Source organism: Aedoeadaptatus ivorii, from assembly GCF_900638585.1.
GTDB lineage: Bacteria > Bacillota > Clostridia > Tissierellales > Peptoniphilaceae > Aedoeadaptatus > Aedoeadaptatus ivorii.
Genome location: NZ_LR134523.1, coordinates 1 through 55,659 on the forward strand (window position 1 = coordinate 1; position 55,659 = coordinate 55,659).

At 54.8% G+C, this 55,659-nt stretch carries 62 protein-coding genes and 2 tRNA genes (1 of these 64 only partly in view); 55 read left to right on the top strand and 9 right to left on the bottom strand.

The genetic code is table 11. The features are described 5' to 3' along the window. The 15 genes from dnaA to arsS all read left to right on the top strand — a co-directional run bounded on the left by dnaA (position 1) and on the right by arsS (position 13,050). The gene (gene dnaA / locus EL294_RS00005; protein ID WP_126464491.1) at positions 1–1,332 is read left to right on the top strand and encodes a chromosomal replication initiator protein DnaA; all 1,332 of its coding nucleotides are present in this window, start codon (positions 1–3) and stop codon (positions 1,330–1,332) included. A gap of 149 nt (positions 1,333–1,481) precedes the next feature. Beyond that, entirely contained in the window at positions 1,482–2,579 is a 1,098-nt protein-coding gene (dnaN, locus tag EL294_RS00010; protein WP_126464492.1) for a DNA polymerase III subunit beta, read from the top strand. After that, positions 2,576–2,773: a S4 domain-containing protein YaaA gene (yaaA, locus tag EL294_RS00015; protein WP_126464493.1), complete on the top strand. Its 198-nt coding sequence runs from the start codon at positions 2,576–2,578 to the stop codon at positions 2,771–2,773. The genes dnaN and yaaA overlap by 4 nt, the downstream gene beginning before the upstream one ends. 76 nt (positions 2,774–2,849) lie before the next feature. Further along, a complete protein-coding gene (recF, locus tag EL294_RS00020) occupies positions 2,850–3,932 on the top strand; it encodes a DNA replication/repair protein RecF (RefSeq protein WP_126464494.1) in 1,083 nt (360 codons plus the stop codon). Between the two features lie 36 nt (positions 3,933–3,968). Next, positions 3,969–5,888 (top strand): DNA topoisomerase (ATP-hydrolyzing) subunit B, encoded by a 1,920-nt coding sequence (gene gyrB / locus EL294_RS00025; RefSeq protein WP_126464495.1) that lies wholly within the window; start codon positions 3,969–3,971, stop codon positions 5,886–5,888. 9 nt (positions 5,889–5,897) lie between these two features. Then, entirely contained in the window at positions 5,898–8,324 is a 2,427-nt protein-coding gene (gyrA, locus tag EL294_RS00030) for a DNA gyrase subunit A (protein WP_126464496.1), read from the top strand. Between the two features lie 62 nt (positions 8,325–8,386). Then, positions 8,387–8,701 carry an STAS domain-containing protein gene (locus tag EL294_RS00035; RefSeq protein WP_126464497.1) on the top strand — a complete coding sequence of 105 codons (315 nt, stop codon included), beginning with the start codon at positions 8,387–8,389 and terminating at the stop codon, positions 8,699–8,701. Then, a complete protein-coding gene (locus EL294_RS00040; RefSeq protein WP_126464498.1) occupies positions 8,701–9,057 on the top strand; it encodes an ATP-binding protein in 357 nt (118 codons plus the stop codon). Before EL294_RS00035 ends, EL294_RS00040 begins: the two co-directional genes overlap by 1 nt. A gap of 1 nt (position 9,058) precedes the next feature. Further along, positions 9,059–9,847, top strand: a complete 789-nt coding sequence (locus tag EL294_RS00045; RefSeq protein WP_126464499.1) for a SigB/SigF/SigG family RNA polymerase sigma factor — start codon at positions 9,059–9,061, stop codon at positions 9,845–9,847. Next, positions 9,847–10,467 (top strand): phosphate-starvation-inducible PsiE family protein, encoded by a 621-nt coding sequence (locus EL294_RS00050; RefSeq protein ID WP_126464500.1) that lies wholly within the window; start codon positions 9,847–9,849, stop codon positions 10,465–10,467. Before EL294_RS00045 ends, EL294_RS00050 begins: the two co-directional genes overlap by 1 nt. 84 nt (positions 10,468–10,551) lie before the next feature. Beyond that, a tRNA-Arg gene (locus EL294_RS00055) sits at positions 10,552–10,628 on the top strand. Between the two features lie 254 nt (positions 10,629–10,882). Continuing rightward, the gene (locus tag EL294_RS00060; RefSeq protein WP_164715145.1) at positions 10,883–11,377 is read left to right on the top strand and encodes a MarR family winged helix-turn-helix transcriptional regulator; all 495 of its coding nucleotides are present in this window, start codon (positions 10,883–10,885) and stop codon (positions 11,375–11,377) included. Between the two features lie 4 nt (positions 11,378–11,381). Next, on the top strand, positions 11,382–11,636 hold the full coding sequence (locus EL294_RS00065; RefSeq protein WP_126464502.1) for a hypothetical protein: 255 nt from the start codon (positions 11,382–11,384) through the stop codon (positions 11,634–11,636). Positions 11,637–11,736: 100 nt separating this feature from the next. Further along, positions 11,737–12,012, top strand: a complete 276-nt coding sequence (locus EL294_RS00070) for a GNAT family N-acetyltransferase (RefSeq protein ID WP_126464503.1) — start codon at positions 11,737–11,739, stop codon at positions 12,010–12,012. 120 nt (positions 12,013–12,132) lie between these two features. Beyond that, positions 12,133–13,050: an arsenosugar biosynthesis radical SAM (seleno)protein ArsS gene (gene arsS / locus EL294_RS00075; RefSeq protein ID WP_126464504.1), complete on the top strand. Its 918-nt coding sequence runs from the start codon at positions 12,133–12,135 to the stop codon at positions 13,048–13,050. A 41-nt stretch (positions 13,051–13,091) separates the two neighbouring features. Here the strand turns inward: arsS and EL294_RS00080 are convergent, their stop codons facing one another. After that, positions 13,092–13,622, bottom strand: a complete 531-nt coding sequence (locus tag EL294_RS00080) for a DUF3783 domain-containing protein (RefSeq protein WP_126464505.1) — start codon at positions 13,620–13,622, stop codon at positions 13,092–13,094. 9 nt (positions 13,623–13,631) lie between these two features. Further along, entirely contained in the window at positions 13,632–15,065 is a 1,434-nt protein-coding gene (locus EL294_RS00085) for an aldehyde dehydrogenase family protein (RefSeq protein ID WP_126464506.1), read from the bottom strand. A gap of 154 nt (positions 15,066–15,219) precedes the next feature. Between EL294_RS00085 and EL294_RS00090 the strand changes: the two genes are divergently transcribed. Beyond that, the gene (locus EL294_RS00090; protein WP_126464507.1) at positions 15,220–15,546 is read left to right on the top strand and encodes a hypothetical protein; all 327 of its coding nucleotides are present in this window, start codon (positions 15,220–15,222) and stop codon (positions 15,544–15,546) included. Here the strand turns inward: EL294_RS00090 and EL294_RS00095 are convergent. Then, positions 15,534–16,175 carry an HAD family hydrolase gene (locus EL294_RS00095; RefSeq protein WP_126464508.1) on the bottom strand — a complete coding sequence of 214 codons (642 nt, stop codon included), beginning with the start codon at positions 16,173–16,175 and terminating at the stop codon, positions 15,534–15,536. The two genes, EL294_RS00090 and EL294_RS00095, sit on opposite strands and share 13 nt — an antisense overlap. A gap of 105 nt (positions 16,176–16,280) precedes the next feature. Here EL294_RS00095 and EL294_RS00100 point away from each other — a divergent pair, with 105 nt between their 5' ends. The 17 genes from EL294_RS00100 (at position 16,281) to EL294_RS00180 (ending at position 33,605) form a co-directional block, all read left to right on the top strand. Continuing rightward, a complete protein-coding gene (locus tag EL294_RS00100; protein ID WP_126464509.1) occupies positions 16,281–17,318 on the top strand; it encodes a DNA polymerase IV in 1,038 nt (345 codons plus the stop codon). An 8-nt stretch (positions 17,319–17,326) separates the two neighbouring features. Then, entirely contained in the window at positions 17,327–17,710 is a 384-nt protein-coding gene (locus EL294_RS00105; protein ID WP_164715146.1) for a PaaI family thioesterase, read from the top strand. A 9-nt stretch (positions 17,711–17,719) separates the two neighbouring features. Next, entirely contained in the window at positions 17,720–18,145 is a 426-nt protein-coding gene (locus EL294_RS00110) for a PaaI family thioesterase (protein WP_126464511.1), read from the top strand. Further along, positions 18,135–19,037 (top strand): DMT family transporter, encoded by a 903-nt coding sequence (locus tag EL294_RS00115; RefSeq protein ID WP_126464512.1) that lies wholly within the window; start codon positions 18,135–18,137, stop codon positions 19,035–19,037. The genes EL294_RS00110 and EL294_RS00115 overlap by 11 nt, the downstream gene beginning before the upstream one ends. Before the next feature lie 256 nt (positions 19,038–19,293). Next, positions 19,294–20,034 (top strand): hypothetical protein, encoded by a 741-nt coding sequence (locus EL294_RS00120; RefSeq protein WP_126464513.1) that lies wholly within the window; start codon positions 19,294–19,296, stop codon positions 20,032–20,034. Continuing rightward, entirely contained in the window at positions 20,034–20,681 is a 648-nt protein-coding gene (locus EL294_RS00125; protein ID WP_126464514.1) for a DNA alkylation repair protein, read from the top strand. Before EL294_RS00120 ends, EL294_RS00125 begins: the two co-directional genes overlap by 1 nt. 55 nt (positions 20,682–20,736) lie before the next feature. Continuing rightward, complete coding sequence (locus EL294_RS00130) at positions 20,737–21,846, top strand: cysteine desulfurase family protein (protein WP_164715147.1); 1,110 nt, start codon at positions 20,737–20,739, stop codon at positions 21,844–21,846. Next, a complete protein-coding gene (gene mnmA, locus EL294_RS00135) occupies positions 21,843–22,916 on the top strand; it encodes a tRNA 2-thiouridine(34) synthase MnmA (protein ID WP_126464516.1) in 1,074 nt (357 codons plus the stop codon). The genes EL294_RS00130 and mnmA overlap by 4 nt, the downstream gene beginning before the upstream one ends. A 13-nt stretch (positions 22,917–22,929) precedes the next feature. After that, on the top strand, positions 22,930–23,394 hold the full coding sequence (locus EL294_RS00140; protein ID WP_164715148.1) for a MaoC/PaaZ C-terminal domain-containing protein: 465 nt from the start codon (positions 22,930–22,932) through the stop codon (positions 23,392–23,394). Between the two features lie 198 nt (positions 23,395–23,592). Continuing rightward, positions 23,593–24,924 (top strand): branched-chain amino acid transport system II carrier protein, encoded by a 1,332-nt coding sequence (gene brnQ, locus EL294_RS00145; RefSeq protein WP_126464518.1) that lies wholly within the window; start codon positions 23,593–23,595, stop codon positions 24,922–24,924. Positions 24,925–25,223: 299 nt separating this feature from the next. Then, positions 25,224–26,549 (top strand): branched-chain amino acid transport system II carrier protein, encoded by a 1,326-nt coding sequence (gene brnQ, locus EL294_RS00150; RefSeq protein ID WP_126464519.1) that lies wholly within the window; start codon positions 25,224–25,226, stop codon positions 26,547–26,549. A gap of 133 nt (positions 26,550–26,682) precedes the next feature. Further along, on the top strand, positions 26,683–27,561 hold the full coding sequence (gene rfbA / locus EL294_RS00155) for a glucose-1-phosphate thymidylyltransferase RfbA (RefSeq protein ID WP_126464520.1): 879 nt from the start codon (positions 26,683–26,685) through the stop codon (positions 27,559–27,561). A gap of 134 nt (positions 27,562–27,695) precedes the next feature. Continuing rightward, the gene (gene nhaC / locus EL294_RS00160) at positions 27,696–29,114 is read left to right on the top strand and encodes a Na+/H+ antiporter NhaC (RefSeq protein ID WP_126464521.1); all 1,419 of its coding nucleotides are present in this window, start codon (positions 27,696–27,698) and stop codon (positions 29,112–29,114) included. A 6-nt stretch (positions 29,115–29,120) separates the two neighbouring features. Further along, entirely contained in the window at positions 29,121–29,669 is a 549-nt protein-coding gene (locus tag EL294_RS00165) for a glycoside hydrolase family 73 protein (protein ID WP_126464522.1), read from the top strand. Between the two features lie 157 nt (positions 29,670–29,826). Further along, positions 29,827–31,953, top strand: a complete 2,127-nt coding sequence (locus EL294_RS00170; RefSeq protein ID WP_126464523.1) for an adenosylcobalamin-dependent ribonucleoside-diphosphate reductase — start codon at positions 29,827–29,829, stop codon at positions 31,951–31,953. A gap of 339 nt (positions 31,954–32,292) precedes the next feature. Further along, positions 32,293–33,435, top strand: coding sequence for a peptidoglycan DD-metalloendopeptidase family protein (locus tag EL294_RS08075; protein ID WP_197721092.1), 1,143 nt, complete (start codon positions 32,293–32,295; stop codon positions 33,433–33,435). Between the two features lie 81 nt (positions 33,436–33,516). Further along, positions 33,517–33,605: transfer RNA gene (locus EL294_RS00180), tRNA-Ser, on the top strand. A gap of 574 nt (positions 33,606–34,179) precedes the next feature. Here EL294_RS00180 and EL294_RS00185 read toward each other — a convergent pair. Next, on the bottom strand, positions 34,180–35,376 hold the full coding sequence (locus EL294_RS00185) for a carboxylate--amine ligase (RefSeq protein WP_126464525.1): 1,197 nt from the start codon (positions 35,374–35,376) through the stop codon (positions 34,180–34,182). A 184-nt stretch (positions 35,377–35,560) separates the two neighbouring features. Here EL294_RS00185 and tpx point away from each other — a divergent pair, with 184 nt between their 5' ends. The 7 genes from tpx to EL294_RS00220 all read left to right on the top strand — a co-directional run bounded on the left by tpx (position 35,561) and on the right by EL294_RS00220 (position 39,976). Beyond that, positions 35,561–36,070 (top strand): thiol peroxidase, encoded by a 510-nt coding sequence (gene tpx, locus EL294_RS00190; RefSeq protein WP_126464526.1) that lies wholly within the window; start codon positions 35,561–35,563, stop codon positions 36,068–36,070. Positions 36,071–36,072: 2 nt separating this feature from the next. Continuing rightward, complete coding sequence (gene rlmH / locus EL294_RS00195) at positions 36,073–36,552, top strand: 23S rRNA (pseudouridine(1915)-N(3))-methyltransferase RlmH (protein WP_126464527.1); 480 nt, start codon at positions 36,073–36,075, stop codon at positions 36,550–36,552. A gap of 16 nt (positions 36,553–36,568) precedes the next feature. Continuing rightward, positions 36,569–36,751, top strand: a complete 183-nt coding sequence (locus tag EL294_RS00200; protein ID WP_126464528.1) for a CDIF630_02480 family spore surface protein — start codon at positions 36,569–36,571, stop codon at positions 36,749–36,751. Between the two features lie 75 nt (positions 36,752–36,826). Then, entirely contained in the window at positions 36,827–37,393 is a 567-nt protein-coding gene (locus EL294_RS00205; RefSeq protein WP_126464529.1) for a hypothetical protein, read from the top strand. A 4-nt stretch (positions 37,394–37,397) separates the two neighbouring features. Then, positions 37,398–38,189, top strand: a complete 792-nt coding sequence (locus tag EL294_RS00210; RefSeq protein ID WP_126464530.1) for a nitroreductase family protein — start codon at positions 37,398–37,400, stop codon at positions 38,187–38,189. Further along, positions 38,164–38,577, top strand: a complete 414-nt coding sequence (locus EL294_RS00215) for a hypothetical protein (protein WP_126464531.1) — start codon at positions 38,164–38,166, stop codon at positions 38,575–38,577. Before EL294_RS00210 ends, EL294_RS00215 begins: the two co-directional genes overlap by 26 nt. A 232-nt stretch (positions 38,578–38,809) precedes the next feature. Next, positions 38,810–39,976 (top strand): MFS transporter, encoded by a 1,167-nt coding sequence (locus EL294_RS00220; RefSeq protein WP_126464532.1) that lies wholly within the window; start codon positions 38,810–38,812, stop codon positions 39,974–39,976. 32 nt (positions 39,977–40,008) lie between these two features. On the opposite strand, the gene EL294_RS00225 is transcribed toward EL294_RS00220, so the two are convergent. Both EL294_RS00225 and EL294_RS00230 read right to left on the bottom strand, forming a co-directional pair. Then, a complete protein-coding gene (locus EL294_RS00225) occupies positions 40,009–40,434 on the bottom strand; it encodes a VOC family protein (protein ID WP_126464533.1) in 426 nt (141 codons plus the stop codon). Between the two features lie 152 nt (positions 40,435–40,586). Beyond that, positions 40,587–40,997 (bottom strand): Fur family transcriptional regulator, encoded by a 411-nt coding sequence (locus EL294_RS00230; protein ID WP_232006478.1) that lies wholly within the window; start codon positions 40,995–40,997, stop codon positions 40,587–40,589. A 172-nt stretch (positions 40,998–41,169) separates the two neighbouring features. On the opposite strand from EL294_RS00230, the gene EL294_RS00235 reads away from it, so the two are divergent. From EL294_RS00235 to EL294_RS00285, 11 genes are all read left to right on the top strand, one after another. Next, entirely contained in the window at positions 41,170–42,177 is a 1,008-nt protein-coding gene (locus EL294_RS00235; protein ID WP_164715149.1) for a metal ABC transporter substrate-binding protein, read from the top strand. Beyond that, positions 42,174–42,833: a metal ABC transporter ATP-binding protein gene (locus EL294_RS00240; RefSeq protein ID WP_126464535.1), complete on the top strand. Its 660-nt coding sequence runs from the start codon at positions 42,174–42,176 to the stop codon at positions 42,831–42,833. The genes EL294_RS00235 and EL294_RS00240 overlap by 4 nt, the downstream gene beginning before the upstream one ends. After that, positions 42,833–43,639 carry a metal ABC transporter permease gene (locus EL294_RS00245; protein ID WP_126464536.1) on the top strand — a complete coding sequence of 269 codons (807 nt, stop codon included), beginning with the start codon at positions 42,833–42,835 and terminating at the stop codon, positions 43,637–43,639. Before EL294_RS00240 ends, EL294_RS00245 begins: the two co-directional genes overlap by 1 nt. Before the next feature lie 59 nt (positions 43,640–43,698). Next, the gene (locus EL294_RS00250) at positions 43,699–44,487 is read left to right on the top strand and encodes an MBL fold metallo-hydrolase (RefSeq protein WP_126464537.1); all 789 of its coding nucleotides are present in this window, start codon (positions 43,699–43,701) and stop codon (positions 44,485–44,487) included. A gap of 10 nt (positions 44,488–44,497) precedes the next feature. Further along, positions 44,498–45,259: a 5'/3'-nucleotidase SurE gene (gene surE / locus EL294_RS00255; RefSeq protein ID WP_126464538.1), complete on the top strand. Its 762-nt coding sequence runs from the start codon at positions 44,498–44,500 to the stop codon at positions 45,257–45,259. After that, on the top strand, positions 45,249–46,148 hold the full coding sequence (locus EL294_RS00260; protein ID WP_164715150.1) for a DMT family transporter: 900 nt from the start codon (positions 45,249–45,251) through the stop codon (positions 46,146–46,148). Before surE ends, EL294_RS00260 begins: the two co-directional genes overlap by 11 nt. 102 nt (positions 46,149–46,250) lie before the next feature. Next, positions 46,251–47,030: a hypothetical protein gene (locus EL294_RS00265; RefSeq protein WP_126464540.1), complete on the top strand. Its 780-nt coding sequence runs from the start codon at positions 46,251–46,253 to the stop codon at positions 47,028–47,030. After that, positions 47,027–47,338 (top strand): divalent cation tolerance protein CutA, encoded by a 312-nt coding sequence (gene cutA, locus EL294_RS00270; protein ID WP_126464541.1) that lies wholly within the window; start codon positions 47,027–47,029, stop codon positions 47,336–47,338. Before EL294_RS00265 ends, cutA begins: the two co-directional genes overlap by 4 nt. Before the next feature lie 162 nt (positions 47,339–47,500). Further along, the gene (locus EL294_RS00275) at positions 47,501–48,328 is read left to right on the top strand and encodes a deoxyribonuclease IV (RefSeq protein ID WP_164715151.1); all 828 of its coding nucleotides are present in this window, start codon (positions 47,501–47,503) and stop codon (positions 48,326–48,328) included. A gap of 121 nt (positions 48,329–48,449) precedes the next feature. Next, positions 48,450–49,301: a KPN_02809 family neutral zinc metallopeptidase gene (gene ypfJ / locus EL294_RS00280; RefSeq protein WP_126464543.1), complete on the top strand. Its 852-nt coding sequence runs from the start codon at positions 48,450–48,452 to the stop codon at positions 49,299–49,301. Positions 49,302–49,346: 45 nt separating this feature from the next. Continuing rightward, a complete protein-coding gene (locus EL294_RS00285; protein ID WP_126464544.1) occupies positions 49,347–49,898 on the top strand; it encodes a PepSY domain-containing protein in 552 nt (183 codons plus the stop codon). An 83-nt stretch (positions 49,899–49,981) separates the two neighbouring features. Here the strand turns inward: EL294_RS00285 and EL294_RS00290 are convergent, their stop codons facing one another. Genes EL294_RS00290 through EL294_RS00300 form a run of 3 tightly spaced genes read right to left on the bottom strand, consistent with a single transcriptional unit; the run spans position 49,982 to position 52,133 of the window. Continuing rightward, the gene (locus EL294_RS00290; protein WP_126464545.1) at positions 49,982–50,539 is read right to left on the bottom strand and encodes a chromate transporter; all 558 of its coding nucleotides are present in this window, start codon (positions 50,537–50,539) and stop codon (positions 49,982–49,984) included. Between the two features lie 9 nt (positions 50,540–50,548). After that, on the bottom strand, positions 50,549–51,568 hold the full coding sequence (locus EL294_RS00295; protein ID WP_126464546.1) for a PTS sugar transporter subunit IIC: 1,020 nt from the start codon (positions 51,566–51,568) through the stop codon (positions 50,549–50,551). Then, the gene (locus tag EL294_RS00300; RefSeq protein WP_126464547.1) at positions 51,561–52,133 is read right to left on the bottom strand and encodes a chromate transporter; all 573 of its coding nucleotides are present in this window, start codon (positions 52,131–52,133) and stop codon (positions 51,561–51,563) included. The genes EL294_RS00295 and EL294_RS00300 overlap by 8 nt, the downstream gene beginning before the upstream one ends. Positions 52,134–52,204: 71 nt before the next feature. Here EL294_RS00300 and proC point away from each other — a divergent pair, with 71 nt between their 5' ends. The 4 genes from proC to EL294_RS00320 all read left to right on the top strand — a co-directional run. After that, the gene (gene proC, locus EL294_RS00305; protein ID WP_126464548.1) at positions 52,205–52,963 is read left to right on the top strand and encodes a pyrroline-5-carboxylate reductase; all 759 of its coding nucleotides are present in this window, start codon (positions 52,205–52,207) and stop codon (positions 52,961–52,963) included. Between the two features lie 75 nt (positions 52,964–53,038). Then, positions 53,039–53,611: a DJ-1/PfpI family protein gene (locus EL294_RS00310; protein WP_126464549.1), complete on the top strand. Its 573-nt coding sequence runs from the start codon at positions 53,039–53,041 to the stop codon at positions 53,609–53,611. A gap of 22 nt (positions 53,612–53,633) precedes the next feature. Beyond that, positions 53,634–54,998: an MATE family efflux transporter gene (locus tag EL294_RS00315; RefSeq protein ID WP_126464550.1), complete on the top strand. Its 1,365-nt coding sequence runs from the start codon at positions 53,634–53,636 to the stop codon at positions 54,996–54,998. Positions 54,999–55,133: 135 nt separating this feature from the next. Next, positions 55,134–55,659, top strand: partial view of a YwaF family protein gene (locus EL294_RS00320; protein ID WP_126464551.1) — the 5' portion only. The gene runs 227 nt beyond the window's last position; only the first 526 of its 753 coding nucleotides appear in the window; its start codon is at positions 55,134–55,136; the stop codon falls past the right edge of the window.

Here is a 55,659-nt window from a genome sequence, read left to right on the forward strand (position 1 = left end):
ATGATACCTGACGTACACGCTTTATGGGAAAAAGCCTTCCAGTACATACTCGAAGAAAATCTCTATGAATCTCAGATCAACACTTGGTTTCGACCGATTCGCCCGGTTCGGATCCAGGACGATACGCTGATTTTGGGCGTATCCCGAGAATTCGTACTCAACCACCTGCAAAAAAATAACAACAATTATAAAAACCTTATCCGCCGCGCCGTCAAAGAAGCCGCCGGCAGCGATTTGGACATCCGCTTTGTATTGACCGAGGGCGGCGCACCGGCCGAGCCGCAAAACGACAGCATTCGCCCGGAATACCATCTCAATCCGAAATATACCTTCGATTCCTTTGTGGTGGGACCCTCCAATCAATTTGCCCACGCCGCGTCTTTGGCGGTGGCGGAAAATCCTCGCGAAAATCGCGCCAACCCGCTATTTATCTACGGCGGCGTCGGTTTGGGCAAGACCCATCTCATGCACGCCATCGGCCATTTTCTGCACCGAAACGATCCGTCGAAGCGGATCCTCTATGTCACCAGCGAGCAATTTACCAACGAATTTATCGCCTCGATCCAGACCAATCGCAACGAAGAGTTTCGCAGAAAATACCGCTCCCAGGACCTCCTGTTGATCGACGACATCCAGTTTATCGCCGACAAGGAATCCACCATGGACGAATTTTTTCATACCTTTAACGAACTTCACGGCCGCGACAAACAGATCGTAATGACCAGCGACAAACCGCCCAAGGACATTCAAAAACTCGAACAGCGGCTGATTTCGCGCTTTGCATGGGGCCTGGTGGTAGACATTCAGGCGCCGGATCTCGAGACGCGCATCGCGATTTTAAGAAACAAGGCGGAGAGCGACGGCTTCGACGTTCCCGAGGGCGTCATCAACTATATCGCCACCCATGTGAAGAGCAATATTCGGGAGCTGGAAGGCGCGCTTTCTCGCGTGACCGCCTACGCCAAGCTCACCACCGGCGAGATCACCGAAGAGACCGCCGCCATGGTGCTGAAGGACATCTACGAAAACAACAAACCCGTCGCGGTGACTGTGGGACGCGTAAAAGAAATTATCGCGGCGGAATACCATATTTCTCTGGAGGACTTAAACAGCAAAAAGAGATCCCGTCCCATCGCCTATCCCCGCCAAATCGCCATGTATCTGACCCGCAGCATGACCGACCTTTCGCTGCCGAAAATCGGACAGGAATTCGGCGGCCGGGATCATTCCACGGTGATCCACGCCTATGATAAAATTGAGGGGGAAATCGAGTCGGATCCGGAAGTCAGTATGCAGATCGAACGGTTAAAGGAGAAGATTAAGGGTAACTGATTGTGGATAACTCTTCCCGTCCTCCATAGCTTTATGCACACTCTATCCACAGCCTCCTTTCCTACCTCCGCGCTTTTCCGCTTTCTATCCACAAATCCACAGCCCCTACTACGATTACGAAGTATTACTCTTATATAGGAGGAGACAACATGCAGTTTCATATCGACAAATCCGCCCTGTCCTCCGTCGTCTCAACGGTCTCCAGGGCCATATCCGCAAAGACCAATATGCAGATTCTGGAAGGCCTGTATATGGAAGCAAAGGGAGGCGAATTGATTCTACGGGGTACGGATACCGAAATCTCCATCGAATCGAAAAGCGCCTGTATGGTCGATACCGAAGGGAGCATTGTCTTAAATGCCTCCCTCTTTGGCGACATCGTGCGCAAATTGCCGGCCGCCATGGTCCACATCGAAAGCGACGGCCAAAAGGTAAAGATCGTCTGCGAGCATTCCCGCTTCGAACTGATGGGGCAAAATGCCGAGGAATATCCGCAGCTGCCCGAACTCGAAGAAAAGGAATCGGTCGTCGTCACCGCCGACGACCTCTTAAAGGCCTTCAAGGAAACCCAATTCGCCACCTCAAACGACGATATGCGCATCGCGCTTACCGGCGTCTTGCTCGACGTAACGCATGAAGGCATCACATTCGTCGCCCTCGACGGGTATCGCATGGCGATGAGCCGCATCGCGGGCGAGCAACAGCTGGAGCGGGATCTCATCCTGCCGGCAAGAAGCGTCACCGAAATCGCAAAGATGGTGGAGGGAAAAGGCGCGCTTTCTATGGAAATCGGCAGCAACCACCTGTTGATCCGCTTAGACGAAACCAAGTTTTATACGAAGCTCTTAAACGGCGAGTTCTTCCAGTACAATAGCCTGATCCGCCGCGAACACGATGTCACGGTGCGTTTGGAGAAGAAGCCGTTTATCGACGCCCTGGAACGGGCGAGTTTGATGACCGGCAAGGAGCGCAACGGCCTGGTAAAACTCGAAATCTTTGACGATCGCATCGAAATCCTCTCGAATTCCGAGATCGGAAATGTCCACGAAGTGGTGGAAGCGCAAAAGACGGGAGAGGACCTCACCATCGCCTTTAACGCCCGGTATCTGTTGGAGGGGATTCGCGTCGTCGCAGAAGAAGAAATCGAGATGGGATTTACCGACGCGGTCAACCCCTGTATTATTACGCCGAATGCAGCCGATTCGTATCTGTACTTGGTGCTTCCGGTCCGGTTGGCGAGCCTATGAAGATCCAAACCGAATACATCAAACTCGACAGTCTTATGAAATTGATCAGCTGGGTCGATTCCGGCGGCATGGCAAAGACCGTGATCGCAAACGGCGAGGTGCGCGTAAACGGCGAAGTGGAAACGCGCCGAGGCCGCAAGCTCTACCCCGGCGATTCGGTACAATGGGAGGATCTTTGCGAGACGATCGAGTAGAAAGAAATCCGAACGTTTGTACTCTGAGAACATTTGTACTATACTATAAGAGAATGCGGCCCCGGGGGAGGTATGAATGTATGTAGAACGGTTGGATGTGGTTTCCTTTCGAAATCACGCACAACTCTCTCTTACCTTTCGGGAGGGCATATACAGTCTCTACGGCCCCAACGGCATCGGAAAGACCAATTTTTTGGAGGCCATCTATGTGGCGATGACGGGGCGGAGTTTTCGAACCAATACCCTAAAAGAAGTCATCGCTTTTTCGCGGGAACAGGCGTTTTTGCGCGCGCGCATCCAAACCGATCCCTTTCAAAAGGATCTGGAGATTGCCATCGGCGAAAAGGAGCGCAAATACGTGCGGGACAACAACCCCGTTCCCTCCGCCCGAGACTACGCCCGGGGCCTAGCGGCGGTGGTGTTCGAGCCCAAGCATCTGCGTATGGTGCAGGGCCCCCCGTCCGAGCGGCGCTCGATGCTCGACGAAATTTTGCGTATGAGCTCCGCCGCCTACGACGCCGCCTATAGCGGATATCATCATGTGTTGTATCAGCGCAATTACTTACTCAGAAAGCGAGGAGAGGCGGACCTGTTGGAGGTCTACGATCTCCGCCTTTCCACCTATGCCGCCGTCCTCTTAAAGGAGCGACTGGCCTTTTTAAAGCGCATGTCGAAAGTGGCGGCCGCCTACTATAAAGAAATTTCCGGAGAAAAAGAGAGCTTGGACATTCGCTACAAGGCGACCTTTCCCGTCGCCTTCGGCGGGGATCTCAAGGCGGATTTTTACGAAGCGCTCCGGAAAATGCGAAAAGAAGACTACGAACGGGGCCGCACGGCGATCGGGCCCCATTTGGACGATTTGCAGTTTCTGCTGGACGGCAATGAGGCAAAAAAATACGCCTCCACCGGACAGATCCGAAGCATCGTCCTGGCGGTAAAATGTATGGAGATCCATCGCCTCAAGGAGAGCACGGGGAGCGATCCGGTGGTGCTTTTGGACGATGTGCTCTCGGAACTGGACGAGGCGCGCAGAGAGCGCCTGCTTCGCCATTTAAGGGGACAGTGTTTTATCACCACGGCGGAGTATCTGCCGTTTTTAGAAGAATATTCCCGTCCCCTGGATCTGACGGAAATCAAGAATGCATCGAGAAAGGCCTAGGCTTTGTCCGGGTCTTTTTGCGGTAGAGGAGGGCTTATGGCAAAGGGAAATGAGTATAGTTCCAGCAATATACAGGTACTGACGGGACTGGAACCCGTTCGGAAGCGGCCGGGTATGTATATCGGCTCCACGGGGGCAAAGGGCCTGCACCATTTGGTATACGAGGTCGTGGACAACTCCATCGACGAGATCCTCGCGGGTCGCTGCGATTCGGTATGGGTGCGCTTAAACGACGACGGATCGGCCGAAATCGAAGACAACGGGAGCGGGATTCCGGTGGACATCCACCCCCAAACCAAAAAGAGCACGGTCGAGACGGTACTTACGATTCTCCACGCCGGGGGGAAATTCGACAGCGACGCCTATAAGGTATCCGGCGGGCTCCACGGCGTCGGCGTATCGGTCGTAAACGCCCTTTCCGAAAAGCTGATCGCCGAGGTCAAGCGCGAAGGCAAAAAATTCCGCCAAGTCTTTTCGCGGGGCATTCCCCTGACCGATCTCGAAGTGGTGGAAGAAGGCGTAAAAGAGACCGGCACCAAGATCACCTTTTATCCCGATGCGGAGATCTTTAAGGAGACCACGGAGTTCAGCCGCGAAGTGCTAGCGCGCCGTTTCCGCGAAATGGCCTTTCTCAATAAGGGCGCCTATATCGAGTTTCAGGACAATCGCGACGATGCCGATTTTCGGGAAGTCTACCACTATGAAGGCGGCATTATGAGCTATGTGGAGTATTTGAACCGCAGCAAAAAACCCATCCACGACAAGATCCTCTATGTCGACGAGATCGAACAGGACACCGCCGTAGAAGTCGCCATTCAATACACCGACGGCTACCGCGAGACGGTGCTGACCTTTGCCAACAATATCAATACCGAAGACGGGGGCACGCATCTCTCGGGTTTTCGGAGTGCGCTCACCAAGAGCATCAACGAATACGGCAGAAAATACAATTTTATCAAGGAAAAAGAAGAAAACCTCTCGGGCGAGGACGTGCGCGAGGGCATCAGCGCCGTAATCAGCGTCAAGATTCCCGATCCCCAGTTCGAGGGCCAGACCAAGGCAAAGCTCGGCAATTCCGAGACCAAATCGATTGTGGAGCGGGTCCTTTCGGGCTATTTGGAATCCTTCCTCGAAGAAAACCCCAAAATCGGAAAGATCATCCTGCAAAAGGCGCTTTCGGCGCGTCGGGCGCGGGAGGCGGCGCGTAAGGCGCGGGATCTGACGCGCAAGCGCTCGATCCTCGACAATACGCCCCTGCCCGGCAAGCTCGTCGACTGCCAGCTCGACGACAATCGCGTCACCGAGATCTTTTTGGTCGAGGGGGATTCCGCCGGCGGCAGCGCCAAGGGCGGACGCGACAGCCGTACCCAGGCGATTTTGCCGCTTCGGGGAAAGATTATGAATGTGGAGAAGGCACGGCTCGACAAGATCTTAAATTCTAAGGAGATCCGCGCCATGATCACCGCCTTCGGCACCGGGATCGATCAGGAATTCGACATCGAAAAACTGCGCTACGGCAAGATTATCATCATGACTGATGCGGACGTCGACGGCGCCCACATTCGCACCTTGCTCCTAACCTTCCTGTTTCGCCACTTGCCGCAACTGATTGAAGAGGGCCACGTCTTTGTGGCGCAGCCGCCGCTTTACGGCATTAAGCGGGGCACAAAGGTACTCGAGTACTGCTACAGCGACGCGGAACTGCAGGAGGCGCTCGACCGATTGGGGCGCGACAAAAACCTCAAGATCAGCCGCTACAAGGGGCTCGGGGAAATGAACGCCGAAGAGCTGTGGGAGACGACCATGAATCCCGACCACCGCATTCTGCTTCGGGTCGGGGTAGAGGACGCAAAACAGGCGGACGAGGTATTTTCGATGCTGATGGGCCAGGAAGTGGAGCCCAGACGAGAGTTTATCGAGGAAAATGCGATCTATGTAGAAAACATAGACGCGTAGGAGGACAGAATGGCAAAATTTGCAAACGAAAGCGGCATACAGGACGTCGTCCTGGAAAGGGCCATGCAGAAGGCGTATCTGGAATACTCCATGAGCGTCATCGTGGCCCGGGCCCTGCCCGACGTGCGCGACGGCTTAAAGCCCGTTCACCGCAGAATACTCTACGGCATGCAGCAGCTGGGCCTCGCCCCCGATAAGCCCCACCGTAAGTCCGCGCGGCTGGTCGGGGACGTAATGGGTAAGTACCACCCCCACGGCGACTCCTCGATCTACGACGCGGTGGTGCGCCTCGCCCAGGACTTCAGCATCCGCTATCCTCTGGCAGACGGTCAGGGAAACTTCGGTTCTATGGACGGCGACAGTGCCGCGGCCATGCGTTATACCGAGGTGCGCATGAGCAAACTCGCCACCGAGATGCTCAGAGACATCAACAAAGACACCGTGGACTTCGTGCCCAACTTCGACGAAGAAGACACCGAACCCGCGGTACTGCCGTCGCGCTTTCCCAATCTCCTGGTCAACGGCGCCGCCGGCATCGCCGTAGGGATGGCGACCAATATGGCGCCCCACAATATGAACGAGGTCATCGACGGCACCATCGCCTATATCGACGACGAGGACATCAGCCTCGAAGAACTGATGAAACATATCAAGGGACCGGATTTTCCCACCGGCGCCTTTATTATGGGAAAAGAGGGCATCGTCGAAGCCTATAAGACCGGACGGGGCAAGCTCACCGTCCGCGCCCGGGCGGAAATCGAGCCCTACAAGTCCAAACACCGCATCGTCGTCACTGAAGTTCCCTATCAGGTTAACAAGGCAAAAGTCATCGAAAAAATCGCGGAACTCGTCAAGGACAAAAAACTCGACGGCATCAGCGACATACGCGACGAATCCAACCGCCAGGGCGTGCGTTTGGTGATCGAACTTAAGCGCGACGCCAACCCCAATGTGGTCTTAAACCGCCTCTATAAAGAGACACAACTACAGATCACCTTCGGCATCATCAATCTCGCGTTGGTGGACGGCGTGCCCAAAGAACTCAGCCTAAAAGAGCTGATCCACTACTATGTCGAGCACCAGCGCGAAGTCGTCACCCGCAGGACCGAATACGACCTCGCCAAGGCGAAGGCGCGGGTGCACGTGATCGAAGGGCTTAAACTCGCCATCGACCATATCGACGAAATCATCGAGATCGTCCGCAGCTTCCGCACCGACGACGAGATCAAGGCGGAATTTACCAAGCGATTCGGTTTAAGCGACATTCAGGGACAGGCGATCCTCGATATGCGGATCAAGCGATTAAGCGGTCTGCAGGTAGAAAAGCTGGAAGAGGAATACCGGGAGCTGCTCGCCCTGATCGAAGCGCTGGAAAATATCCTCTCCCATCCGAAGATCCTCGACGGAAAGATCAAAGAAGAGCTGTTGGAGATCAAGGAAAAATTCGGCGATCTGCGCCGCACCGTGATCGCAAGAAGCGAGGGAGAGGTAGAGGATATCGACCTGATCGACGAAGAGGAAGTGGTCGTCACCCTCACCAATTCCGGCTATATTAAGCGCATGCCCGAAGGCACCTACAAGCCCCAGCACCGCGGCGGACAGGGGATCAGCGCGCTGAACAAAAAATCCGATGATTTCGTCACCAGTCTGTTTATCACCTCGACATTGGATCAGATCCTCTTCTTTACGGATCGCGGTCGGGTGTATAAAAAACTCGCCTACGAAATTCCCGCCGCCGGCAGAAACGCCAAGGGCACAGCCATCGTGAATCTATTGCAGCTGGAAGACGGCGAGCAAGTGGAATTTATCGTGCCCATTTCCGAGGTGGACGATACGGACAGCTTGGTCTTAATGACGAAGTTCGGCTATGTGAAAAAGACGGACATCGTAGAGTATCAAAACATCCGCAAAAACGGCTTGATCGCCATCGGCTTACGAGAAGGCGACAGCGTCGTGGGCGGCCACCAAATCAAGGGCGGCGAAGACTTGATGGCAGTCACCCGCATGGGCATGTGTCTGCGGTTTCAAGAAGCGGATCTCAGGAGCCAGGGCAGAAGCGCCATGGGCGTGATCGCCATTCGACCGGACGAAGGCGACGAGGTCGTGAGCTTTGTCATTCCCGAGGAAAACAAGACCCTCGCCGTGATCAGCGAAAAGGGCTACGGAAAGCGCACCGCCATCGACGAATACAAGGTGCAAAACCGCGGCGGCAAGGGCCTTTTGACCTACCGCGTCAAGGAAAAGACGGGGGCGCTGGTCTCCGCCAAAATGCTCGAGGAGAAGGATCAGATGATGATGATCACCGAAGACGGCACCATTATCCGCATTCTCGCCGAATCCGTCTCCTGTCTCGGACGGGCCACCTCGGGGGTAAAACTGATGAATATCAAAGACAGTCGCATCGTAGCCGTGGCCGAATATATCGGCGAAGAATAGAGTAGTATTGCGGCGCTGCGGCCCGAAGGGTATACTGTAAAGAGACAATATAGGAGGATGCCATGTTTAATCTGGAAATACGTGACGAAGGCAATCGACTTCGCATGATCCCCACCGGGGAAATGGATATGTACTACACCCCGCAGTTTAAAGAACAGGCGGTAAAGGCCTATACGGAGAATAAAAAAGATATACTCATCGACGGCGCGGATTTGGAATACGTCGACTCCACCGGCCTGGGCGGGTTTATGTATTTGTTGAATGTGGTCAAAGAACAGGGACACGAGATCGCCATATCGAATCTCGATCCCAATGTAAAAAAGCTCTTTACCATCACGAAATTGGACAAAATATTTACGATCGAAGGGGATGCGTAATGGCGGATCGAGTATCGGTAAAGATTCCGGCAAAAGCCGCCTATCTCTCCTTGGCGCGCCTGTGCGCGTCGGGGATCTGTGCCAATGCCGATGTGGATATGGATACGCTCGCAGACATTCGACTGATCTTAACCGAAAGCTGCAATCTCTCGTTTCGGATCGGAAGAAGCGAGGAGATTACGATCGTCTTGCTGCCGCAGGAAGACGGATTGGAATTTCGCGTATCCGGCATTGCCGAGCGGGATTTGGAAGACGACGAAATGCTCAGAATTTCTTCTATGATTATCGAATCCCTGGCGGATTCCGTGTCCTTCGGAGAAGACGAGATCGTCGTCGTAAAAAAATTCGGAGACTGATATGGACAAAGAAGCATATTACAGCATGGATCTCCCGCTCTCGAAAGAGACGCGCAAAGAACTTTTTGCGGAATATGCGGAAACCGGCGATAAGGAAACGCGCGATATCCTCATCGAGGAGCACCTGTATATCGCAGAAATTCTGGCGAAGAAATATACGGGCAAGGGCATCGACTACGACGATATCTTTCAAGTGGCCTCTATGGGCTTAATCTTTGCCGTCGAGCGCTACGATCCGAGCAAGGGATTCGAATTTTCTTCATTTGCCACGCCGACCATCATCGGCGAGATCAAAAAATATTTCCGCGACAAGGGCTGGACCATACGGGTGCCCCGCCGGGTGCAGGAGCTGTCGAAAAAGATCAACGACGCCAAGGTCACCCTGGCGCAAAAAGAACAGAAGACGCCGACGATCACAGAGATCGCCGAGTTTTTGGACGTCTCTACCGCCGAGGTCTTGGAGGTGATGGAGGCATCCAAGGTCTATTCGCCCGAAAGTCTCGATATGACCTACGATTCCGGCGGCGACGACCGCGAAATGAACAAGGGCGATCGGATCGGCGTGGAAGAGAGCTATTTTCAAAAGGTCGAACTCAACGACTTTTTGGAGCGGGCCATGGAAAAATTTAACGACGTGGAAAAGACCATTTTGATCGACCGCTATCATCACCGAAAGACCCAGGTTTCCATCGCGGAAAAATTGGGGATTTCGCAGATGACCGTCAGCCGCATCGAAAAAAAGATTTTAGAGAAAATGCGTAAAGAAGTCGAAAAATCGGGAGAGATGTAATGAACCGAAAGAGCAATGTGCTCATCCTGAATAAGCTCCTCTACGTGTTGGAACTCGTGATGTGCGGCGTGATCATTTTGGGGATCGTGATGTCGATCCCCGATCTGTTCAAGTATATGCTCGCCATCGTAAACAGCTCAAAGGACTCCAGCTACCAGCTGTTTCAGAATTTCTTAAGCCACGTCCTGTTAATGGTCATTGGCTTGGAATTCGTGGCGATGTTGATCGCCCACGAGGAATTTCAGATCATCTACATTATGGTTATGGTGGTGGCGCGAAAAATGTTGGTCTATGGCGATACCACCACGGACCTGTTTATCGGCGTCGCCGGCATCGCCGTATTGTTTATCGTACGCAAGTATTTTATGATGCACAAAATCCTCTCCAACGCCGGCGTGGGTATTTTTGAGGCGTCTACGACCCTAAAGGATGTAAACATCCATCTTGTCGAAGACATCCCCGCCTCGGAGGGAACACTGGGGGACTATGTCTTTTCGCTGATGGAAGAAAACGACGCCGTGGAACCCGGTACGGTGGTCGAAGACGAACTCTACGCCTATCAGATCGAAACCGTCGAAGAGGGCGGGATGCGTTTGATCGCCGTGGAGAAGAAAAAATAAAAGAAATCCCGGTAAAAATATGGATAAACTATGTAATTATCATAGGTTGACAATATATAAGAGAGCAAGTAAACTGGATGTTGTGGAGCTGTAGCTCAGTAGGATAGAGCGGTGCCCTCCTAAGGCGCGTGTCGGGGGTTCGATTCCTCTCAGCTCCGCCATTGCATATCGGAAATCCGTTGAACGCTTTTCGATCGGGAAGAATAAAAAAGAACAATGTCCGAAAGGCTTGTTCTTTTGTTATTTAATGGAAATTTCATATAAATTTCATACAATAGTCCGTATAATGTAATGTGAAATCGTAAGAATTTGTTTGGAATCGGGTAGGTATAGAGTGGATACCCGAATGAATCTGTTGCTTTACGAAGGCGTCGCAACGACGATCCTCCGTTTCAGTAAAGGAAAAGGTGATATCGTGGACAATAAAGAAAGATCCCTTTCAGAAGTAATGAATTCGATCTACTTAAAATATAAACTAAACTTCTATCAAAATCTCTACCGCAACAACAGCAATCGGAAGGATTCCTTGACGGTGATGGAAAAGTTCTGTGCCGAGGCGATCTATGCGCTGCACGGCCCCACCATCAACCAGTTGGCGAGCTTTATCCGCGTCAGCCAACCCAATGCGGCCTATAAGGTCAACAATTTGGTGAAAAAGGGCCATGTGGAAAAGGTGCGGAGCCAAAAGGACCGCAGACAGACCCATCTCTTTGTGACCGAAAAGTTTAAGACCTATTATCTGGTAAATTTCGAATACGTCGATACCATTATCGAACGCTTGAAGGAAAAGGTCTCGGAAGAAAAGCTCGAGGCCTTTCAAGAGGTGCTCGAGGCCATGGACGACGGTCTTTTGGAAGAGGTTTCCCGGGAGATGGACAAGCACTATTACAATCCGTATCTAAAAGGGTGATTCGATGGACAAGGGACGCGTGCGCAAATACCGCAGACTGCAACAGGAAATCGAAGAGGCGCAGCGGGAATACACCGCTTCGTTTTTGCGCGCCTTAAACGAGCGGACCGATAGCGACGAGGACATTCTCGCCTTAGAAGAGTCCCACGCGGTGCTTTTGGGTGAGATCGAAAAATTAAAGCGCATCCTCGCGCGTCCGTACGACATCGAAGAAAACGAGATCGAAAAATCCGATCGCCCCATGCGACCCGCGGAGTAAAGAGACCTTCGGGTCTTTTTTTATTGGATTGGGGGGCGCGCATTTTCCTCGCCCGGCAAAGGGGTATATCCCGAGTAGAAACAATAGAAAGGAAGATACTATGGATATTCGTTTTGACGAATCGGCCCATCGCGCCTACGCCCTAGATGGCGACAAAGAAATCGGGGAAAGTACCTACTCCCCTTCGGAAAAGTATTGGATTATCGACCATACCGAGGTCGATAAGGCTTATGGCGGCCAAGGCATCGCCAAGAAACTGGTCGATGCGGTGGTCGATGCGGCGAGAGAGCGGGGCACAAAGATCATGGCCACCTGTCCCTACGCGCTGAAACTCTTCCAATCCAGCGACGCCTACGACGACGTGCTCTACAAATAAGCCCATTCCATTCAACCCGTTTGTATCTTCGGATAGAAACGGGTTTTTTATGCTTTTTTGTCTGTGTCTATGATATGATGAGCACAGATAGGAATCAGATGTATGTATTGGGAGGATTGTATGAAATTTGCGGAACGGGTCGCCGAACCCCTAAAGACCACCGGCGAAATCGGCATATTGCAGATGAACATTACGGGGAAATGTAATCTTCGCTGCGCCCACTGTCACGTTATGAAAAATTCCGAGCACGAAATCATGTCCGATGCGACCTTGGACAAATGCGTAGAGGCGTTCGAAAAACACGGCTTTCGCACCGTCGACATCACCGGCGGAGAGCCCACCACCCATCCGAAGATCGTGCCCCTGTTAAAGAAGGCGCTCGAGACGGTGGACGAGGTGATCTTACGGACCAACGCCGTAGATATCGACGCGAACCCCGCGTTGATGGCGCTGTTGGACGAAGAAGACATCCACGTCGTGGTCTCTTTGCCCTGCTACACCCAGGAAAATGTGGACGCACAGCGGGGAGACGGCACCTATGAGAAGGTCCTCGCCAATCTGAAGCGACTGAACGAAATGGGATACGGAGACAAAAAGCATCTGTCCTTGGTCTACAATCCCCTCGGGGCATTTTTGCCCGGACCGCAAGTCGGTCTGGAGGCGGATTACAAGGAATACTTGGGCGAAAAAGGGGTCCGCTTTACCGATCTCTACACCATTACCAATATGCCCATGGGCTTTTTTGCGGACAAACTGAAGGAAGAGGGATTGGAAGCGGAGTATCGCAAACTCCTCGAGGACAATTTCAATCCGGAGACGGTCGAAAATGTCATGTGTCGCTACCAAATCTCCGTAGATCCCGCGGGCAATATCTACGACTGCGACTTTCACCAGGCGGAGGGCATTCGCGCCAATGGCCCCCGCACCATCGACGAGGTGCTCGAATCAGACGACCTCGGCCGAGAAATCGTCTGGGTGGATTACTGCTACGGTTGCACCGCAGGGAGCGGTTCCAGTTGCGGCGGCGCCTTGGAATAATTTGATACGCGCATTATAAAAGGAGTCCCGCAGGACTCCTTTTATAATGCCTTTTTCAGCTGCTCGATGACGGCGAGGACGTCTTCTTCTTCCAAGTCGTCGCCCTTTAAGCGCAGCGCCTTGGACGCTTCGATCGCCTCTTCTCGCTCCTTGCTCGGCGCATCTTCCTGTTTTTTCAGGGCCTCTTTGACCAAGGGGAGCATCTGCGACCAGGCGTTGACCACGGCGTTTTCCCGCCGGATGTGGTGCAGCAGATATGCGAAGGTCCAGTCCTTGGAGGTTTCGGTGAGCGCCGCTTTGTGGGGAAAGATTTCGCCTTCTTTTCGGAGCGCGAGGAGCATATTCTGCAGCGCTTCCGAGGAAAGAGAGACGAACAGCAGCATTTCCTCTTGGATGGGCTCTGCGGTCTTTCCGGTCTTTTCGTAGCCTTCCAGCCCCGCGAGATAGCCGACCAATTCGCCGATTTCATCTTCTTCTACCGCGCGGGTTTCGATGTCCATCGACTTCGCCACGCGCAGCAAGGTGTCTCTTCTATCGGGATCTTCGATCCCGTAATATACGATCTTTGCCATACGGCCTCCTTATTGTTTCTTCGGATAAAAGACAGTTTGTATTTCGTAAAACTCTCGCAGGCCTTCCTCGGCCCCTTCGCGGCCGATGCCGCTTTCTTTAAACCCGCCGAAGGGCGCGTTTTGGGAACGCGTGCCATCGCCTACGATCACTTGTCCCGCGCGGATTTTGGCGGCTGCTGCCAGCGCCTCTTCGTCGTCGGGACCGAACACCATGGCGGAAAGGCCGTAAATGGTGTCGTTTGCGATCTGAACCGCATCGTCCACGTCGTCGTAGGGGATCAGGCAGAGTACCGGCCCGAAGATTTCGTCCCGGGCGATGGTCATATGATTGTCCACATCGGTAAAGATCACCGGGTCCACGGCGTAGTCGCGGCCGTTAAATGTAGGAACTTCTCCCAATAGGACCTTGGCCCCCTCTTCGATGCCCAGCTTTACATAGCGACGCACCTTTTCGAATTGGTCTTTGCCGTTTAAGACGCCCACCCGGGTGTCGGGATCCTTGGGGTTGCCGAATGTGTATTCGTCGGTGAGATCTTTCAAAATGCGTTCGTAGCTCTCTTTTTCTGCGGCGGGTACCAGCATACGGCTGTGGGCCGAGCAAGTCTGTCCCACGTTCAGATAGAGAGTATCGAGCAGGCTCTTTGCGTACTTGCGCTTTTTCTCCTCGTCGATTCCCGGCAAAAAGAGGCCCGGGCTCTTGCCGCCCATCTCGAGCAGAATCCGCTTGGTGGTAGAGGTAAGCCCCAGGGCGCCCACTCCTTTGCCGCCGTCGGTGGATCCGGTAAAGGAGATCGCATCGACGCGCGGGTCTTTGGCGAGGAGATTGCCGACCTCGCTCCCCTTTCCCGGAAGTAGGGTAAAGACCCCGGCGGGAAGATTCGCCGCCGATGCCGCCTCGGCCCAGAAGTAGGCGGTCAGGGGCGCGGATTTCGAGGGCTTTAGGATGACGGAATTCCCCGCGAGTAAGGCGGGAATGACCTTCCGGACGATTTGGCCGAAGGGGTAGTTCCAGGGCGTAAGCGCCGCCACGACGCCCAAGGGCCGGAGGTATACGTCGTATCCGTCCCGATGTTCTACGGTAGAGAGCGCCTCGTGATCGGCGAGAAAGCCGCGCATGGCGGGGGTGTAGATTTCGAGATGGCCCTTTAGGGCAAAACGCTCGGTGCATCCCAGTTCCCGCGCGAGGATCGGGGCGATCTCGGAATAGGCGCCCACGAGATACTCGACCATAGCGGCGACCGCTTCCCTCCGCTCGGCGGGATCGGTGTTCTGCCAGATGTGATACCCCCGTACGGCGCTTTCGATGGCGCGGTCTACATCTTCCGGTCCGCTCCTGGGCACCCGGGCAATGATCGAAAGATCCGCCGGGTCTTCCACTTCGATATAGGCTTCACTCAGCGGCGCGGTGTAGCCGCCGTCGAGATACAGTTTGTCAAAATCCATGGCTTCCCCTCTCTAATTTTCGTAAAGACTCGTGTTTTGTGTGGATTTTGCATTCCTCTATATAACTACCCGCGGCCATGGGCTTTAATCGAAGGACGCTCGATCGGCGAATTCTCGGAAAGGTGATATAATAGGTCGGGAAAGGGGAGCGGCAATGAATATTTCGATACCGATGTTTAACGCGCTGATGGATTTTTTGGAAAAAGAAGACCCCGATTGTGCCGCCTCTCTCTACGAGACGGCCGATGCGGAGTCCGACTATGTATTGGAGGCGATGGGGATTCGCGGCATGGAAGAAGTGGAGATCGACCCCGCGATTTTTGCCGGAAAAAAAGAGCCCCTATGCGCAGCGTGCGAGGAGGCCCTGGCGGCATACGACCCCGCGCTGAGCTATATCGATGCGCGGGAGTGCGGCAGTCTGGATTTGGTGCATGCATTTTTTCAGCAGCTCTCCGAAACGGCGCCCGATCAACGGCGATAGGCCTTCTGCTTGGACCAGCTTAGTTTCGTGTATCCTTCGGGAATCACGGCGGCATTGATCAGATAACGGTGTTTTACGAGCTCCAGCATGGGGCGGTCGGCGGAGAGGGAGTCGCTATAGGCGACGCTGTTGTCGTAGTCGATCTCGATGCCCTTTTCGGTGAGATGGGCGAGGATATTGTCTACCTTTACCGCGTGTTTGTTGTTTTCCCCGACGATCCGATATTCTGCGTCGGTTTCGGTGCCGATAATATGGTCGAAGGGGAGAAAGTCTTTGATATATTGTAGATAGTCCTGGGCCGAAGCGGAGACCAACATCAGATAATAGCCTTCGGCTTTGAGGCGGCGGATCTCCTCGATCGCCTCTTCAAAGGCGTATGCCATCACATTGTCTTTTACAAAGGCCTTGAGTTCGGCCGGCGTATAGTGGCCGATCATAGAGAGGAATTCTTCTTTGATCGCCTTTTTTAAGTCGTCCCGCCGTCCGGCGAAGACGTGGCCCAGACAGTGTCTGTATAGATTTCTGCGAAACCCCGGCTTTTTCTTGGCGGTTTTTTCGTACAAGATCAGGATCGAATCCTTGGCGATGACGGTTTTGTCGAAGTCGAACAGGGCGATTTTTCGTTTCATTGTACCTCCTCGTCGTGGTTCTAAGGGTATTGTAAACCATCGGCGCGAAAAAGTCAGAGGGTATACCTTCGGGAAAGAATTTTGGTATAGTAGTAGGGTGTTGGCATGGCGACGATTTTACACGTAGATATGGACGCATTTTTTGCGGCGGTCGAAATCCTCGACCGGCCGTCGCTTTCGCATGTGCCCCTCGCCGTCGGGGGCGATCATCCCTCGGGCATCGTCGCCACGGCGAGCTATGCGGCGAGAAAATACGGCATCCACTCCGCCATGCCCATGTTTATGGCAAAGAGCCTCTGCCCCGATCTGGTGGTGGTGCCTGCGAGAAAGGGGCGTTATAGCGAAAAGAGCCGCGAGGTATTTGCGATCCTCGCCTCCTACGGCTATCCGCTGGAGCAGGTCTCTATCGACGAGGCGTATTTGGATCTTACAAAAGAGGAAAGGCCCGTTCCCACGGCGCGGGCCATGCAAGATCGGGTGCGAAAAGAGACCGGGCTCAGCATGAGCTGCGGCCTCTCGTACAACAAATTCCTCGCCAAGCTCGCCTCGGATATGGACAAGCCGGCGGGCTTTACCGTGATTGAAAGAAAAGACGCCCCCGCGATCCTTGCGGCACTGCCGGTGGGAAAGATCCACGGCATCGGCGAAAAGACCGAGGAAAAATTGCATCATCTGGGCATCCATACCGGTGCGGACCTAAAGGCGCTGGAGCGGGAATTTTTGGAGCGGGAATTCGGCAAGTCCGGCCGCCTGCTCTATGAGCGGATCCGCGGAATCGACCGCCGCAAGGTAGAAACCGAGCGGAAGCGAAAGAGCATCGGCTGCGAGGAGACCTTTCGCGGCAATCGCGACCGCGATTTTTTTGTCGAAAAGCTCGCTGCCTATAGCCGAGAGACCGCAGAAAACATGGAAAAAAAGGGATTTGCCGGCGCCTATACCGTGACGGTAAAGATCAAGACGGCGGATTTCGAGATCCATACCAAATCCCGCACCTTCGAGCGGCCCGTCGTCGGCGCGGATGCCCTATACGACGCCGCATCGACGCTGTTTTTTTCGCTCTACGAAGGCGAAAAGCTCCGCCTGTTGGGGCTGAGTGCGTCGAATCTCGTACAAACAGCCACGCGACAATTGCGTTTTTTATAGGAGGTCCCGTGAGAACCGAAACATTTCAATCCGTAAAGGATATTTTTGTAAACTATATTTCCCAATTCCCCATAGAGATCCTGGAGTATTCTGAAGAGAGGGTATACGCGCGTTGGACGGTGGAGGAAAAGGACTTTAATGCCCTGGGGATCGCCCATGGCGGCGCCATCCTTTCGGTGGCTGATACCCTGGCGGGGGCGTTGGGATTTTCCCGCAATCATCTGGTGACCAAAGACCTGCACTTTTACTACCATCGTCCCGTCGAAAAAAAAGATACCTATTTCCGCTGCCGATATGCCAAGGCGGGCCGTCGGTCGTCGTTGATCGAGGTAGAGGTATTACAGGATGAAAAGCTCTGCGCCAAGGGATTTTTTACCATGGTGGAACTATAAGGAGGAACTATGACGTCGAAATTCCGTAGAATCGAAGATTCCGTAGACCACCGCTTATTGGACCAATCGAAGATCGAGTTTTTGGAGACCGCAGACGATCACTTGCGGGCCCGCTGGATTGTTTGGCCCGAGGCGCTCAACACCATCGGCATCTGCCACGGTATGATTCCCTTCGGCATGGCCGATACCATTGCGGCGGTGCTTTCCAATCGCGAAGAGATCAAAGTCACCAAAGACGGCACCTGTTTTTATCACCGCACTATGTACGAGGGACCGGTGGACGCCTATGCCTTTTACCAAAAAAAAGGGAAGGTCAATTCGGTGGTCGAGGTCGTCTTTTCCCAAGACGGCAAGCGCTGCTTTCAGGCGGTATTTACCATGGCGGGGGTAAGAGACGGTCTGCGGGCGGAATTGGAGGGAAAGGATGACGCGTAATCGCGCCCACGGGCTCTTGCTTTTGACGTCACTGATCTGGGGCTTTGCGTTTGTCCTCCAGGTTTCAGGGATGGACCACATTCACCCCTTTGCGCTGAATGTGCACAGAAATTTTATTGCGGGGACCTTTTTGCTCGGGCTGCTTTTTTTTGTGCCCGCCTTTCGTAGGCCCGGTGCGGATAAAAAGCGCACCATCCTCGGCGGCATCGCCTGTGGGCTCTTCCTCGCCGTCGCCATGGCGCTGCAGCAATACGGGTTGATGTCCACCACCGCCGGCAAAGGCGGCTTTATCACCGCCCTATATATCGTACTGGTGCCCGTCGGGGGCATTGTGCTGAAAAAGACCGTCACCAAAAAGACCTGGATCGCCGTGGCGCTCGCCGCATTGGGGCTGTATTTTATCAGCGTCAAAAACGCAGGCGCCTTTTCTATGGAAGCGGGAGATTTTCTCGTATTTCTCTCGGCGATTTGCTTTGCCGCGCATATCCTCTTGATCGACTTTTTGGCGCCTGTGATCGACGGCGTGCTGATGAGCTGCATCCAATTTTTTGTGGCGGGGATCGGCTCCTTTCTGCTTTTGTGCCTAAGCGGCGGCTCCCTCTACGGCGACTTTGGGGCGGCGCTTCCCGCCATACTGTACCTAGGCTTTCTTTCGAGCGGCGTGGGATTTACCTTGCAGATCGTCGCCCAAAAGTATACCGAACCCACCACCGCGAGCCTGATTCTGAGTCTGGAATCCCTCTTTGCCCTTTTGGGCGGCGTGCTCTTTCTCTCCGAGCGCATGAGCGCGCGGGAAACTTTGGGCTCGATACTGCTTTTTATCGCCATTGTATTGGCGCAGATGCCGACGGACGGGTTTCGAAGAAAAGGCGCCAAAAAATCCCGCTTTTGAGCCGATATTTTTCTCTCTCTTTCGGTTTTGTGTAGGGAATCCAAAAAATGGGGTATATGCATACAAAGCGTTTGCGATGTAAAAAAGGGGGTTTCCCATGCAGTGTCGATATTGCGGCAATGAATCCCCCGCCGGAGACAAATTTTGTGCATCCTGCGGCACGCCCCTCGTATACCCTTTGGGAAACACAAACGAGGCGGCAAAAGCGGATGGGCAAGGCGCATCCGACGGGATCAGTCAAGAAAAGAGGGAGAGTATGGCAAAGAACGATATGGATCGCAACCAAGAAAAAACGAAACAGGCACAAGACGTATACGGACAGGAAACGCTACGGGAAGGGGAACACGGACCGATGAAGGCGGACTCGAACACGGAACCCGCCGTGGGCAAATTCTCCGCCAACAAGGCAGAAAGCGACGCGCCGGTGGACGAAGTGTACGCCGGAAAAGTAAAACCCACGGGAGCGGAGGACGGGTACGAAAACGCCGGCCTTCGGGAAGGGGAACACGGTCCGATGAAGGCGGATTCGAACACGGAACCCGCCGTGGGCAAATTCTCTGCGAAGGGCAAGGCAGAAAGCGACGCGGCGGTGGACGAAGTGTACGCCGGAAAGGTAAAACCCACGGGCGCGGAAGACGGGTACGAAAACGCCGGCCTTCGGGAAGGGGAACACGGTCCCATGAAGGCGGATTCGAACACCCAGCCCTTGGGCGATAAAAAGCTCGCCCAAGACAATGCCCGCACCGTGAACCGGAATCGTGCACCGGAAAAGGACACCGAGAGCGATACCGACGAAATTCGCCGCGAGCTGGACAAAGAGCGCGCCGAAGAGGCGAGAGAAGAGGCGGTCAAAGAGCGCAAGGAACGCATGGATTCCGTCGACACCGACGAAATCATGCGGGAAAAGGAACGCGAAAAGTCCTCCATGAACCCGATTCTTTTGGTCGTCCTCGTCGCCATCGTCGCCTTTATCGTCTATAAGTTCTTCGTAAAATAATGGATCTGCAAGAACGCCTTCTCGATGCCGCCACAGAAACCCACAAGCGGTTTATGGAAAACTTGCTTCCCGACATTCCGTCGGATACAATCTTAGGGGTCAAGACCGGAACTTTGCGAGAGATGGCCAAGGGGCTGCCGCGCACTTTTTTGGACGAGCTGCCCCATCGCTACTATGAGGAGAATCTGCTCCACAGCTTTATGATCAACGATCTGCCGGCGAAGGAGTTGATTTTTCGCATCGAGGCGTTTTTTCCGTATGTGGACAATTGGGCGGTCACCGACAGTATCTCGCCCAAGGCGATCTCGCGCCATCCCCGCTCCTATCTGCCCGTATTTCGGGATTGGGCGCGGGAAGCGCGTCCGTTTCCGGCCCGGGTGGGGATCGTCCTCGCCCTGCGCCATTTGGGCACCGATCCGGACTATCTGATCGACGAGATGGCAAAGATTCACCACGAAAACTATTATGTGCAGATGGCATTGGGATGGTTTTTCGCCGAGGCGCTCCTCTATCGAAAGGAGCGAGTCTTCGCCCTATTGGCGGCGGAGGATTTTTCGAGCGCTGTTCGCAAAAAGACGATACAAAAAGCGCGGGAGAGCTGGCGGATACCGGACGAAGTCAAAGAAGCTCTGTTACCATACAGATAATCGCAACGGCTCCCTTCGGGGAGCTGTTTTATTGAAGGAGAGGCGAAATAAAGCTATGATATATGCGGATTATGCGGCGACGGCACCCCTTCGAAAAGAGGTACTCGAGGCGATGCTCCCCTATCTGCGCGCGCATTGGGGCAATCCTTCGAGCATCCACGCGCCGGGACGAGCGGCAAAAAATGCCGCGGAGACCGCGCGCCTGGCGGTGGCGGAACTCTTCGGCGTCTCTATGGGCGAGGTGTTCTTTACCGGAAGCGGAACGGAAGCGGACAATATCGCGATCTTCAGCGCCTTTTCTGCCAAAACGGCATCCCCCGGCCATATGATCACCACCGCCATCGAGCACGAAGCGGTGCTGGAGTGTGCCCGCACCCTCGAAAAATCTGGCGTAGAGGTGAGCTATCTCGCGCCCGATGCCCATGGCGTAGTATCCGCCGAGCAGGTGAAGGACGCCCTGCGCGAAGACACGTTTTTGGTGAGCGTTATGGCGGTCAACAACGAACTCGGCACCGTGCAGCCCGTGCGCGAAATCTATGAATCCATCGGCGGTCGCGTGCCTCTGCACGTGGATGCGGTGCAGGCCGCCGGTCATATGCCCATAGAGAGCTACGCTTTTGCGGATCTGTTTTCGATCTCCGCCCATAAATTTTCCGGGCCCAAGGGCGTGGGGGCGCTGATTTCGCGTATGCCCCTTACGCCCCGCACCTTCGGCGGCGGACAGGAGCGGGGAATCCGCAGCGGTACCGAAAACGTGGCGGGGATTATCGGCCTAAAGACGGCCCTCGCCCTCGCCGAGGCGGAACGGGAAGAAAGCACAGAAAAAGTGCGCGCCCTTTCCGCGTATTTGCGCAAAGCGTTCGCCGATCGAAAGGGACTTACGCTCACCGTCCCCGACGCCGATCCCCGGATCGTACACCTCTTGGTCGAGGGGATCGACCGCGACGTGCTGCTCTTTCAGCTCGATCGGCGGGGTTTGTACGCTTCGGCGGGCAGCGCCTGCCAGGCTGGGGCCTCTACCGAGGGGCATGTGATGGCGGCGATGGGGATCTCGACAAAGGACAAGGCGCCCCTGCGCCTGTCGCTGGATGCGCGAAACACGATGGAAGAAATGGAAGAGATCGTTGAAATTATCGATGCGGTCTTAGACGGGAGGAAAGAATGAGCCGGGTATTGGTCGCCATGAGCGGCGGCGTGGACAGTTCCGTCTGCGCCTACCTCTTGCAAAAAGCCGGACACGAATGTATCGGCGTAACCATGAAATTGTACGAAAACGAGACCGTAAAGAGAAACAGCCATACCTGCTGTTCCTTAGACGACATCGACGACGCCCGCATGGTGGCGGCAAAACTAGGGATGGACTATTTCGTCTACGATTTTTCGGCGCGCTTTCAAGAAGAGGTCATCGAAAAATTCATTCGCTATTACGAAAAGGGCTGGACGCCCAATCCCTGTATCGACTGCAATCGGTTCTTAAAATTCGAAGACCTGTATGCGCGGGCGAAGGCGCTGGACTGCGACTATATCGCCACTGGCCACTATGCAGTGATCTTTCGGGACGAAGAGACCGGAAGATATGGACTCAAAAAGGGGAAAACGCCCGAAAAGGACCAATCCTACGTCCTCTACAGCCTGAGCCAGGAACAACTGGCGCATACGCTGTTTCCCTTGGGGGAAATGGACAAAAAAGAAGTGCGCGCCATCGCGGAATCGGCGGGCTTGGTCAACGCCAAAAAACACGATAGCCAGGACATCTGCTTCGTGCCCGACGGCGACTATAAGGGCTTTTTGGAGGACTTCGGAAAGAAGAGCTACCCGGCGGGAGACATCGTCGATCAAAAGGGAAATGTGCTGGGCAAACACGACGGCGCGGTGGGCTACACCATCGGCCAACGAAAGGGCCTCGGCGTGGCGGCGGGCCATCCCCTCTACGTCCTCGACAAGGATATGGAAAAGAATCAAATCGTCGTCGGTCCCAAAGAAGCGCTGATGAAGCGCGAACTCGACGCCGAAGACTTCCATTGGCTCAGCGCGGCGCCTGCCGAAACCATGGAGGTGACGGCGCGGACGCGCTATCACGGCAAGGAGACCGCCGCGACCCTGATCAACCGAAAAGACGGCAAGGTCACCATTCGTTTTCACGAGCCCCACGGCGCCATCGCCGACGGACAGGCGGTAGTATGTTACGACAACGATGTGGTCGTCGGCGGCGGCACCATCGTGTCCTCGAGATAAAAGGCGGTGTAGTATGTTTTTAGAAGACTATCAAAAAGAAATGCGCTTTCAGCTGGCGCCCGTTCGCTTAAGCGAAGAAGAGATTATCGCATATGCGAAAGTACACGACCCGCGGCCGATCCACATCGATCCCGAGGCGGCAAAAAAGAGTCGCTTCGGCGGGATTATCGCCTCGGGCTTTCACACCTTAAACCTCTGCTGGGGGCAGTGGGTGCACACCAAGCTCGACGAAGAGGGCGTCGTCGCCGGCATCGGCATGAACTATCTTCGCTGGCACAAGCCCGTCTATCCCGATATGGACCTCTATACGACCCTCGAAGTGAGAGACATCGAAGAAAAACGGGGCGGCGAGTACGGCGTGGTGCATATGGACGTCTATGTGCAGGACGAGGACGGAGAAATGGTCATGGAACACGACGCCTTGGTGCTCGTGGTCTCTCGAAAAGCGGGTGCTAAAGAGGGCAAAAACACACAATAGAATTCAATATACAATATTAACAAAGAGGTTGGAAAACGGTTGATTCAATTATTTCGGTTAATTTACGGGAAACAAGAAATATATCGGGAAAACCAAATCATTTTTAATCGAAACCTCAGAATTTCTTCATTTTCTAGAGTTCACGTTCAATATTCTGTATAATAAACGAAGAAACGAATAGAATTGAGGAGTGAACTTATGAATAACAACAAGACAAAAGACGTCCTCGTCGTGGGCCTCGCCCTGTTCGCCATCTTTTTCGGAGCCGGAAATCTGATTTTCCCTCCCTATTTGGGATTCCACGCCGGAGACCAATGGTTCTCCGTCATGCTCGGCTTCCTCTTGGCGGATCCCGTAATTCCCGTCATCACTTTGGTCGTTACCATCTTCGCCGGCGGCAAGGCGGTCGACTTGGGACGCAGAGTCAACTATCCCTTTGCGGTCGTACTCGCGGCGGCTGCCATGATCAGCGTCGGACCCGCTTTCGCGATTCCGAGAACCGCTGCCACCACGCACGAAGTCGGCGTACTGCAATTTTTCCCCGGCACCCCGATTTGGGTCACCTCGCTGATATTTTTCGGCATCACCTTGGCCCTGTCGATTAAGGAAACCGGCGTTATCGATATTATCGGTAAGTATATTACCCCTGCACTCTTAGTATTTTTAGGCCTGATTATCGTAAAGGCCATCATCACCCCCATCGGGCCGATCCTTCCGGCAGAAGGCACCGGCTACTTTACCGAAGGGGTAAAGGAAGGCTATCAGACCATGGACGCCATGGTGTCCTTGCTCTGTACCGCCATCGTAACCGGCGACTTGCTCCGAAAGGGCTACGGAAGCGCCTCTCCGAAGGAAAAGAAGAGCATCATCGTACAGGTCTCCGCGATCTCTATGATTCTCCTCTTCCTCGTCTACGGCGGCTTGACCTTTGTCGGCGCCCAAGCGGGCAGCCACTTCCCCAAAGACGCCACCCGGGTACAACTGCTCGTCGGTTCGGTCGAACTCTTATTCGGCAGCTGGGGCAAACTCGCTCTGGGGGTTGCGGTCAGCTTGGCCTGTCTTACCACCTCCGTCGGACTCACCTCGGCGGCGGGAAATTTCTTCAACTCCGTTTCGAACAATAAGTGGAAATACGAATACGTCGTTATTGCCAGTGTCATCGTGAGCTTCACATTCTCCCTCGTGGGGGTAGAAGGCATCATCAGTCTGGCGGGTCCGGTACTCGACATCGTCTATCCCGCGATCATCGCCATGTCCTTTATCATGATCTTCGACAAAAAGCTGCACTACGACGCCTCTATTATCGGCATGGCCGTAGGCACCATCCTCGCGGCGGGCATTACCACCATCTACAATGCCTCCGGCGCGCTGGAAGGTTTGGCGAACTTCGTCAACTCTATGCCCCTCGCCGAATTCGGCTTTGCATGGCTCTTGCCGGGCCTTGTGGGTACGCTGATCGGCACCCTGCTGGGGAAATATGCCGGCATCGGCAAGACCAGAGACCAACACGATATTCGTTCCGCCTTTTAGGCGACGACGTCAAAAGCACCTTCGGGTGCTTTTTTTGTACCCGCCATCGAAAAATTTGCGAAATACGCGGCGATTCTTTTCTCAGAAAGGGATTCCCGGGGGAATCTTATTTTCAATCGTTTTCCTATACATAAAATTATTCTTTTTTACGGTAAAGCGTAGTAATTCTTTCTGTATACTAAATAGAATATAGATTCTTTTCGTGATTTGAAAAATTTACTCGAAAATCCCGAAAGGATTATGTATAATGTAAGACAAAAGGCGGGGCAACCTTTAAATTTTTCAAAGGAGATGATTGTATGAACAAAAAAACGCAAGATATTCTTGTAAGCGGTCTCGCACTGTTTGCGATTTTCTTCGGCGCCGGAAACTTGATATTTCCGCCATATCTGGGCGTCACCGCTGGAACCGGCTGGTTCGGTACCATGCTCGGCTTCCTCTTGGCAGACCCCGTTATTCCCATTGTAACCGTTTTCGTCACGGCTTTTGCCGGCGGCACCGCGGTCGACCTGGGAAAACGTGTGAGCCCCGGATTCGGTAAACTCTTATCTTTAGTCGCTATTATCTGTATCGGTCCCGCTTTTGCCATTCCCAGAACGGCAGCCACCACACACGAAGTCGGTATCCAACCCTTCTTCGAAAATATGCCGATTTGGGTGACCTCCCTCGTCTTCTTTATCGTTGTATTTGCCCTGACGATCAAAGAATCCGGCGTAGTGGATATTATCGGTAAGTACATAACTCCCGCACTGTTGGTTTTCTTGGTTTTGATTATTGCAAAGGCCATTATCGCTCCTGTTGGAGAAATCGTTCCCGTAGAAACCGACGGCGGATTTTTCGTCCGCGGATTCTATGAAGGCTATCAAACCCTAGACGCCCTGGCGGCACCGCTATTTACGGCGATCGTTGTGGCGGACTTGGTCCGAAAAGGCTATGGAGAAGTGAGCGAAAGCGAAAAGCGCAGCGTCATTTTAAAAGTCGGCGTCGTCTGCTTCGTCTCCCTCGCCATCGTCTACGGCGGCTTGACCTATCTCGGCGCACAAGGCAGTGCCCTATATGATGCCGATACCTCTCGCGTGGAAATCCTCGTGGGTCTGGTCAGAATGCTCTTCGGCGGATTCGGTCAATTTGCCTTGGCACTGGCGGTATCGCTGGCATGCCTTACCACGGCGGTGGGTTTGACCTCTGCAGCCGGTAACTTCTTTGCCGACATTACAAAGGGCAAGCTCAAATACGAAGTGACCGTCGTCATCGTAACCTTGATCAGCTTCTTCCTTTCCCTGGTCGGCGTCGATGCGATCATCGCATTGGCGGGCCCGGTACTCACCATCGTCTATCCGGTGATTATCGCTCTGGTATTCTACATGTTGTTTGAAAAACACATCAAATACGACATGGCCTTTATCGTGATGGTCGCAGGCGTACTCGTCCTCGCCATTATCGAAACCATCGGCGCGAACATCGGTATGCAGGGACTCGTCGATCAAATCAAGGGATTGCCCTTGGGACAATTCGGCTTTACCTGGTTTATCCCGTCGCTGATCTGTTTTGCCATCGGCTACGGCCTCGGCAAGGCGGGCATCGGCAAGACGAGAGAAGATCACGTCAACAAGTCCGCATTCTAAGCATAGAAAACAAAAAGCCCGCTTCGGCGGGTTTTTTATTGCGAGAAAGCGGCGGTAGAACTTATGGTATGATAGAAAACATACGGCGGGCATTTGTTTCCGCCACAATTATAGAAAAAGGAGACAATTTGAGATGAAGGGAATTATTCTGGCGGCGGGGAAGGGGACGCGTATGTATCCCATGACCCTGCCCGTTCCGAAGCCGCTCTTGCCCGTATACGACAAGCCCATGATTTACTACCCCCTGTCCACTTTGATGGCGGCGGGGATTCGGGAGGTCCTTATCATTACGCCCGCCAAGATGAAGGATCACTTTCGGCAATTGTTCGGCGACGGATCGCGACTGGGCATGAAGATCCTCTATAAGGAACAAAAGGTGCAGCGCGGCATTGCGGATGCGCTCATCGTCGGAAAATCGTTTATCAAGGACGATCCGGTGACATTGATTCTGGGCGACAATATCTTCCACGGCGGTAATGTGGTCGAACAGCTGCGCTCGGTGGTCAAGGAGGAGGAGGGCGCCTTCGTCTTCGGGTATCCGGTCGAAGACCCCCGCGCCTTCGGGGTCTTGGGATTCGACGAAGACGGAAAGATCTCTTCGATCGAAGAAAAGCCCGAGCATCCAAAGAGCAATTATATCGTCCCCGGCCTCTATCACTACGACAAAGAGGTGGTAAAAATCGCGAAGACCGTCGAGCCTTCCAAGCGGGGAGAGCTGGAGATCACCAGCGTCAACCAGATCTATTTGGAGCGCAATACCCTGAACGTCAGAAAACTCGACCCCAAGACCCTGTGGATGGACGCCGGAAATTCCCGCTCTCTATTGGAGGCGGCCAATCGAATCGAAAATACGCAGCGAGAAGCGGGTCTAATCGGCTCGATCGAACTCTGTGCCTACGAAAACGGATGGATCGACGGCACGCAATTGCGCTGGATCGCCCAGGACCTCTGTAAGACCGAATACGGAAAGTATCTGCTCTCGGTCTTGGAGCAAAAGGCGGACAGATCTTAGACCTTTCTTAACGGGAAGCGCGGGCGCATCACTGCTTTTCGATAGGATTTTCGCGATTTTTATATTATAATGTTAACTTAACATATCCGCGTTTGTAGCAGAATAAAGCAGTAATAGAACCCGAGGAGGTTTTTATGGAAACGAACCGCACACCGCGAAAGGCGAAGCTCTGGGAGGCGCTCACCGTCTTCGGCGGTCTTGTGATCATTATGTGTATCAGCATCTTGGTCTTCGAGATCGACCCCCATATCCCCATGTTTATCGGCGTCATTTTTTCTGCCGTTATGGCGCTGTTGATCGGCTATCGCTGGTCGGATATCGAGCGGGCCATGGTGCGGGGGATTTCTCAGGCGCTGCCCTCGGTAATGATCTTGATCACCATCGGGATTTTGGTCGGCGTGTGGATCGCCACCGGCGTGGTGCCGTCGATGATCTACTACGGCCTGAATATTTTAAAGCCCTCGATCTTTCTCGTGACGACGGTCCTGATCTGCTCGATCACCTCCCTCGCCACGGGGAGCAGCTGGGGTACGGTGGGGACGATGGGAATTGCGCTGATGGGAATCGCGCAGGGTATGCATATTCCCGCTCCGGTGACCGCCGGCGCCATCCTCTCCGGCGCGTATTTCGGCGACAAAATGAGCCCGCTGTCGGATACCACCAATCTCGCCCCCGCCATGGCCGGCACCGATGTCTTTACCCACGTCAAGGCCATGATGAAACCCACCATCATCACTTACATCCTTACGCTCATCGTATTCGCCGTGCTGACGACCAAGTACAGCACGGGCGGGGCGGACACATCGGGCATTACGGCGCTGCAATCCGGACTGGAAGAGGCCTTTCACATCAGCCCGATCTTGCTCCTGCCGCCGGTGGTGGTGATCGTCTCCATCGCCTTTAAGATGCCCGCCCTGCCGGGAATCGTATTGGGGATCATCGTGGCTTCGGTGATCGGGCCGATTTTACAACCCACGGTAGACTTCGGCGACATATTGGGCAGCGGCATGAGCGGCTATGTGTCCAATACCGGGATCGAAGCCCTGGACGATTTGCTCACCACCGGCGGGCTCTCGAATATGATGTATTCGGTCTCTTTGACCTTGATCGCCATGATGTTCGGCGGCATTGCCGAAAGCACCGGGCAGATGGAGGTCATCGTCAATTCCTTTGTGCGGGGCATTCGATCCGTCACCGGTTTGGTGGTGGCGACACTGTTGACCTGCCTGTTTTCCAACGCCACCATGCCCGAACAATACATTTCGCTGGTGGTCCCCGGCCGCATGTTCGCGCCGGAGTACAAGCGCAGGGGCCTGCACCCCAAACTCCTCTCGTCCTCCCTCGAGGCCTCCGGTACCGTCACCAGTGCCTTGGTGCCCTGGAACACTTGCGGCGCCTATATGAAGAGCGTGCTCTTGGTGAGCCCCCTAGCGTATTTGCCCTTTGCGGTCTTTAACTATCTGATGCCCATCGTCACCATTATCCTCACCGCTATCGGACAAAACATCTTTTATATCAAAGACGATCCCGGCACGGTCGTCGATGTGGAGTGATGGCCCTTGAAAACAAGAAAGCGGTATTTGGCGGCGGGCATCCTCTTTGCCCTCGTCCTCTTGTATTGGATGCGGCCGCGCTACAATCCCGAGCCGGCGGGTGCGCTGTCTCGGGAAGAATATATCGAGACCTTTGCGCCGCTTGCTGTCGAGGTATCCGAGCGCTACGGCCTCATCCCCTCGGTCGTCCTCGCCCAATCGGCGTTGGAGTCGAACTTCGGGGAAAGCGAATTGAGCCGAAACTACAATAACTACTTCGGGATTAAGGGCAAGGGCGATGCGGCGATCGTGCTCCCCACCGAAGAGATCGAAGGGGGAAAGAGCCGGCGCGTATCGGACGGATTTCGTACCTATGACTCCGCCCGCGAGAGCTTCTTCGATTACGGAAAACTGATCGCAGACGCCGATCGATACCGCCTCGTGCGCGAAGCCGAAACCAAAGAGGCCTATGCCGAGGCGCTGTATCCTGCGGGCTACAGCACCAACCCCCGCTACGGCGAGCGGCTGCTTTTTCTCATCGAAACCTATAATCTGGATCGATATGATCCGCAATAAGGCGAATTCCTTCGCCTTATTTTTTTGTGCGCCTTGAAATTTCGTCGTCGATACGGTAGTATAAGCACTGAACACTATATCTAGTGTGTAAACAGAAAGTTAACCACAATATGTTGATAAAATTGTGGATAAGTACGATTGTGACTAGGGGGAAAACATGGAAGTTCGCAAGAGAAACGGCCGAATCGTCGGCTACGATGCGGAAAAAATCGTCGTGGCCGTAGAAAAAGCCATGGCGGAAACGGAAAAGGGAATCGACAGTGCGATCTCCCGGGCGGTGGCACAGGATGTCAGCGACAGATTTCAAGGGGAAGAAATCATCGACATCGAATCCATCCAAGACGCCGTCGAATTTTCGCTGATGCAGAAGGATCCGGAGACGGCGAAGAAATACATCCTGTACCGCGAAGAGCGGACGCGGCTCAGAGAACACGGCTGGGCCATGACGGATCTGCAGCGAGACATTTACGAAAAGAAGTACCGCTACGATTCCGAAACCTTTGAAGAATTCCTCGATCGGGTAAGCGGGGGCAACTCCGCCATCAAAAAGGCGATCGCCAACAAGGAATTTATGCCCGCAGGCCGCATTTTGGCGGGACGCGGCCTCGATGCCTACGGCAAAAAGATCACCTTGTCCAACTGCTACGTAATGCCCCAGGTGGAGGACAATATCGAATCCATCTACGATACCGCCAAGTGGATGGCGCGTACCTACAGCTATGGGGGCGGCGTGGGCCTGACCTTAAACAAATTGCGTCCCAAAGGCGCGCGGGTCAATAACGCCGCCTCCTCTACCACCGGTGCGGTGAGCTTTATGGACCTTTACTCCCTCACCACCGGCCTGATCGGAATGCGGGGCCGCCGCGGGGCGCTGATGCTCAATATGGATGCCTCGCACCCGGACATCGTGGAATTTATCAATGTCAAGCGAGACCTGGACAAGGTCACCAGCGCCAATATTTCCGTCAACTTCGGCGACGACTTCTTCGAAGCCTACAAGGCGGATCGTCCTTTTTCGCTCCACTTCGAGGTGGAAGCCACCGGAGAGGTGATCGACAAAGAGGTCAGTGCGCGCGAAATTATGCGCAACATCGCCTTTAACAACTGGGACATGGCCGAACCCGGCGTCCTGTTCAAGGACCGCATCAATGCGTGGCACATTATGAGCGAAGACGAGAGCTTTTCCTATGCCGGGGTCAATCCCTGCGCGGAAGAGCCGCTGCCGGCCTTCGGCTCCTGCAATCTTTCGAGCATCAATCTGGGGCAATTCGTCAAATACCCCTTCAGCAAATTTGCGCGCTTTGAATTCGAAGCCTTCGGCAAATTGGTGCGCGAAGGCGTCGTCTACCTGAACGAAGTCCTCGACGAAAACATGCAGCTTCACCCGTTGGAAGACCAAAAGCGCCTGTCGAGAGAGCTTCGCCAGATCGGCCTGGGCATTATGGGCTTGGCGGATATGTTTATTAAAATGGGCATCCGCTACGGCTCGCCGGAATCGTTGAGCCTGATCAACCAAATCGGTCGGGTATTGGTCAACGAGGCGCTGCGGCAGTCCGCCCTTTTGGCCAAAGAGGACGGCCCCTTCCCCCGCTACCGGGGCGAAAAGGTGCTGCAGGCGGAATTTATCCGCGCCAATGCCGACGACGACGTACTGGCGCTGATCGAAGAGTACGGGCTCAGAAATTCGCAGCTCTTGACCATCGCGCCCACCGGCTCCATCTCGACTTTGATCGGGTGCAGCAACGGCGTCGAGCCCATCTTCCAAATCTCGTATGTGCGAAAATCCGAATCCCTCCACGCAGAGGACACCTTCTATACGGTCTATACCGAAATCGTGCGCGATCTGATGGAAGCCAAGGGCCTCTCTCAGGAGGACGAGCTGCCGGATTACGTCATTACCACGTCCAATCTGAACTACAAAGACCGGATCAATGTGCAGTCCACCTGGCAACAATTTATCGACGCGTCCATCTCCTCTACCGTCAACGTGCCCAAAGAATTTACCGTCGAAGAGGTAGAAGACCTCTACGTCTACGCCTGGGAAATGGGCCTTAAGGGCGTTACCATCTATCGGGACGGCTGTGCCCGCAGCGGCATTCTGATCACCGAGGAAAAGAAAGACGGCAAAGACCGCATACAAGAGCTGCAGGACGAGCTCAATCGGGAAGTCGCCAAACAGATGAGCGAAAACCCCGACGTCTGCCCCATGTGCGGCGGCAGCATGCACCACAGCGGCGGCTGCGCGGAGTGCGCCGACTGCGGTTACAGTCCCTGCGCCATTTAACGCGCGCCATACACTCCATTCGCAGAAAAAAGAAGGCTTCGGCCTTCTTTTTTTATGCGCAAATATATCTACCACACGAAACGCGATCCTCTCGTTTTTTTTGTATATGTAAAGAGAAGATAAAGAGGACGGGCGGAACTTTACGAACATTTTGCATACGTATGTCATTCAACTGTAATCATTCTGACCCGATTTCGCCATAGACAGCGGTGAAATCTCTGTTATAATAGATCTCGCGCGTCGAAAGAGTTACAAAAAAGTAACGAAGCGCATTTTATTTTTTCAGGAATTAATTTTCACAGAATGATATTAGAAAGTTGGATGAAGATGAGATATGAAATGAAACGAGCATATGTCACGGCGGGATTGGCCGTAGCCCTGGCATTCGGCGGGTTACATAGCACCGCCCTCGCCGCATCGGCACAGGATATCGCCGCACGTCCCGCGACGGAAAACGCGACCGAAGCAAAAAAGGCATCGGAAGTCACCGTATACGTCGGCGACAATCCGACCTTCCGCATGCAGAGTCAAAAAGATTACGAAGCCTTAATTCAAAAATTACAAAAGAGCTTCCAAACCGAAGGATCCGAGATCGTAAACTTCCGACTGGAACCTGCCCTCTCGGTCAAAGATAGCGGCGCCGAAGAAGGCGATGTAAAGACCGTCGACGAAGCCTTTGTGCTTCTGACCCAAGGCGGCCGCGAAGAGGCATTGTATGTCGCCGAAGAGACCGAATCCTTGGAATCCATCGCAAAGCGCTTTAAAATGACCCTAGACGAGATCAAGGCCTTGAACGAAAACTGGGAAGACCCCGTTACCAAGGGCACCAAACTCGTCGTCCTGCAACCGGCGCCCATGATCAAGGCGGAAATCGAAGAGATCGCCACCACCGTGACCGACATTCCCTTCGCCACCGTGACCAAGGAAGACCCGGAACGCTTTGAAAACCAAAAAACCGTCGAACAAGCCGGCGTAAATGGCAAAATGGAAAGCCGCGTGCTGACCACCAAAGTCGACGGCCGCATCGTCTCTTCCGTCACCGAAGACAGCCGCATGAGCGCTGAACCCGTTGCGGAAGTCGTCCTCGTGGGCACCAAAAAGGGCGCACAGACCAACAGCTTTATTCACCCCGCCGTGGGTCGCCTCACCTCTCCTTACGGACCGCGTTGGGGACGCTTCCACTACGGCATCGATGTCGCCAACTGCGTCGGGACCGACATCATCGCCTCCGACGGCGGCGTCATTACCCGCGCCGGACGTGCCGGTACCTATGGCAACCTCGTCGAAATCGACCACCAAAACGGATACAAGACCCGCTACGCGCACTTGAGCCGCGTCGACGTCAAGGTGGGCGATATGGTAGGACAGGGACAATCCGTCGGAAAGATGGGTAGCACCGGACGCTCTACCGGACCCCACCTGCACTTTGAAATCATCGAAAACGGCAAAAATATCAACCCGGCCATCCACGTTCAATACTAAAAATACGGGCGCATTGTAAATCGCACTTTAAAAACAAGTGATTTTCTTGTATAATAGAAGTGTTCCGGCTTTGCGCCATACGGAGCGGTATCGAAGTGGTCATAACGGGGCTGACTCGAAATCAGTTTGCCTTCACGGGCACGTGGGTTCGAATCCCACCCGCTCCGCCAAAGTAAAACCGGCTTCATTGCGACAGTATTGCAATGGAGCCGGTTTTTTCATGCTTATAGTTTTATGTTTTTGCTATATGGAGTGAAATCTCGCTTGAAATCCTGCTTAGATCCGTGGTTATTGTCTTTGTTTTCCGTACAATATCTTTAAGGTATTATTGTGCAGCGATACTGTCAACCTTCATGGAGTATCCGAGGACCTCTCCGACATCCGTAACTTCGCCCTTAACAACAACGGTTTGACCTTTCTCTATTTCAGCCACGACATCTCGTTGTTCATCTTTAACAATATAATACGGTAAGCAAGACTTAAATTAAAGAGAAATTGATATAATTTATAGAATAATTGAGAATAATTCACGGGAAAATAATATATTCATAAATCTATAGGAAAAAGTTGATCCACTGTCTATACCGTGCTTGTTTTCAAGTTGCGGATAGCTTGCTTTTCCGCTTAAATATTCATACACAATTTTACGCTTCAATTCATAACTGTATTTTGCTATAAAAAGACCCCAAAAGTTGGTTTTCTAGGTCCAACTTTTGGAGGTCAGTGCACGTGCATCGTTTTTTCTTATTTTTTTCGAGCGAGTCGCGCCGGAATTTTTTTCAGCGCCTTTCCCACCAGGTGGCCGAAGTAGTGAAAACCCGGTCCCATATCGTCCCACGCCCAGGTGGAGTTGACTTTGCGGAATCGGTAATCGGAGATGATTTTTGCGGGGCTCATTTGGCCGCTCTTCAAGTACCCGCGTACGGCAGAGATGTCCTCGTGTTTGTATTTCCAATGGCAGTTGGTGTCGTGGCGGATAAATTTTTTAGGAATTTCGCCGCCGGTCACGTCCATATAGTGCATATAGGGGGTCTCGAATCCGAGGTGGCAGAGCATTTCGGTAAAGTTAATAAAGCGCACATTGATTTCGATCAGATAGACTTTTTGGCTGAATTCGTCGCGCTTGAGCTCCACTTCGGCAAACCCGCGAAAGTCGACGCCCTGAAAGAGGGGATCGACGAGGGGGATCAGTTCGGGGATCCACTTTTGCTTGGCGTAGGTACTGGCCCCGAAGTTGTTGGGCCATTGGCGAATTTTTTCGGTGGTGAGATAGCCCATCAATTCGGTGTTGGGGCCGTAATAGACGTCGGCGCTGTAACAATTGCTCTCCGGGCCCGGGATGATGCGCTGTATAAAGCAGGAAGAGAGGTCGTCGATGCGGCCGATCTTGTCTTTGAGCATGGCCTCGTCTTCGAGGAAGAACGCCTTTTCCCGAAACATCCGTACGAATTCGGCGGAGTTTTTGGGCTTTAAGATACAGGGGTAGCCGATCTCTTTTGCCACCCGTTCTACGAGATTGTCTTCGTTACAGAGTATTTTTTCCGGAGTGGGGATGCCGTAGCGATCGGTGTATTCGACGAGGATATCTTTGTCCATCAGGCGGGAGAGGAGCCCCGCTTCTTCGGTGGCGAAGAGATAATGTTTTTTTAAGACCTCGAAGTTGCGGTCCAAAAACTCCACATAGGGGTCGCTGGAGAGGAAGAGAACGGGCTTTACGTCGAGACTCTCGGCGTATTCTACCATGGTCTCGATCAGCTTTTCTTCTTCCTTTTCGTAGTGGGGCACCAACAGGGCTTCGTCGGCGTACCGGCTGATCCCGTAGGGAGAGGGTTCGTAGTCCATGGTCGTTACGGGGATGCCGTGGCGTCCGAGATTGCGGACGATGGCCAGGCCGATATAGTAGTTTGTGCCCATAACGACGGCTCTGTGCTTATATTCCATATTGCCTCCTTGTATTTCTCTTACATATTATAGTACAAGCGCCGCGTTTCGGCGACCGCGAAGGGGCGTTTGCGCGAATCGGCCTTCGAAATTTTTGTGAGATTTGTGCCCCGCGTGTTTAATTCTTCCCTTTTCGGATATAGTTCATACATAAGCATACCAATTAGACTGAGGAGGTAAGACAATGTCTAGAGAAAACATTACATTTGGCGGAGATCCGATTACCATCGCCGGTGAAGAGATCAAGGTCGGCGATACGGCCCCTGATTTCGTGGCTTTGAATAACGACTTGACTCCCTTCGATTCGAAGGAATTGAACGGCACGGTTCGTATCTATTCCGTCGTTCCTTCTATCGACACCGGCGTATGTGCGCTGCAGACGGAAAACTTTAACGAAATGGCGACCAAACTCGGCGACAATGTGCACGTGATCACCATTTCCAATGACCTTCCCTTTGCACAGGAACGCTTCGGCGCTGCAGAGGGGATCGACCGGGCAAAGCTGGTGAGCGACCACAGAGATCTGGACTTCGGTAAGAAATACGGATTTTTGATCGACGGCCTGCGCCTATTGACCCGCGGCATCGTGATCGTCGGCGCTGACGACAAGGTAAAGTATGTAGAATATGTGCAAGAAGTCACCAACCATCCGGATTATGACAAAGCACTGGAAGAAGTGAAGAAGCTTATCTGATCGTGAAGGTTCGCATCGTAGCTTTGGGCAAGCTGAAGGAACCGTCTTTGCGGACGCTGTGCGGCGAGTACGAAAAACGCCTCGGCGCCTATATGGATCTGGAGGTCGTTGCCCTAAAAGACGAGCGGGCGCCGGAAAAACTCTCGGATCTCGAGCGGACGCGCGTTTTGGAACGAGAAGGCGCGCGTATTCTCGAGAAGATCCGGCCACAGGATACGGTGATCGTCCTCGCCATAGAGGGCAGGCAATACGATTCCGTGGCATTTTCCGAAACATTCTATGATATGATGGATATATGCTGGGGAGATATGGTTTTTGTCATCGGCTCCAGTATGGGGCTGAGTCGTGCGGTAAAAGAGCGGGGCGATCTGCTCCTCTCCTTTTCGAAAATGACGATGCCCCATACCCTGATTCGCGCCGTGCTCCTCGAGCAAATTTACCGAGCGAGTAGGATTCGAAGCGGTCATGTGTATCACAAATAGGCAATAGGAGGCAACAATGTCTGAACAAAAAGCAAAAGAAGCAAAATCCAGAAGAGAACAAGAAAACCAAAACCCGGACGCACCGGCTTCCGACGTGTACGGTAACCTCGAAGGCAAAGACCCCGAGACCGGCGTAGAAAAGCCGACGGAAGACGCCGTAGAAAAGTCTCGTGAATGGGTGAACGAAAACGCAAAATAAAGGCAAACTACAGGGGGTGTCGCCTTGGCGGCACCCTTTTTCTTGCTACATAAAGAACGGCCGGAGGAGTGTACGATGGAAGACGAGAGACGGGAATGGTATCTGAAAAGTTCGCGCCTGCCCGACGAGAACGGCAGGCTGGAGACCGAATCGGATTATAGCGAGCGGATGGCGCCCGGGGACGTGCTGTGGCTGATCGATCGCACGGCGCGGGCGTATCGGGTGCAGGCGGTGTATCCCGGCGGCTTGATTTTGCATGATATGGGTATAGAAGAAGATACGAGCCGGTTTCCCGATACCGACGCGATCTTCGGGGCGGCGGATGTCGATCCGGGGGCGGGGCTTGCGCTGCGCCTGCCCGCCACCCGGCCGTCTTACGAGCTGGTGCCGCTCTTTCCCCGAAAGCCCATCGCCGTCGAGGTAGAACACCGGGAGACTTCGGGTCCCGGAGAAATGATTATCGAGCTCTACGACAAAAAAGACCCCCGGCCCCTCAGGCGTTCGGGGGACGACGAGTTGGACCGCTTAATGGCGGATTCCTTCGAGACTTTGCTGCGCCTGCAGCTTAAAAATCTGGAGGCGAGCGCGGAAATCGGAGAAATGTGGATCAAATACCTAAAATATAAGAGAGGGAAGGGATAAGTCCATGCGCTATGAGGAACTGTTACGAGAGCAACTGGAGCACCGTACCATACGGGAGTTTAAGGACGAGCCGGTAGATCCCGCGCTTTTGGAAGTGCTCAAAGACATTATGAACCGCACCGCCACGGCGACGGGCATGCAGGCCTATTCCGTGATCCGGATCACCGACGAAAAGACCAAAGAAGCCATCGCCGAAGTGGGCGCACAGGAATACATCGCCCGGGCGCCGGAGCTGTGGATCTTTGTCGTCGACGTGTATAGAAACAGCCGCATCGCCCGGGAACAGGGCTACGAACTCGAGGCCGAAGCCGACGCGGACCGGTTCTTTCAGGGCTTTACCGACGCGGCATTGGCGGCGCAGAATGTCACCAATGCCGTAGAGCGCGCGGGACTCGGCGCGGTGTTTTTGGGTTCCATCCTAAACGATGCGCGAAAGATTATCGAGATTTTGGATCTGCCCCGCCTCACCTTCCCGGTGGTGGGTCTGGGTTTCGGGGTGCCGAACCAAGAGCCGCAGCTGAAGCCGCGTATGCCCTTGGAATTTAAGTTCTTTACCGATCGCTACCGGGAATACGACAACTATATGGACGTACTCGCCGATTACGACGAGGAAATGAAGACCTATTACGATTTGCGCGATGCCAACCGCCGCGTAGATTCCTTTACCGATCAGGTGGTTACGCGCCTCGAGAAGGCGACCCGAAAGCGCGCCGAGCTTGCCGTGATCGCAGAGGAACAGGGTTTTCATTTGGTGACGGGGGAGAGAGACGATGCTGGATCTGAAACAGGGAAATAAAGAAATCGGCGTTGAGGTCTTGGAATACGAATATCCGCCGGGCTGGGGCGCGGGGATGCCCTATCAGACGGACTATTTGATTTGCCGCATTACCTGGGACGACGGCGCGGCGGGCGGCACCGAAGAAGAGAGCTTTTTCCGATTCGGCGAGCTGGAGGCGATCGCGGAGGCGTGTAGCGCCATTTTGGAAGGGGACAGCTTCGGATTTGAGGCGGCGATCGAACACCCTCGGGTCTTCTTTTCCGTCGAGATCGAAGACGGATTTCTCTTTCCCGCCCTCTCCCTGGAACGCCCGGGCGTGACGGTGCGAAAAAAGCAGACGCCCGACGAGTTTCGCGCCATGACCGAAGCGATTTACGACACGCTTCGGAGCGTGGCGAGAATGTAGCAAAATGCAGTAAGAAAGATCGGCGAATCGGTTGACGGGACAGGGTTTTCATGGCATAATGTATGCAATCGATGGGAATGATGCCTGCTTACTCCTAGCCTTTTGTTGTTTCTTACTTACTGTTGCTTACCAAATATCGGAAAGGCACTCCATCGATTCGACTTTTGAAGTCGCAAAAGGGGCGACCACGCGGTCGCCCTTTTTGTGTGGATACATATCGTAAGGAGGATCTATGGAAACCCACCGTCGCAATCCGTACATATGCACCGCCCTCGCCCTGTACTTTACCTACTTCGTCCACGGCATCGGCGTTTCGATTCTTTCTCAGTACAAGACGGAACTCGCCGGGGCCTGGGGCAGCGGCGATGTGGCCGCGGTACTGGGCGTGATCGCCGCCTTGGGACTCGGGCGCTTGATCGCGCTCCCCGTGGCGGGGCCGGTATCGGACCGCTTCGGCAGAAAGACATCGGGCCTGATCGGCGTCGTGCTCTATGCCCTGTTCTTTTTGGGCGCGGCGCTTTCGCCTTCGGCGCGTGTCGCCTATATTTGGGCCCTGGCCGGCGGCATCGCCAATTCTTTTCTCGACACCTGTGTCACCCCCTCGATCCTCGAGATCTTCGGGAGCCGGGGACCACGGGCCAATATGTTTACGAAATTCGCCATGTCGATCGGGCAGTTCGCCCTGCCCTTTATGATCGGCTTTGCCGCACGTACACAGCTTTCTTTCCGCGCGCTGTTTTATGGCATGGCGGCCCTTATCGCCATCGACGGCGTATTGCTCCTCTTTTTGCCCTTCCCCCCGAAAGAAGGCGGAAAGGGAAAGGACGAGACGGGCGCCATGGGCATCAAAAAAGGCGCGCCGGCGCTGGTCGCCATGGGCTTTACCGCCACGGCCACTTTTATTCTCTGGCTGAACTGCAATCAGGAACTGGGTGCGCTCTACGGCGTGGCGGATCCATCGAAGATCCAGTCGGTCTATGCCCTGGGGACCATACTCGCCATCCTCGCCACGGCGGGATTCGTACTTAAAAAAATGCGAGAGGAAGACGTATTGGTCCTCTATCCCGCCCTTTGTTTGGCCGCATTGGCGCTGGTCTACTTCGTGCGCACGCCGCTTTCTGTGTTGGTCGCGGCATTTTTGATCGGCTATGGCGGCGCCGGCGGCGTGCTCCAGTTGGTGGTGGCGACGGCCAACGAGCTCTACCCCCGGCACAAGGGAAAAATCACCTCGACGGTGATGATCGCCTCCTCTGTCGCCAACTATGTTGTATTGGACGCGGCGGCGCGAATCAGCCGCGCGGCGGGGGCCGAGGGGCCGGTCTATGTCGTCCTCTTCAATATGGCGATTACCGCTGCGGGCATCGCATTGGCCCTGTATTTTCGCAAACAGCGGGCATAGAAAAAGATCTCTGTAAAAACAGAGATCCTTTTTTATTGCGCATCTTCGGGCGAATAGAGCGAGAGCATCCAGCCGATGCCGTAGGGATCCCGCAAGATTCCGTATTTCTTCGACCAAAAGGTCTCGCCCAGGTCCATTTCCACCGTACTGCCGGCTTCGATAAAGGCCTGCCATACGGCATCCACCTCATCGGCATCGGTCGATCCCCAACTCAAATACATGCCCCGGGGCGCGGCGTAGTCTCCGGTAAAGTTGTCCGATCCCATGAGATGGGTCTTTCCGATCGCCACAGAGCCGTACATCACCGCCTCGGGGTCCATGCCGGCCGTGCCTTCGGCGGGGGCGTCTTTTACCCGCATCAATTGCGGGGCGTCGGTATCGAATACTTCGCGGTAAAAAGCGAAAGCGTCTTTGGCATTGCCGTCGAATTCGACGAACACTTCGAGCATTTGCGTCATAAAAACCTCCTTAGGGGTGGGTAGTTCGCGTATATACTACCTACCCCGGAAGCTGAGATTTTTTCGCCGCCCCTTATAAAATTTGTGTAAAGTTTCCAACAAAAACGACCCGGCGATACAGCCGGATCGTCATGGTTCCCGAAAGACGGACATTATGGATTCGCCTTCTGGCAGTCGGGGCAGATGCCCTGCAACTGGAACAGGTGGCCGGTGATATCGTAGCCGGTGGAGGCGACGATATGCGTGTCCAAGGCGTCCAGGGGACAGTCGCGAATGGGCGTAAATTTGCCGCATTCGGAGCATACGATATAGTGGTTGTGTACTTCGGTCTTGTATTCGTAATAAGTAACCTCGTCCTTGTGCATACTCGCCTCCAACAGCCCCACTTCCGTGAGCTGGTTTAAGATGCGGTAGACCGTAGACAGAGAAGAGCAGGCGGTATCCGAGATCGCGGCGTATACCTCCGATGCGCTCATGGGGCGATTGGATCGCTGCATCAGCTTCAGAACCTGCAGGCGGCCGCGCGTCGCCTTCAATCCGCGTTGTCGTAGAATTTCTTTCACTTTACACCTCAAATCTGTTTCGCATATATTTATATTAATCGATTTAATCGGAAAAAGAAAGTTATCTTATGTGAAATAAGTGGATTTTCTCAAAAAACTATCGAAACGCGGGGGTTTCTGATATACTGCTCATTAAGTAGTAATGATTTCTATTAAAGGAGGCTATATGAGAATGAAACAATGGATCGCGATTGGCATGTCCTGTTTGCTGCTCGCGGGCTGTGCGGCGGGTGCGGGCAAAAATGCCGATGCCGAAGCGCCGAAAGAGACTGCGACGGTAGAAAACAGCGCGGACAAAAAGGCGGAAGGGCTCCGGGTCGTCACTTCGACCTTTATTCTGGAGGATTTGGCGCGAGAAATTGCGGGCGAGCGCGCCGAGGTGCACTGCCTGATTCCCGAGGGCGAGGGAACCCATGGTTTTGAACCGACGCCGAAGGATATAAATACATTAAACGAAGCCGACGTCTTCCTCTACAATGGAGCGGGATTGGAATCCTGGACCGACACCTTAATCGACCAGCTTCCCGATACCGTAGCGGTGGCCGAGGCTTCGGAGGGAATTGAACTCCTCGCCGGCGGCCATCACCACGACCACGACGGGGAAGACGCCCGCGAACACGACGCCGACGCGCACGGCCACGACGCGGCGGAACACGAACACGATCACGGCGGCAAGGATCCCCACGTTTGGATGGCGCCCGAAAACGCGCTGGTGATGGCGAAAAACATCACCCGGACGCTCAAACAAAAGGATCCCGACGGCGCCGAGACCTATGAGGGCAACTACAAACGCTTAGAAGAAAAATTACAACGCATGGACGAAGCGCTGCAGAAGGGCCTGAAAGACATTTCCCAACGGGAAATGGTGGTCAGCCACGAGGCCTACGGCTATCTCGCCGCCGCCTATGATCTGAAGCAGATTCCCATCGAGGGCATCAACTCCGAAGGGGAGCCGGATCCCAAGACGATGAAAGAAATCGTAGATCATATGCGCGAAAAGGGCATCAAGACGGTGTTTACCGAGCCCGAAAAGAACGACAATATCGCCAAGGCCGTCGCCAAAGAGGCGGGGGACGACGTGAAAGTCGTGGAGTTGGATCCGATGGAATACAAATCCGACAGCAGCTATATCGACCGAATGCAGAAGAATCTCGATGCATTGGAGAACGGATTGCGATGAAACACATTTACGAAATCGAAGACCTGCATTTTTCCTACGGGAAAAATGTGGTGCTTCGCGGGGCAAATCTCTCTGTCAATCAGGGAGATTTTCTCGTATTGATCGGCGCAAACGGCGCCGGCAAGTCTACTTTTGTGCGCCTCTTGTTGGGGATCGAGACGCCGGATGCCGGCGAGATCCGCTTTTTGGGCGAGCCGGTGCGCGAGGAGGCGGATTTTTCGGAGGTCAGCTATGTGCCCCAGCTTACGGTGACCGCCTACGACTTTCCTATTACGGTGGCGGAGCTGATCGATTTGGGCAACTACGGCGAGAAGCTTTCCCGCGCGGAGCGGCGCCGCCGTAGAGACGACGCGCTGAGTTTGGTGGGACTCGAGGGTTTCGGCGAACGCCTATACGGGGCGCTATCCGGCGGCCAGCGCCAGCGGGTGTTGATCGCCAAGGCGCTGATTTCGCTCCCGAAGGTGTTGTTGCTCGACGAGCCCACTACGGGGATCGACCACGAAGCGCGGGCGTCCCTTTTCGAGCTCCTCTTACACCTGCACCGGGACCACGAAATCACCATTCTTATGATCACCCACGAACTGCATCTGATCGAGGGCGCCGTCGACGACATCTACGTCCTCGAGGACGGGCGCATAGAAAAGAGGGGGAACTGATGGCGGACATCTTACAATACGAATATATGCGTCGCGCGCTTTTGATCGGGCTCGCCCTCTCCTTGGTGATTCCCTCTATGGGCGTGGTGATCGTCAACCGGCGGCTCTCTATGATCGGAGATGCCCTCAGCCACGTTTCCCTCGCCGGGGTCATGCTGGGGCTGCTCTTGGGTTTTAACCCCGTGGCGGGGGCGATCCTCACCTGCGTCTTCGCCGCCTTTTCGATGGAGTGGATTCGGCGCCGATTTCCCTCTTACGGCGAGATCGCCACGGCGATTTTGATGAGCGCCGGGGTGGGGCTCGCTTCGCTTCTATCGGGATTTGTGCGGGGCGGGGCGAATTTCGAGTCCTTTCTCTTCGGCACCATCGTCGCCATCGGCGATTTCGAGTTTTATATGATCCTCGCCGTCGCCCTGGCGGTACTCGCTTTTTTGTACTTCGGCTATGAAAAGCTCCTGTACCTGTCCTTCGATCCGGTGGGGGCGCGCCTGGCGGGCATTCCCACGGATTTTTTAAGCGGCCTCTTCGTCGTATTGACGGGCCTTACCGTGGCGATCTCGGCACGCACCGTCGGGGTGCTGATCATTTCGTCGCTTTTGGTGCTCCCCGTATCCTGTGCGCTGCAGCTTAAGCTCAGCTACAAAAAGACCCATATCGCCTCGACGATCTTCGGCGTCCTCTTTACCGAAGCGGGGCTGATCCTATCCTATGCATTCGGCCTAAAGCCCGGGGGCAGCATCGTGCTCTTGGGGGTCGCGACCTTAATTTTGCTGCTCCTTGCGCCCGCCGCTAAAAACATCGTATAATCCGCCGCGGGGGTAAGTATACTGTTTTTCTTCTGTTATAATAGACATCGGAGGAAAATATGAAGTTTTGTTCATTGGCCAGCGGCAGTAGCGGAAACTGCCAATATATAGAAACCAAAGAAAAGAAAATACTCATAGACGGCGGCCTAAGCGGCAAAGCCATCGAAAACAATCTGCGTGCCATCGGGGTCGATCCCGCCACTTTAGATGCGATCTTCGTCACCCACGAACACAACGACCATGTCAAGGGCGTGGGGATTTTGGCGCGCAGATACCATCTCGAGGTCTTTGCCAACGAAAATACCTGGCTCGCCATGGAAAAGACCGTAAAACACATCGACGAAAAGAAACGCGCGGTGTTCGAGAGCCGAAAGCCCTTCTTTTACGGGGACCTTTCGGTCTATCCCATGCCTCTGTTCCACGACGCGGCGGAAGGCTGCGGCTTTGTGGTCTCGGCGGGGAACAAGAAGATCTCGCATCTTACCGACACCGGCTGGGTAAATACCGATATGCTCGAGAAGATGCGCGGCAGCGATCTGTATTATTTGGAGAGCAATCACGATACCGAAATGCTTCGAAATGGGCCCTACCCTCGCGTGTTAAAAGAGCGGATCGCCTCTACCCGGGGGCACTTGTCCAACGACCACTGCGCCGAGCTCTTGTCGGGGCTCTTAGAAAAAAAGGGCGAGCACGTGGTTCTCGCCCATCTGTCCGGCGAGAACAATCTGCCGCTGTTGGCGGCGCGTTCCGCCCGGGAGGCCCTCGCCGAAAACTCGGTCTACGAAGGCGTCGATTTTATGCTTCAGGTGGCGACCCCCAAGGTGCCCTGCCGCTGTATCGAATTGTAAAGGAGAAGTCATGAAGATATTACTCACCAACGACGACGGCTATTTTGCCCCGGGGATCCGGGCGCTCGCCAAGGTGCTCGAGAAGGACCACGACGTGATCGTTGTTGCCCCGGAAACCGAACACTCCGGCCAGAGCCACGCCATCACCATCAACCGCGCGCTGGTGGTAAAAGAAGTCGAACTCGAAGGCGTACAATCCAAAGCGTATAGCGTATCCGGCACGCCGGCGGACTGCGTGCGGGCGGGGGTCGACAAGATCGTGCCCGAACGGCCCGATGTGATTTTTTCGGGCTGCAATCTGGGCTACAACGCCGGCATGGACATCATCTATTCCGGCACCGTCAGTGCGGCGCTGGAAGGCTCGCTTTTGGGGATTCCCTCGGTCGCCGTCAGCGCCCGCTGGGTAGAAGGGGACGCTAGGTACGACGCGGCCGCAAAGATCGCCAAGGAGATCTTCGATAAGGTGGAGGACGCCTTTATGCACTATCCCGAACCTATGGTCTTAAATATCAATGTGCCCTATTTGCCCTACGAAGAAATTAAGGGGATCCAGGTCGCGGAGATCGGCGACAACGCCTATGACTACTATTTCGAAGAAGAAGTGGAGGGCGTACGTCGATTATCCCTGCGGGGTCGCGCCAAGACCGACCACGCCGCCGGCACCGACCGCTATTATTTGGAACGCAATTATGCCACCCTCACCCCCTTGGTCTACGGGATGGCGGATCCGCATCAAATATTGCGGCTCAAGAGTTGGTTCGATGAAGCGTAAAACCATCGATCCAACGACGCAGGCAGAACTGATGTTGTGGGCGCTGGCCATGATCTGGGGCGGAAGCTTCGTCGCCGCGAAGTTTTCCATAGAGAGCTTCTCTCCCTACCCGGTCATGGTCATTCGCTTTTTTTTGGGCGCATTGCTCCTACTCCTCGCCGTTCCCGCGGCCCGCAAGCGGCCGGATCGGATCACGTGGATCGGGGGCATAGAGCTCGGTCTCCTGCTGGGCATTGCCACCGCTTTTCAGATGGTGGGGCTCCAGTACACCACGCCGGCCAACCAGACCTTTATCATCGTAAGTTATGTGGTCACCGTACCCCTATTGCGGTTTGTATTCCGCCGCGTGGTACCGGGGCGACATATCGCCTTGGCTGCGCTCTTTACCGTGGCGGGCGTGGGCTTTTTGACCGTGGGACCGAATTTTCACCTGAACCGGGGCGACGTACTCACCTTTATTATGTCGCTGCTCTTTGCGGTGCAGATTCTGCGGATCGACCGCTATATGCCGCATATCGATAATGCGGTACAGTTTACCGTCATCCAACTCATCGTGGCGGGCGCGATCTCTTTGGCGCTGTGGTTTTTTATGAAAAGGCCCGTATTTACGGGACCCGTAACCCTTCGCGCCGTAGGGGGACTGACCTATATCGTCGTCTTAAATACCGCCATCGCCTACCTCTTGCAGAACTACGCCCAGCGCTACGCCCCGCCCGATAAAAGCGCGCTGATCATCAGCTCCGAATCGCTCTTTGGTACCTTTGCCGCCTATGTCTTTGCCGGCGAGGTATTCTATCCGAAAAAGATTCTGGGCTGCGTGCTCATCCTCGTGGGGCAATTTTTTGCCCAGGTGCTGCCGACCCTAAAGCGGCGGGCAGCAAAAAAATAGGAACGTTTTTGTAGAAATCGCGTAAAATATAAAAAAATCGGGTATATGTGCAAAAAGTACGAACAGAATCCGACGGAACGCAATCGCAAAAAAGGGGTTATTATGCAAAAATCAACGCAAGATATATTCAAAGAAATGTGGAAAGTGATTCTCGCCTACGTGGTTTTATCGGGAATCATCACTGCCGTTTTGGATCTGGGGGGTCTGGGCTTGACGGCCGCTATCGATCCGGCGGACTTCGCCGGGGGATTTCAGTTCGATCCCTCTATGATCACCGGCATGATCCCCGCGCTTTTGACGCAGTTTGTCGTCAATCTCGTCCTCGACATGGTGAGTTTGGGGATCTTTCTCGCCATCTACCGCAATAAGGTCTACGATACGCAGGTGGAATTTGCGGACATCTTCTATTTCTTCAACGGGGAGGCCCCCAAGACCGTTCTCGCACTGATTCTTAAAAACATTCTGTCCCTTATCGGCCTGGTCCTCTTCCTCGTCCCCGGCATCGTATTTACTATCGCCATGATCCCCTTCGGCGTCGTGGCGGGTTTGATCCAAGTGCACGGCGAAATGGAGGTTTGGGGCTCGATCAAAAAGACCTGGGAGACCTCCAAGGGCTATAAGGGCCTGATCTTCGGACGCGTGTTGATCGCGGCGATCCTGAGCGGCGTCATCGGCGGAATCGTCGGCCTCCCCAGCATTCTCGCCCCCGAAGTCTTTGTCGCACAGCCTGCAAAGACGATTATGAATCTGATCGTCGTGATCGTGACCGGCATGATCTACTATGTGGTATGGATCGACCTCATTCGCGAAATGACCGAACGCGGCGCCTTCCGCCTGTTGGTGGCCGATCCCGATCGAATCGAGGAGGCGGAGCAGCTATGAAGTATATCAAGGTAGAAATCCTGATGCCCGAGGCTTTTGTGGTGGAACTCGCCAACGACTTGAACGAAGCGGGCATCTTGAAAGAAGACTGTTACGACTACACCTTTTCCGTAAGCCGCGTGCAGGGACACTGGCGCCCCTTGGAAGGGGCCGACCCCTACGACGGCGAAGTGGGCAAGGTACAGACCAAAGAAGAAGCCAAGGTGGAGTTTCGCATTCGCGAAGAGGATCTGGAAGAGGTGCAGCGCATTATCGACCGCATCCACCCCTACGAAGTGCCCGTCGTCAACTACATCCCCCTCTTGTAATAAGGGGAAATTTAAGAAACATCCAAATTCGAAGAGAGAAGTGCCGCAGGGCACTTTTTTCGTCCCGAAATTCGCTACACTCTATATAAAGTGAGGCGAAATTATGATCGGAATTATTGTATGTATCATTATCATCATTATGTGGTTTTTATAGGAGGCAATATGCGCGCCATCGGCTATCATATTTCGGCGTCTCGGGGACTTGTCCGCGCCATGGAGGAGGCGACGTCCTTCGGGGCGAGCGCCATGCAGTGTTTTACGAGAAACCCCCGAGGTTCGCGGGCAAAGGCGTTGGATCTCGACGACATTCGCCGCTTTGAGGCGGTGCGAAAGGGATTCGGCCCGGTCTTTCTGCACGGCGCCTATACCATGAATCTCGCGTCGAAAGACGAGGGGGTGCGCGCCCGCAGCGAGGCGCTTTTGGCCGATGACCTGGCACGGCTTCAGGCCTACCCCGCCGATACGATCTACGTCTTTCACCCCGGCGCCCATACCGGCGACGGCATAGAGACGGGGATCCTCCGCATCGTGCGCGCCCTGGATCGCCTGCGCGAGGACTTCGGCGCGGGGACGATTTGTCTGGAGACCATGAGCGGAAAGGGAAGCGAGGTGGGCGGCCGACTGGAGGAGATCGCCGCCATACTCTCGGCCGTGGGCGATCCGCATCTGCACGTGGTCTTGGACAGCTGCCACCTATACAGCGCGGGCTACGACCTCGCCCGACCCGAAGCGGTGGCCGCGGCGATCGAAGAGACGGTGGGACTTTCGCGGGTGCGCGGCATCCACTTAAACGATTCGCTTACGCCCTTGGCTTCGAAAAAGGACCGCCACGCCCCCATCGGCGCGGGGCATATAGGGACGGAGGTCTTGGCGCGCTTTGTCGGCTATGAGGCATTTTCGCATCTGCCCATCGTCCTCGAGACGCCGGGCGAAGGCGCAGACCACGCCAAAGAGATTCGAGCGCTCCGACGCGCTTTGGGCGAAGGGTAAGGGAAAGGAATCGACCCTTTCGGCATAGAAATAGGGGAAAACGGGTACAGACTATGCTATAGCGAGAATTGCGCGCGGCGCACTGTGCGCACGCGATTTGCCGAAGAAAGGGGGGGCCCCGATGAAATTTCAAGGACGTAGGGGAAGTTCCAATATTAACGATATGCGCGGCGGCGGAGGCGGCGGTCGCTTCCCCGTGGGCGGTCTGGGCATCGGGGGGATTCTGATCCTCTTGCTCCTGCGCCTGTTGGGCGGCGGGGGATTCGACGTGAATCCCGGCACAGAGACGACAAGCCCGCCGGCGCAGACGCGCCAACAGGCGAGCACCGAGGATACGCTCTATGAATTCGCCTCGGTGGTCCTCGCCGACACCGAAGACATTTGGACCGAGCAGTTTCAGGAGCACGGGCAGGAGTACCATCCGCCGCAGATGAATATATTTACCGGCGCGGTACAGAGCGGTTGCGGCTACGCCTCGGCGCAGACCGGTCCCTTTTACTGTCCCGCCGACCAATCGGTGTATCTGGATCTGTCCTTTTACGACGACCTGACCCGTAAGCTCGGCGCCCGGGGCGACTACGCCTTTGCCTATGTCATCGCCCACGAGGTGGGCCACCACGTGCAGCGGGAATTGGGCGTGATGAGTCAGGTGCAGAACATTCAGCAGCGTGTCTCGAAAGAAGACGCCAATCGCTGGAGCGTGGCGCTGGAACTCCAGGCGGACTATCTCGCCGGGGTGGTGGCGCGGCACCAACAAGAGGCGGGCTATTTGGACCCGGGCGACATCGAAGAGGCGATCTCCGCCACCATTGCCGTCGGCGACGATACCCTGCAGAAACGGGCGCAGGGCTATGTGGTGCCCGACTCCTTTACCCACGGCACCGCCGAACAGCGCACCGAGTGGTATAAGCGGGGATGGAATGCGGGGGATCTCTCCGACTGGAACACATTCTCCGCCCTGGGCCTGCAGTAAATTCGATCCTATACACGCATACCGAACGAGAGTGAGGAGGACCCTATGAAGAAATTGCTACCCCTATTGGCGCTGAGCGCCCTGCTCGTCGCCTGCGGTCCCCGGGCCGCCACGGAAGGGGCAGATTCCCCAAACGCGCCGACCGGCGCCGAAAAAGAGACGGGAAGGCAATCGGAAGGCTTTAACCCCTCCGATGCGGAAAAGTCTTTGATGGATGTAGCCGAGACCTTCCTCAGCGAATTTCCCCAGGGGCAGATCACCGAGATCGAGTACGAAGCCGATACCGGTCGTTTTGTCGTAGAGGGCGTGATGGGCGAAAAAGAGGTATCGATCGAAATGCCCGCCACCGGAACCAAGATCGTCTCCAAGGAAGAGGGACGCGAGGGGGATGCGGCCGAAGCGCCCGTCCTCGACGTGGGGCCCCTCGCCGAGTGGAAAGAAGCCGTCGAGCGCGCCCAAGAGGAGCGGCCCGAGGCGCCTTTCGAGGGCTTTGAATTGCATCGGGAAGGCGAAAAGACCGTCTACGAGATGGAATTCGAGGAAGCGGACGATCTCAAGATGGACGCCGAAAGCCTGGCGATCCTATCCGATTCCTAAATACTCTTTCGACCGGCCGAAGCGCCGGTTTTTTTGTTGCATTTCTACACAAAAAAATCCGCCCGCAGGCGGATGCGATAGGATTATGGGACAAAGGACATCAGCAGTTTCAGCGCAATGCCGATGGCCGCCCCCAGGCCGATCAGCCGGATCAGATCGGCCTTTTTGTAGTAGAGGATGCCGCCGATCACAAAGGTGACGAGGGCCACCGGCTCCAAGCCGCCGCCTTCGGGGAAAAAGGCGTTTTTCGACATCTGGAGCGCCGCGATAAAGATCAATCCCACAATGCCCGGCTTAATGCCCCGCAGCAGCATATCCATGAGCTTAAAGTGCCGCTTCTTCGTAAAGAGAAAATAGCCCAGCACCGTCATCAGCAGCGTTTGTGGCGTTACCGCGCCCAGGGTTGCCACCACCGAACCCGCCGGCCCCGCCACCTGGGCGCCCACAAAGGTGGCGGAGTTGATGGCGATGGGCCCGGGCGTCATTTGGCTGATGGTGATGAGGTCGGTAAATTGGGTCATGGTGATCCAGCCTTCTTGCTCCACGATATACTGCTGAATCAGCGGGAGGGTGGCGTAACCGCCGCCGAAGGAAAAGGCGCCGATCTTTAGGAATTGGACATAGAGTTTCAGTAAGAGCACGGGCACCTCCTAGATCTCGAGTTTCATATCCCCGTCTTGGATCCACCCCTTTTTGTAGAGGAGGCGGTAGAAGAGATAGCTCAGCACGGCGGGCAGAAGAATATGCACCAACACCACCGCCGCCAAAAGAGGCAGGGTTTCCATGCGACCTTCCATCGCCTGGAATGTGGCGATCTGCCCCACCAGGCCGCTGGTACCCATGCCGCTTCCGAGGGGAGTGTTCTCCAGCCGAAAGACCACCGTGGAAAGGGGAGAGGTCAACGCGCCCGCGAGGGTCGGAGGAATCCAAATGCGGGGATTTTTTACGATATTCGGCATCTGCAGCATACTGGTACCCAGGCCCTGGGCGAAGAAGCCGTCAAAGCCGTTGTCCCGAAACGAGATCACTGCAAAGCCGATCATTTGGGCGGAGCAGCCCACCGTCGCCGCGCCGCCGGCGAGGCCCGCCAACGAGAGCATAATGCAGATCGCGGCGCTGGAGATGGGAAGGGTGAGCGCGATGCCGACAATGGTCGAGACCAAAATCCCCATCAAGAGCGGCTGCTGGGCGGTGGCGGCCATAATGAGTTCGCCCACCGTCTCCATAAACCATTGAATCGAAGGGCCCACCGCCTTCGCCACCAATAGGCCCGTCAGTACCGTCACCGCCGGGGTGAGCAAGATGTCGACCTTGGTCTCTTTGCTGATCAGCTTGCCGCATTCCGCGCAGACGATGGCGGCGAGATAGACCGCCACGGGACCGCCGATCTCATAGCTGCCCGCGCCCACCACCGCCGATGCGAACAGCACCAAAGGCGGCGCATCCAGCGCGTAGGCGATAGAGATGGCGATGGCGGGGCCGGTGGCCTGCTGCGCCACGGGCCATAGAAAATCCGTCAAAAAGGGGATGCCGAGGCGCGTGCCGATGGTGTTCAATATGGTGCCGATCAACAGGGTGGCAAACAGCCCGTAGGCCATGGCGCCCAGGGCGTCGATGCCGTAGGTGCGCAGATTCGGGTGCACCTTTTTTCTCTCTAAAAAGTCATTCATCGCGATTCCTTTCCCGAGACGATTCGTATTTCGTCAAGAAAATGCCGGCAAAGCCCATCATCAAAATGACGAGTGCCGTATTTACATCGGTGAAAAGCCCCAACCCCAAGGCCAGGGCGATCATCCCGCAGGAAAAGAGGCGATCGGTCTCGAGCGCCTTCTTTCCCAAATTCCAGGTGGTCAACAAGAGCACGGCGGAAATTACGCCGCTGATCCCCACCAGGGCGGCGTTTACATAAAAATTCGAGCGAAAGCGGGCGTAGGCCATATTGATCGTGAGGATAATCACCAGACAGGGCGTTACGCTCGCCAACAGACAGACAAAAGCGCCCGCCGCGCCGCGCAGCCGATACCCCGTAAGGAGCGAGGTGGAAATCGCCATGGCGCCGGGGCCCGACTGGGCGAGGGCGACCAGATCGAGCATCTCGTCGTCGGGGATCAGCTTTTGCTTTTCGACGAACTCGTCCCGTATAATGGGGACGATGGTATAGCCGCCGCCGAATGTAAAGGTATTGATCTTCAAAAAAGTGAGAAATAATTTCACGAGGGAAACTTTTCGTTCCATGTTTTTCCTCCCGCTTCATAGTATACTGTAAGGAGAAATCGGCTTCAAGCAGAGGAAAAGAGAGGGATGCGATGGATATTTCTATCATCGGGCTCGGCAATATGGGCCGGGCGTTTTACGATCTGTTTCACGGGGCGGGACACAATCTGTATGTGGGTTGTCCCCACCAAAAGGACATAGAGAGCTATCAGAGTCGGGACAATGCCGAAGCGGCGGCGCGGGGCGAGATCGTCTTTCTCGGCGTAAAGCCCCCGATGATCCCCGCAGTGGTGGCGGAGATTCTTCCCGCCACAGAAGATGCCGTCCTCGTCTCGATGGCGGCGGGGGTTTCCCTGGCGCGCCTTTCGGAAATGGCGCCCGGGCGAAAGATCATCCGCATTCTCCCCAATACGCCCATCGCCGTGGGGGCGGGGGTCGTCGCCTATACGCCGGGCTATGCGATGGACGCAGAAGAAGCGGCGGAATTTGAAGCGCTCCTCGCACCGGCGGGGAAGGTGATTCATACCACCGAAGACGATCTGGACATCGTATCGGCCCTCGCGGGTTCCATGCCCGCCTTTGTCGCCGCCATGATTGAGGCCTTTTCCGACGGCGCGGTGGCCTGCGGCATGAAGCGGAACGCCGCCTACGAGATCGCCCGCACCGCCGTGGCCGGCAGCTGTACCCTGATGGACAAAAGCGGCCTGCACCCCGGCGCCATCAAAGACGCGGTCACTTCGCCCGGCGGCACCACCCTCGAGGGGCTTTTGTTTTTGGAGTCCCGGGGGATGCGCTATACCCTGGCCGAGGCAATCCGAAAAACCGTCGATAAAAATAAAAATTTGGGGTAAATACCGACTAATGTCCCGTGGAGGACTTCGAATGTTTCTGCATAGTTTCTGAATAGAAAGGCATAGGAGGATAGTATGTCGAAAGTAGCGGTTATCGTCGGAGAAGAATTCGAAGAAGCGGAAGTCGTCGTCGTATCGGACTATTTGGTCCGCGCCGGCATCGAGGTGCAACTGCTCGCGGTAGGCGAGTCCATGAAGATCGAAGGGGCCCACGGCCTGCGCATCCAATGCGATAAGCTGTTGTGGGAGGCGAAGCCGAAGAAATTCGACGCCGTCTATCTGCCCGGCGGCCCGGGGGTCGAGGCCCTTAAAGAAGACGAGGACGTCGAAAAGTTCGTTAAAAAAGCCAAGGACCACGACGCGCTAATCGCCGCGCTCTGTGCGGCACCGGCGCTTTTGGATCGCTACGGTATGGTCGAAGACGAGGGCTTTGTCATCTACCCCGGCATGGAAAAAGACCTCTCGAAAAAGCCGAAAGCGGCCGCGGAAATCGTCGTAGAAGGCGACATCATCACCGGGCCCGGGCCGGCCTTTGCCCAGGAGATGGCCTTTGCCATTATTCGGGCATTGGACGAGAAAAAAGTGGAAGACGTAAAAAAGGATACACTCTACGACAAGGTCGTGGCGTACAGAAAAGAAGCGGAGTAAACCGCGGGGAAAGTGAGGGCGCATGAATCGGGAAAATGTAGATCTGACAAAAGGTATAATTTGGAAGAGACTGTTATCCTTTACAATGCCGCTCTTGCTGTCCGCACTGCTGCAGCAGCTGTATAACACGGTGGACCTGTTGATCGTCGGCCGATTTGCCGGCGAGATCGACATGGCGGCCATCGGGGCGGCGGGGCCCATCGCGGTCCTCGTCATCGCGCTGTTTATCGGGCTTTCCACCGGGGCGTCGGTGCTGGTCGCCCAGTACTACGGCGCCAAAGACCGCCACGCCCTTTCCCGCATCGTCGAGACCAACTACGCCATCGCCGTATTCGGCGGCCTGGTGCTGACGGTGCTTACGGTGTGGCTGACGCCGCAGTTTTTGCGGTGGATCTCCACCCCCCAAAACATTATGGCCCCGGCCGTAGCCTATATGCGGATCCTATTTATGGGGCTCATGCCCGTCATGGTCTACAATATGGGTTCGGCGATCTTAAGGAGCGTCGGCGACAGCGTGCGCCCCTTTAACTTCCTCGCCGTATCGGCGGGGGCGAACATCGCCTTGGACCTCCTCTTCGTCGGCGTATTTCACATGGGCGCCGTGGGGGCGGGGATCGCGACGGCACTCGCCCAGTCGATCTCGGGGGTGTTGGTTACCATCAGTCTCTTGGAAACCACCGACATCTACCGTTTGCGCATCAAGCGCATCCGCTTTCACAAAGACGCACTGATGCGCACCTTTTCCATAGGGCTGCCGGCGAGCATATCGGCGGGGCTGATCTCCCTTTCCAATGTCATCATCCAATCGGAAATCAACGTCTTCGGCGCCGATGCCATCGCCGGCGTCGCCGCCAGCGGACGGATCGACGGGTTTTTGTTTACCTCGCTCGAAGCCTTTGCCCTGGCGATGACGACCTTTGTGGGGCAAAACATCGGCGCGCGCAAATTCGAGCGGTTGAAGCGCGGCATACAGACCGCCATGGCGCTCTGCCTCGCCTTTGTGGCGGGGATCTCGATCCTCTTGTTCCTGTTCCGCGAGCCCTTGATGGCGATCTTTAACGGCGATCCCAAGGTCATCGACTACGGGGCCGAGATGATCCGCATCCTCGCCCCCGCCTATATCCTCTTCGGCGCCACCGAAGTCTTTTCGGGCGCCGTGCGGGGAAGCGGCGCGGCGATTCCCATTATGATCATCACCCTGATCGGCATGTTTATCGTGCGGATCGGCTGGATCCTACTCGCCATGCCGATCTTTCAAAATATCGAGGTCATCTATTACAGCTATCCCATCAGCTGGATCTTTACCTTTCTCCTCACCCTTTGGTACTACTATCGGGGCGCCTGGCGAAAGGATTTGCCCTCGGATTTGCAGCAAGAATCGCAATAAAAAAAGCCTCCCGCGGGAGGCTTTTTTGTCGCACCAATGGATATTTCGACCATAACCAGAATTTTACACCGTTTCTACGGCCATTTGAAATGCGGCTGTTAGGATAAGAATATACCACAGGAGGTGTTGTATAGAATGGTAAAATTCGGGGAATACGTTCCGCTTTTGGGGGCGGATCATATGCTCTATTTGGGCGGCTTCTTTCTCGTGTTGTTTTTGATGGTCTATTATCGCGACGCGATTCGCCAAAACCGGCGCCGGGCGGATTTGGTGCTCGCTGCGGTGATCGTGTTTCAGCAGACGGTGCTCTATACGTCCTATGCGGTCTTTTTCGACTTCACCCTGGGCGAGGCGCTGCCGCTGCATATCTGCCGCTTGGCGAGCCTGATGATCCTCGCATGGATCGCCACCGAAAACCGCACCTGTTATGTGCTCGCGGCGGTCTACGGGCTCTTCGCCTTTTTGAGTTTCGTCTACCCGTCTCGGGTCTACGGCGTGGTGCACCCCATCGGCTGGAGCTTTTTCTTGAGCCACGCGGTGAATCTCCTCTTTCCGCTCTATGCCTATATCGCAGGCGGCGAGACGCTGAAAAAGGAGGACATCGCCTTTGCCTATAAAGTCTTTTTGGGCTATTTTGTCTTCGTGTACTTCTTAAATCCGC

Excerpts from the sequence above, each read along its gene's own strand:
- dnaA (WP_126464491.1), top strand. The coding sequence starts at position 1 with ATGATACCTGACGTACACGCTTTATGGGAAAAAGCCTTCCAGTACATA.
- dnaN (WP_126464492.1), top strand. The coding sequence starts at position 1,482 with ATGCAGTTTCATATCGACAAATCCGCCCTGTCCTCCGTCGTCTCAACG.
- yaaA (WP_126464493.1), top strand. The coding sequence starts at position 2,576 with ATGAAGATCCAAACCGAATACATCAAACTCGACAGTCTTATGAAATTG.
- recF (WP_126464494.1), top strand. The coding sequence starts at position 2,850 with ATGTATGTAGAACGGTTGGATGTGGTTTCCTTTCGAAATCACGCACAA.
- gyrB (WP_126464495.1), top strand. The coding sequence starts at position 3,969 with ATGGCAAAGGGAAATGAGTATAGTTCCAGCAATATACAGGTACTGACG.
- gyrA (WP_126464496.1), top strand. The coding sequence starts at position 5,898 with ATGGCAAAATTTGCAAACGAAAGCGGCATACAGGACGTCGTCCTGGAA.
- EL294_RS00035 (WP_126464497.1), top strand. The coding sequence starts at position 8,387 with ATGTTTAATCTGGAAATACGTGACGAAGGCAATCGACTTCGCATGATC.
- EL294_RS00040 (WP_126464498.1), top strand. The coding sequence starts at position 8,701 with ATGGCGGATCGAGTATCGGTAAAGATTCCGGCAAAAGCCGCCTATCTC.
- EL294_RS00045 (WP_126464499.1), top strand. The coding sequence starts at position 9,059 with ATGGACAAAGAAGCATATTACAGCATGGATCTCCCGCTCTCGAAAGAG.
- EL294_RS00050 (WP_126464500.1), top strand. The coding sequence starts at position 9,847 with ATGAACCGAAAGAGCAATGTGCTCATCCTGAATAAGCTCCTCTACGTG.
- EL294_RS00065 (WP_126464502.1), top strand. The coding sequence starts at position 11,382 with ATGGACAAGGGACGCGTGCGCAAATACCGCAGACTGCAACAGGAAATC.
- EL294_RS00070 (WP_126464503.1), top strand. The coding sequence starts at position 11,737 with ATGGATATTCGTTTTGACGAATCGGCCCATCGCGCCTACGCCCTAGAT.
- arsS (WP_126464504.1), top strand. The coding sequence starts at position 12,133 with ATGAAATTTGCGGAACGGGTCGCCGAACCCCTAAAGACCACCGGCGAA.
- EL294_RS00080 (WP_126464505.1), bottom strand. The coding sequence starts at position 13,622 with ATGGCAAAGATCGTATATTACGGGATCGAAGATCCCGATAGAAGAGAC.
- EL294_RS00085 (WP_126464506.1), bottom strand. The coding sequence starts at position 15,065 with ATGGATTTTGACAAACTGTATCTCGACGGCGGCTACACCGCGCCGCTG.
- EL294_RS00090 (WP_126464507.1), top strand. The coding sequence starts at position 15,220 with ATGAATATTTCGATACCGATGTTTAACGCGCTGATGGATTTTTTGGAA.
- EL294_RS00095 (WP_126464508.1), bottom strand. The coding sequence starts at position 16,175 with ATGAAACGAAAAATCGCCCTGTTCGACTTCGACAAAACCGTCATCGCC.
- EL294_RS00100 (WP_126464509.1), top strand. The coding sequence starts at position 16,281 with ATGGCGACGATTTTACACGTAGATATGGACGCATTTTTTGCGGCGGTC.
- EL294_RS00110 (WP_126464511.1), top strand. The coding sequence starts at position 17,720 with ATGACGTCGAAATTCCGTAGAATCGAAGATTCCGTAGACCACCGCTTA.
- EL294_RS00115 (WP_126464512.1), top strand. The coding sequence starts at position 18,135 with ATGACGCGTAATCGCGCCCACGGGCTCTTGCTTTTGACGTCACTGATC.
- EL294_RS00120 (WP_126464513.1), top strand. The coding sequence starts at position 19,294 with ATGGCAAAGAACGATATGGATCGCAACCAAGAAAAAACGAAACAGGCA.
- EL294_RS00125 (WP_126464514.1), top strand. The coding sequence starts at position 20,034 with ATGGATCTGCAAGAACGCCTTCTCGATGCCGCCACAGAAACCCACAAG.
- EL294_RS00130 (WP_164715147.1), top strand. The coding sequence starts at position 20,737 with ATGATATATGCGGATTATGCGGCGACGGCACCCCTTCGAAAAGAGGTA.
- mnmA (WP_126464516.1), top strand. The coding sequence starts at position 21,843 with ATGAGCCGGGTATTGGTCGCCATGAGCGGCGGCGTGGACAGTTCCGTC.
- EL294_RS00140 (WP_164715148.1), top strand. The coding sequence starts at position 22,930 with ATGTTTTTAGAAGACTATCAAAAAGAAATGCGCTTTCAGCTGGCGCCC.
- brnQ (WP_126464518.1), top strand. The coding sequence starts at position 23,593 with ATGAATAACAACAAGACAAAAGACGTCCTCGTCGTGGGCCTCGCCCTG.
- brnQ (WP_126464519.1), top strand. The coding sequence starts at position 25,224 with ATGAACAAAAAAACGCAAGATATTCTTGTAAGCGGTCTCGCACTGTTT.
- rfbA (WP_126464520.1), top strand. The coding sequence starts at position 26,683 with ATGAAGGGAATTATTCTGGCGGCGGGGAAGGGGACGCGTATGTATCCC.
- nhaC (WP_126464521.1), top strand. The coding sequence starts at position 27,696 with ATGGAAACGAACCGCACACCGCGAAAGGCGAAGCTCTGGGAGGCGCTC.
- EL294_RS00170 (WP_126464523.1), top strand. The coding sequence starts at position 29,827 with ATGGAAGTTCGCAAGAGAAACGGCCGAATCGTCGGCTACGATGCGGAA.
- EL294_RS08075 (WP_197721092.1), top strand. The coding sequence starts at position 32,293 with ATGAAACGAGCATATGTCACGGCGGGATTGGCCGTAGCCCTGGCATTC.
- EL294_RS00185 (WP_126464525.1), bottom strand. The coding sequence starts at position 35,376 with ATGGAATATAAGCACAGAGCCGTCGTTATGGGCACAAACTACTATATC.
- tpx (WP_126464526.1), top strand. The coding sequence starts at position 35,561 with ATGTCTAGAGAAAACATTACATTTGGCGGAGATCCGATTACCATCGCC.
- EL294_RS00200 (WP_126464528.1), top strand. The coding sequence starts at position 36,569 with ATGTCTGAACAAAAAGCAAAAGAAGCAAAATCCAGAAGAGAACAAGAA.
- EL294_RS00205 (WP_126464529.1), top strand. The coding sequence starts at position 36,827 with ATGGAAGACGAGAGACGGGAATGGTATCTGAAAAGTTCGCGCCTGCCC.
- EL294_RS00210 (WP_126464530.1), top strand. The coding sequence starts at position 37,398 with ATGCGCTATGAGGAACTGTTACGAGAGCAACTGGAGCACCGTACCATA.
- EL294_RS00215 (WP_126464531.1), top strand. The coding sequence starts at position 38,164 with ATGCTGGATCTGAAACAGGGAAATAAAGAAATCGGCGTTGAGGTCTTG.
- EL294_RS00220 (WP_126464532.1), top strand. The coding sequence starts at position 38,810 with ATGGAAACCCACCGTCGCAATCCGTACATATGCACCGCCCTCGCCCTG.
- EL294_RS00225 (WP_126464533.1), bottom strand. The coding sequence starts at position 40,434 with ATGACGCAAATGCTCGAAGTGTTCGTCGAATTCGACGGCAATGCCAAA.
- EL294_RS00235 (WP_164715149.1), top strand. The coding sequence starts at position 41,170 with ATGAAACAATGGATCGCGATTGGCATGTCCTGTTTGCTGCTCGCGGGC.
- EL294_RS00240 (WP_126464535.1), top strand. The coding sequence starts at position 42,174 with ATGAAACACATTTACGAAATCGAAGACCTGCATTTTTCCTACGGGAAA.
- EL294_RS00245 (WP_126464536.1), top strand. The coding sequence starts at position 42,833 with ATGGCGGACATCTTACAATACGAATATATGCGTCGCGCGCTTTTGATC.
- EL294_RS00250 (WP_126464537.1), top strand. The coding sequence starts at position 43,699 with ATGAAGTTTTGTTCATTGGCCAGCGGCAGTAGCGGAAACTGCCAATAT.
- surE (WP_126464538.1), top strand. The coding sequence starts at position 44,498 with ATGAAGATATTACTCACCAACGACGACGGCTATTTTGCCCCGGGGATC.
- EL294_RS00260 (WP_164715150.1), top strand. The coding sequence starts at position 45,249 with ATGAAGCGTAAAACCATCGATCCAACGACGCAGGCAGAACTGATGTTG.
- EL294_RS00265 (WP_126464540.1), top strand. The coding sequence starts at position 46,251 with ATGCAAAAATCAACGCAAGATATATTCAAAGAAATGTGGAAAGTGATT.
- cutA (WP_126464541.1), top strand. The coding sequence starts at position 47,027 with ATGAAGTATATCAAGGTAGAAATCCTGATGCCCGAGGCTTTTGTGGTG.
- EL294_RS00275 (WP_164715151.1), top strand. The coding sequence starts at position 47,501 with ATGCGCGCCATCGGCTATCATATTTCGGCGTCTCGGGGACTTGTCCGC.
- ypfJ (WP_126464543.1), top strand. The coding sequence starts at position 48,450 with ATGAAATTTCAAGGACGTAGGGGAAGTTCCAATATTAACGATATGCGC.
- EL294_RS00285 (WP_126464544.1), top strand. The coding sequence starts at position 49,347 with ATGAAGAAATTGCTACCCCTATTGGCGCTGAGCGCCCTGCTCGTCGCC.
- EL294_RS00295 (WP_126464546.1), bottom strand. The coding sequence starts at position 51,568 with ATGAATGACTTTTTAGAGAGAAAAAAGGTGCACCCGAATCTGCGCACC.
- EL294_RS00300 (WP_126464547.1), bottom strand. The coding sequence starts at position 52,133 with ATGGAACGAAAAGTTTCCCTCGTGAAATTATTTCTCACTTTTTTGAAG.
- proC (WP_126464548.1), top strand. The coding sequence starts at position 52,205 with ATGGATATTTCTATCATCGGGCTCGGCAATATGGGCCGGGCGTTTTAC.
- EL294_RS00310 (WP_126464549.1), top strand. The coding sequence starts at position 53,039 with ATGTCGAAAGTAGCGGTTATCGTCGGAGAAGAATTCGAAGAAGCGGAA.
- EL294_RS00315 (WP_126464550.1), top strand. The coding sequence starts at position 53,634 with ATGAATCGGGAAAATGTAGATCTGACAAAAGGTATAATTTGGAAGAGA.